The following is a 56,646-nucleotide window of genomic DNA, read 5'->3' on the forward strand; positions in this document are numbered from 1 at the left end:
GCGGCGGCATCTCCCAGGCCGCCGCACACGCCCGCCCCCTGCCGCCCGCAAGGGCGAGCCTCAGGCTCAGACGCCCATGCTCCGTCGTACCCCCTCCAGGGCCTGCTCCGCCTGGGCCCGCAGCCCGGGGTCGGTGGGGTCGAGACCGTCGTCGAAGACCAGCGTCCAGCCGAGCATGTCGCCCCCCGGCCTGCGCCGGGCGACCAGCCGCACGCCGCCCCGCCCCGGCAGCGCGACGTGCTTGTTGACGATGATCGTGGAGTTGACCCGCTCCCGGACCGTCTCCGGCAGCAGCCGCGGCTCGCTGATGCGCTCCTGGTGCCACCGGCCGTCGGTGGTGAGGACGCGCAGCCCCTCCTCGTCCCACGCCGCCTTGTCGACCGTCTCGTACGGCACCCGCGTCCCGTCGGACAGGAACAGCGCGAGGTCCGTCGCGACCACGTAGCCGCCGTCGGACCCGGCGAAGGTGAGCACCCGCTCCCCCGGCACGGTCGCCAGGGACTTGCGGACGTCGGAGGGCAGGCGGTGCAGCAGGCTCATGGCCCCACGTTATCGGCGAGCAGGTCGAGGGTGAGCGCGGCGCTCCACGAGAAGTCGCGGCAGCCGCGCCCGCTGCCGTCGAACGGGTCGAAGCACTCCCGGAAACCGGCCTGCCGGACCAGGCGCAGCGTGCCGTTGGTGAGCTGGTCGCGCAGCGGCCCGAGGCCGTGCAGGGAGGCGGCGCGGCGCAGCAGCCAGTTGGTGTTCACCCAGGAGGGGCCGCGCCAGTAGCGGGTGCGGTCGAACTGGGACGCGCGGATCTCGCAGCTCGGCACCGGGTAGCCGGTCGCCCCCATGAACCGGGCCGACTGGAGCACGTCGACGAGCGCGGCGACGTGGTCGCCGGGCAGCCCGGGGTCGAGCAGCGGCCCGAACCCGCCGACCGTGCAGATCGGGATGAGCCGGTCGGTACGCAGGTCGCGGGCGTAGAAGCAGCCGTCCCAGAGGCGGTCCAGCAGGGCACGCCTGATGCGTTCGGCCTGCTCGGCGTGCGGGGCGGGGTCGGCGCGGGCCAGCGGGGCCAGCTCGGCCAGCGCCTGGCAGGAGGCGAGCCAGATGCCGTTGAACATCGGGCACTCGACGGCGAACGGGTGCTCGTCGCGCAGGTACTCGGCCCGGTAGCCGGCGTTGCGGTAGCGCAGGGCGAGCCAGACGTAGCGGTCGTGGTCGCTGTCGGGGTGCCGCTCGTCGAGGTCGACGTTGCGGTACCCGTACCGGATCTCGGGGAGGGCGGCGAGCGGCGGGTCCCAGGCGGGGCTGTCGTCCATCCCGGACTCCCAGGGGTGGACGATCGCGGCGAGCCCGGCGCCGCCGAGGTCGCGGGTGGCGGCCAGGTAGGCGTGCTGCGCGACCAGCGACGGGTAGGCGCGCCGCACGAAGCCGGCGTCCCCGGTGTGCCGGTAGACGCACCACACGGCGAGCGCGTGCACCGGCGGCGCGGTGAGGCCGGAGGTGAGCACGCGGGGGGCCGACTCGTGCTCGTACGAGCGCCAGACGGACGGCCCGGGGAAGTACGCCTCCGGGGTGTGGAAGACGATGTGCGGCACCATCCCGGTGGCCCACTGCCCGGCGAGGAGGTTGAGGAGCTCGGCGCGGGAGCGTTCGGGGCGGTGGCGGGCCAGGCCCATCGCCACGAACGCGGAGTCCCAGCTCCACTGGTGGGGATAGAGGCCGGGCGCGGGCACGGTGGCGGTCCCCGTCCAGTTCGCGTCGAGCACGGACAGCGCCTCACGCCCGAGCGCGGCGTCGTCGACCGCTGGCCGCGCATCCATCCACCTACTATGCGCCGCGCGGCGCGCGGAAGCTATGTCCTCTTCGTCCACTTTGACACAAGCATTACGCCGAAGGCGACGACGCCGATGATGAGGCCCCACTTGAGCAGGGTGAAGGCGAGGCCCAGCAGGGGGCCGACGAGCACCAGCGCGGCGAGCACGGCCGCGGCGATCAGAAGAATGCGTCCCATGCCTCGACGATAAAAGATCCTTTAAGCGGATTGCAGGCGAGACAGGGTTCAATCAGGGTCATGTCAGGGACCTCCCCCACCCGCCGGAACCAACCCACCGCGCCCGCCGTTGAGCCGGTAAAAGCGGGGCATCGGGGACCCTCTTCACGGGGAGCATGATGGGCCTGGGACCACCCATGAGCAGGGAAGGCGCCGAGTACGCGCTGCGCGCCCGGGCGGACGAACGCGACCGCATCTCCGGGCACCTGCTCGATCTCGAATCACACACCACCTACCAGGTACTCAAGGGCGCCCCGCTGCGCGGCCTCACCCAGCGCCGCTGGGTGGCCGGCCAGGCCGCGTTGACGGCGCTGTGGACGCTGTACGACGCCTACCGGGGCGTGCTGCGCGACGCGGAGCAGATCAGGGCCGCGCGCGGCCGGCTCGGCTCCGACCAGCTCGCCGCGCTGACGGAGCTGCTGGCCGGCCGCTCGGTGGTGCTGAAGGCCGCGGTCAAGCCCGTCGAGCAGCGGTCGCTGCTGCCCGAGGAGGACGAGCGGCTCACCCTCGACGAGGCCGTCACCCGCATGGACGCCTCCTTCCAGGAGGTCACGGACGCGCTGGCGGACATCGACGCCGTCTGGTCGGCGGCGCTGCCCCGGCTGGACGCGGCCGACGCGCTGTTACGCGAGGTGACCACGCTGCGCCGTGAGCTGGACGCGCCGGACGGAGTGTTCCAGGCGGAGACGGCACCAGAGGGCGCAGGACCGGCGGACACGGCACCGGCGGGCGTGGCGGAGGAGCTGGGACGGATGCGGGCGGCCGTCCTGGAGGACCCCCTCGGCTCCCCGCCCGCCGCCCACGACCTCGACCGGATCGACCGGCTCCTCGCCGGCCACCGGGCCGACCTGGAGGAGGCGCTGCGGGCCAGGCGGGAGTACGGCCGGCGGCGTGAGGACCTGGCCGCCGCGCTCGACCGGGTCCGGGCCGCGGAGAGCGAGGCCAGGCTGGCCCACGGCGCGGTGGTCGTGAAGATCGCCCTGCCGCCGCGGGCCGCGCCGACGAGCAGGGTGGACGCCCTGAGGGACGAGCTGGCCGCGCTCGACGCCTCCGCCGACGACTGGCTCGTCCGGGCCCGCAGGCTCACCGCCCTGGAGCAGGCGGCGCGGCAGGCCGCGGAGCAGGCACGGGCCACGGCGGCGGCGATGTACGGCCTGGTCGGCCGGCGCGACGAGCTGCGTGGCCGGCTCGGCGCCTGCCAGGCCATGGCGGTGCGCCGGGGCACGGCCGAGGACCCGGAGGCGATCCGGCTCCACGATCGGGCGCGGCTGCTGCTGTGGACCGCGCCCTGCGACCTGACGAAGGCGGCCGAGGCCGTCGACCTGTACCAGCGCGCTATCCACGGAGGTGGCCGATGAGCGGATGCCGGCAGCCCGGTTGCACGGGCACGATCGAGGACGGTTACTGCGACCAGTGCGGCCACCCCGAGACCACCGGGGCGCCCGCCACTCCCTTGCCGGGCCCCACCGGCGGCGGCCAGGCCGACCTCGGCGCCCCGGCCCCCAGCAGGCCGCTCACGGGCCCGGTCAGCACCGGCCGGTCCCGCGGGGGCGCGCTGCCCGAGCTGGCCGACCTCCCGTCGGTCCCCTACCGGGACCCGGCCGCGGCCGTCATGGCCAACCCGGAGGTGCCGGAGGACAAGCGCTTCTGCTCCAACCCGAGCTGCGGCAAGCCGATCGGCCGCTCCCGCGACGGCCGGCCGGGACTGACGTCCGGGTTCTGCCCGCACTGCCGCCACGAGTTCTCGTTCACCCCGAAGCTGGGCAAGGGCGACCTCGTCGGCGGGCAGTACCGGGTGCTGGGCTGCCTGGCCCACGGCGGACTCGGCTGGGTCTACCTGGCCGCCGACGAGAACCTCGACGGCCGCTGGGTGGTGCTCAAGGGCCTGCTCAACACCGCCGACGCCGAGGCGCTGGCGGCGGCCGAGGCCGAGCGGCGCTTCCTCACTACGGTCGACCACCCCAACATCGTCAAGATCTTCAACTTCCAGCGGTCGGCCGGCCTCGGCTACATCGTGATGGAGTACGTGGGCGGCCAGTCGCTGCACGAGCTGCGCCGCCAGGGTCCGCAGCCGCTGCGCGAGACCCTCATGTACGGCCGGGAGATCCTGCGCGCGTTCGCGTACCTGCACGAGCAGGGCCTGGTCTACTGCGACCTGAAGCCGGCCAACGTGATCCGGGTCGGCAAGCGGCTGCGGCTCATCGACCTGGGCGCGGTCCAGCGCGCCGGCTCGCCGCCCGGCTCGTCGTGGGCCACGCTCGGCTACCACGCGCCCGAGCTGGACACGCGGCCCGCTTCGGTGGCCTCCGACCTCTACACGGTGGGGCGGACGCTGGCGGTCATGGCCATCCCGTCGTTCAGCCCGGCCAGGAACGGCGTCGAGACGCCGCTGCCCGACAGCTTCGGCACCGAGTCGTTCATCCGGCTGCTGCGCCGGGCCACCGCCCCCGACCCGGCCGCCCGGTTCCAGAGCGCCGAGGAGATGGAGGCCCAGCTCGTCGGCGTGCTGCGCGAGGTCAGCGCCATCGCGGACGGCCGCCCGTACCCGGCGCCGTCCGCGCTGTTCGGCCCCGAGCGGGTGGCGGCCGGCGCGGTGCTGTCGGCGGACACGGCCCGGGTGTTCGACCCTCTCGACCCGCGCGCGGCGGCGACGGCGCTGCCCGTGCCGCTCGCCGACCCCGAGGACCCGGCGGCCGGCGCGCTGGCCGGCCTGGTCGGCCGCGACCCGGCCCAGCTCGTCACGCAGGTCGCCGCGATGCAGCAGACCCCCGAGACCTGGCTCACCCGGGCCCGGCTGCTCGCCGAGCAGGGCTCCGAGGGAGCCGCCCAGGCCCTCGACGACGCCGAGCGGGCGCTGCCCGGCGACTGGCGGATCACCTGGTACCGCGGGGTGCTGGAGCTCGCGCTCGGGCGGGCGGAGCGGGCCGTGCCGCTGTTCGACGCGTGCTTCTCGGCGCTGCCGGGCGAGTGCGCGCCCAAGCTCGCCGTCGCCTTCGCCCTGGAGTGCTCGGGCAAGGACGCCGCCCCCTGGTACGACAGCGTGTGGCGGACCGACCGCGCGTACGTGAGCGCGGCCTTCGGGCTGGCCCGGTCCGGCCGGGTGCAGGTGCTGGACGAGGTGCCGGCCACCTCCTCCCATCGGGTGGCCGCGCAGCTCGCCCTGGTGGCGTCGGTCGCCCGCGCCGACCGGCCCGAGGCGCTGCGACCCGAGGAGCTGGCGGCGGCGGCCGACCGGCTGGACGACCTGACCGACCTCGACCCGCGCCGCCGCGAGTCGATGGCCGCCGAGCTGCTCCAGGCCGCCCTGGCGTGGCTGCACGCGTCGGGCGCGCCACCGGCCGCCGGGACGGGCGCGGCGGCGAACGGCGGTGCGGGCGGGCTCACCGTGGCGGGCGCGCCGTTCACCGAGCGGGGCCTGCGCAAGCGGCTGGAGGGCATCTTCCGCAGGCTGGCCGTCGCCGCCGACACCCGGCAGGAACGGCACGACCTCATCGACCGCGCCAACGCCGTACGCCCCCGGACGTGGCTGTGAGCTGCCCCGTCTGCGAGACCGCCGTGCAGGCCGACTACTCCTTCTGCGAGGCGTGCGGCCACGCGCTCGACGCCCCCGCCTGCGCCGCGTGCGGGGCACAGGCGGTCGACGCCGAGGGCTACTGCGAGCGGTGCGGGCTGCGCCAGCCGACCGGCAGGGACGAGGCGGAGCTCACGCTCCCCGGCGGCGCGGCGGCGGTGACCCACAAGGGGCTGCGCCGCGCGCGCAACGAGGACGCGATGGCGCTGCTGGAGGCCGGCGACGTCACCGTGGCGGTCGTGTGCGACGGCGTGGGCAGCTCGCCGCGCGCCGACGAGGCGTCGGCGCTGGCGGTGGAGACGGCGGCCACGGCCCTGGCGCGCGGGGTGAGCTCGGCGGAGGCGTTCGAGCTGGCGGGCCGGGCGGTGACCAAGCTGGCGTCCTCCGTCGACGACGCCCCGGCCTGCACATACGTCTCCGCGGTCGTGTCCGGCGGCCGGGCGACCCTCGCCTGGGCGGGCGACACGCGCGCCTACTGGCTCCCGCACGACCCCGCCGGGCCGGTGACCGGAGTGCGGCTGACCGACGACCACGCGATCTCCACGGGCGAGATCACCGCGTGGCTCGGCGCCGACGCCGGTGACTGGAAGGCGAGCACCCGCGTCCTCGAACCGGCCGGCCCCGGGCTGCTGCTGATCTGCAGCGACGGCCTGTGGCGCTACCTCGACGGCTACGCCTTCCCCGGCGCCGCCGCCCCCCTCGACCTGGCCCGCGAGCTGCTGCGCCACGCGCTGAGCTCCGGAGGCCACGACAACGTGACCATCGTCCTGATCCCCCTAGGAGGACAGCATGGGTGACCAGCCCACCTTCACGCTCCAGATCGACCAGAACAAGTACCTGCCGCTCGACGGGCGTGAGGTCCACGCCATCCTCACCGTCTCCTCCACCGGCTCGGTCACGACCACGACGTCCGTGCCGGCCGAGGCGGCCGAAGTGATCATCGTGGACACGTCCGGCTCCATGAGCGGGGGCAAGATCCGCGAGGCGCGGCAGGCCGCCGCCACCGCCGTCCAGTCGCTCCGCGACGGCGTGAACTTCGCGGTCGTCGCCGGCACCGACACGGCCCGCCTGGTCTACCCGCGCGGCCGCACGCTGGTGCGGGCCACACGCGCCACCCGCGCCGAGGCGCAGGCCGCCATCGGCAAGCTGTCGGCCAACGGCGGCACCTCCATCGGCGAGTGGCTGCTGCTGGCCCGCGACCTGCTGATGCAGCACCCCGACGCGATCAGGCACGCCCTGCTGATGACCGACGGGCAGAACAACGAGACGAGCGACGCCTTCGCCCGCGCCCTGTCGGCCTGCTCGGGCGCGTTCGTGTGCGACAGCCTGGGCGTGGGCTCCGACTGGGTGCCCGCCGAGCTGCGCAAGGTGGCCGACGCGCTGCTCGGCACGTTCGACTTCGTCCGGAACCAGGGCGACCTGTCGGCCTTCTTCGGCCGGATCACCCAGGAGTCGATGAGCAAGACCGTGGCCGAGCTGGCGTTGCGGGTGTGGGTGCCGCAGACCGCGACGCTCAAGTTCGTCAAGCAGGTCTCCCCCACCCTGCTCGACCTGACCGGCAAGCGCACCGATGTCAACCCGCTGACCGGTGACTACCCCACCGGCGCCTGGGGGGCGGAGGATCGCGAGTATCACCTGTGCGTCGAGGTGCCGCCCGGCCAGATCGGCACCGAGATCCGCGCGGGCTGGGTCAAGCTGCTGCGCCCCGACACCCAGGAGGTGCTGGCCAGCGGCAACGTGCTCGCCCAGTGGACCGACGACCTGGCTCAGTCCACCCGCATCAACGGGAAGGTCGCCCACTACACCGGCCAGGCGGAGCTGCACGAGCTGATCCAGGAGGGACTGAGCGCGCGGGCCGCGGGCGACGTGGACGTCGCGACGGCCCGCCTGGCCAAGGCCCGGCAGATCGCGTCCGAGTCGGGCCGCTCGGACACGGCTCGGCTGCTCGACAAGGTCGTCGAGGTGAACCCGCACGACGGCACCGCCCGGCTGCGCCGCAACGTCGACAAGGCCGACGAGATCGAGCTCGACACCGGCTCGGTCCGCACGAGCCGGCTGCGGCAGGGCGGGGAGGGCTCCTGATGGCCACCTGCCCGCAGGGCCACGCCTCGGGCGCCGACGACTACTGCGACATCTGCGGCGCCCAGATGGCCGCCTCCTCCGGCGCCGCGAACGCCCCCGCGCCCGCGGCCCATCAGGGCGCGCCCGCGCAGGGGCCGGTGGAGGAGTGCCCGGTGTGCCGGACGCCGCGCGCCGGCCAGTACTGCGAGGTGTGCGGCCACGACTACTCCGGCAGCGCGCCGCCCCGCGTCCAGGTCGTCGGGGCGCGCTGGGAGGCGGTCACGGGCGCCGACCTCGCCTACTACGAGGAGGTCGTCGCCCAGGGCGGGCCCGACGCCCACGCCGTCGCCTTTCCGCCGTACTGCCCGGAGCGTTCGTTCCCGCTGGCCGGCGACCAGGTGCGCATAGGGCGCGGCAGCAGGACCCGCCCCGCCAGGCCCGAGATCGACCTGACCGGGCCACCCGAGGACCCGGGGGTCTCCCACCTGCACGCCGTGCTGCTCGCGCAGCAGGACGGGTCGTGGATGCTGGTCGACCCCGGCTCCGCCAACGGCACGCGGATCAACGGCAAGCCCGTCGCCGTCAACGTGCCCGTCCCCGTGAGGGCGGGCGACCGCATCCACGTGGGCGCGTGGACGGTCATCACGATCAGGGAGGGAACGCCGTGACCACCGTCCAGGCGCCGCCACCGTCACCCTTACCGCCGCCGTCCGCCCCGCCCGCCCCCGTCACCCCCGGCCGGGTCCCGGCCGTCCCGTCGCCGGGCCGGCCGGCGCGGCGCCGCAGCGTGCCCCGCCGGATCCGGGTCATCACCGGCGTCACCGTGGCCGCCCTGGCGCTGCTGTTCGGGTCGCTGGCGATCGGCAGCGCCGCCGCCCGCGACGGGCTGCGCGTCATCGGGCGCGACGCCGGCCCGCAGGTCCTCGCCACCGCCGGCCTGTACTTCGGGCTGAGCGACATGGACGCGCAGATCGCCGACGCCCTGCTCATGGGCGAGGAGTACGGCAAGGAGCGTCAGCAGGCGCTCGCCCGCTACGAGCAGCGCCGCTCCGAGGCCAACGACGCGCTGATGAAGGCGTTCGAGCTGTCCGGCGACGACCCGGCCGAGCGGAAGACCGTCCAGTCGGTGCTCGACGGGCTCGGCCGCTACGAGCGGCTGGTCGGCCAGGCGCTCCTGCTCGACTCCCAGGCCGGCCACCCGGCCGGGGCCCCCTCGGACAAGGTGGTCGCGGTCTACCGGCAGGCCACCGACCTGATGCGGCTGGTCCTGCTCCCCCAGGCGTACAACCTGACCCTGGAGAGCGGCACGATCGTGCGCCGCACGTACGACGAGAAGAGCGTCACCGTGCCGGCGCTGCGCGGCGTGGTGATCGTGACCGGGCTCGTGGCGCTGGCCTGCCTGGTGTGGCTCCAGGTGTACCTGGCGCGGCGCTTCCGGCGGGTGTTCGGGCTCGCGCTGCTGGCCGCCACCCTGGTGACGGCCCTCGCGCTGGTGGCCGGGGCGAGCGTGCTCGACCAGGACGAGCGGGACCTGCGGGAGGCCAAGTCCCAGGGATTCGACCCGGTGCTCAACGTCGCCAGGGCCCGCGCGATCAGCAACAGCATGCAGGGCGACCAGAGCCGCTACGTGCTGGACAAGATCCGGGCCGACACCTACGAGCACACCTACCTCGACAAGGCCATGACCGTGTTCTACCTGCCGGCCGGAAACCTCGACGCCTACCACGCCAAGGTGGCCGGCACCGGCGACGGCTACCTCGGCCTCATGGGGAACCGCCTCGACGGCGCCGACGGCGAGCGGGTGCTGGCCGCCTACCAGGCGTTCCAGCGGGCCGACACCGGCTTCCGGTCCCTCGCCGCCTCCGGGCGGGCCGACGAGGCCGTCGCCGCCCGGCTCGGCCCGGTCCGGCAGGCGTTCGACGCCTACGACGACGCGCTGGTGCTGCTGTCACGCGGTCACGAGCTGGCGTTCGAGCGAGAGATCGACGACGGCGAGCAGGCTCTGGACGACCTGTGGAGGCTCGTCCCGTTCGCGATCGGCGGCATCGCGCTGCTGGTGCTGGCGGGCGTCTGGCCCCGGCTGAAGGAGTACCGATGAAGCGGCTCTTCCCGCGCCCGGCCGGGCTCAAGGCCGGGCTGGCGGCACTCCTGCTGGCCGCCACGGGCCTGCTCGCCGGCGGTTGTGCGGCGGCCGAGCACACGTCGGTCCTCGACTCGGACACGATCGTCATCGGGGTGCGCCCCGACCTGCCCTCGGTCGGCTACCGCAAGGCCGACGGCACGTTCGAGGGCTTCGACGTGGACGTGGCCCGCTACATCGCCGGCAAGCTCGGCAAGCACGTGGACTTCGAGCCCGTGCTCGCCGCCGACCGCGAGAAGGCGATCACCTCCGGCAAGGCCGACCTCGTGCTGGCCACGTACACGATCAGCATGGACCGCAAGCAGAAGGTGCTGTTCGCCGGGCCGTACCACATCTCCTACCAGGACATCCTGGTCCGGCGCGACGACGGCGGCATCCGCAACGTCCGTGACCTCAAGGGGCGGCGCATCTGCGAGGTCAAGGGCTCCAACGCCGCCCAGCGGGTGGTGGAGGAGCGCAAGGTCGCGGCGCAGGTCGTGCCGTTCCCCGACTACGCGGCGTGCCTGGCGGCGCTCAAGCAGAACCGCGTGGACGCCATCACCACCAACGACATCATCCTGGCCGGTCTGGCCATCAAGGACGGCTCCGGCCTCCGGCTGGCGAACGCCCAGTTCAACGAGCAGCGGACCGGCGTGGGCATGCGCAAGAGCGACGTCGAGGGCTGCGAGGCGGTCAACCGGGCCATCACCACCATGTACCAGGACGGGACGGCCTCGCGGCTGCTGCACCGCTGGTTCGGGCGGGCCGGCCTCGACCTGTCCACGCTGGCGGTCCCCCAGTTCGAGGGCTGCTCGTAGAGCCGGCCCGCGTACGAGAGGCCCGGGGTGGTCCCCCGGGCCTCTCGTACGCCTGGAACGGTCAGTCCAGGTAGTCGCGCAGCATCTGCGCCCGTGTCGGGTGGCGGAGCTTGGCCAGGGTCTTCGACTCGATCTGCCGGATGCGCTCCCGGGTGACGCCGAACTCCCTCCCCACCTCCTCCAGCGTGCGCGGATGCCCGTCGGCCAGGCCGAAGCGGAGCTGGATGATGCGCTGCTCGCGGTCCGACAACGTCGCCAGGATGTCGTCGAGCTGGTCCTGCAGCATGATGAAGGCGGCCGCCTCCATCGGCACCACCGCGTCCGCGTCCTCGATGAAGTCGCCGAGGTCGGAGTCCTCCTCGCCGATCGGCGACTGGAGCGACACCGGCTCCTGCGCGATGCGCTGGATCTCCACCACCCGGTCCACCGGGAGGTCCATCTCCTTGGCGATCTCCTCGGGCACGGGCTCGCGGCCGAGGTCCTGGTGGAGCTGGCGCTGCACCCGGACGAGCTTGTTGATCGTCTCCACCATGTGGACGGGGATCCGGATCGTGCGTGCCTGGTCGGCGATCGCCCTCGTGATCGCCTGCCGGATCCACCACGTGGCGTAGGTGGAGAACTTGTAGCCCTTGGTGTAGTCGAACTTCTCCACCGCGCGGATCAGGCCGAGGTTGCCCTCCTGGATCAGGTCCAGGAACAGCATCCCCCGCCCCACGTACCGCTTGGCGATCGACACCACGAGCCTGAGGTTTGCCTCGATGAGGCGCTGCTTGGCCCTCGTGCCCTGCCACACGAGCTCCCTGAACTCCGGGAAGGCCAGGCGTGAGGCCCCGTTGCCGAGCTTGTCCTCGGCGAACAGACCGGCCTCGATCGACTTGGCGAGCTCCACCTCCTCCTCAGCCGTCAGCAGCGGCACCCGGCCGATCTCCCGCAGATAGATACGGACCAGATCGCTGGTCGGCGCGCGCTTGCCTACGTCTTCCTCATCGGGGCGGGAGGGCTCCTCGTCACCTTGGGGCTCAAGGACCTCCACACCGTTCTCGGCGAGCATCCGCACGACGCGTTCCAGCGCGTCGGACGGCAGCTCGGATCGGTCAAGCGCGGCTGCGACGTCATCGACGGTTACGCTTCCGCGCTCTCTTCCTTTCGCGACGAGATCCGCCACCTGATCTACCGATGGCGGCCCACTTGGCAGCACCGATGCACCCACGGGAGACAGTCTGCAGTATTGCTTCCATAAAATGGCAGACCCATTTTTGGCACAGAAGGTAAGGAGTCTCCCCTTACCAAACCGAGATCTATTAAAGGTTTAGCCGGAGTTTGATCAGGAAAGAAAAGTCAATTACGCGACCTGGTAACGGGGGCGGCTGCCGGGCCATCGGGTGGGTGCTCCCGCCGCGGCCTGCCCGAACGTCCCCGAACGGGTCCGGCGGTGAGGCCGGCCGGATGCCGCGCACGGACCCCGACTGATGCGAATAATTTTTTCCTGCACAACAGCTCGGCATTGTCCTCTTGGGCCGGGACTCAGCTTCCGGCGGCGCGTTCCCTCAGCACCCGCCGCTGCTGCTCCAATGCCACCAGCTCGCCGAACAGCTTGTTGTACTCCTGCTGCTCCTCCACCGGATTGAGCCGCTGGATGCGGGACTTGACCTGCGCGATGGCCCGGTCGACCGCGATGGCCTCGATGGCCGCCAGCATGGCCGCGCCGTAGCGCTCCTCGACGTGCGAGTCGGCCTGGATCGCCTCCACCGCGAACCGCGTCACCAGCACCCGCGCCACCTCGTCCGGCGCGTGCTCCAGCAGCCGGTCCACCCACTCCCGCCCGCCGTGACCGGCCGCCGCCGTGCCGCCCGCCGCCGCGATCACCTGGCACAGCGTCACGTGGTCGGCCACGGTGAACGCCTGCGGGTCGAGCGCGTCGAAGCGCGGTCCGAGCAGCGCCGGCCGCTGCACGGCCAGCTTGAGCAGCTCGGCCTCCACCCGGGTGTGCGGGTCCATCGGCGCGGGCCGGGGCGCGCGCGGGCGGCCGCCACCGCGACCACCGTGGGGCCCCGGGCCCGCCTGGGCGTTGCCCACCTCGGCGATGCGCTGCATGACGAACCGCTCGTCCATGAACCCCAGCCACCGGTCGAGGTCGATGGCGTAGCGCTTGCGCAGGCCCGGGTCCTTGATGCCGGCCACGATGGGCGCCGCCGCGTCGAGCGCCGCGATCTTGCCCTCGTTGCTGCGCAGGTCGTAGCGGCTGATCGTGCTGCGGATGGCGAACTGGAACAGCGGCTCACGGCCGGCGATCAGGTCGCGCACCGCCGCGTCGCCCTGCTTGACGCGCAGGTCGCACGGGTCCAGCCCGTCGCCCTGCACGGCCACGTAGGTCTGCGTGACGAACTTCTGCTCGTCGGCGAACGCCCGCAGGGCGGCCTTCTGCCCGGCGGCGTCGCCGTCGAAGGTGAAGATCACCTCGCCTCTGAACTCGGCCTGGTCGAGCAGGAAGCGCCGCAGCACCTTGATGTGCTCCTCGCCGAACGAGGTGCCGCAGGTGGCCACGGCCGTCGGCACCCCGGCCAGGTTGCAGGCCATCACGTCGGTGTAGCCCTCGACGATCACCGCCTGGGACCGCTTGGAGATCTCCCGCTTGGCCAGGTCGATGCCGTAGAGCACCTGGCTCTTCTTGTACAGCGGCGAGTCGGGCGTGTTGAGGTACTTCGGCCCGTCGTCGGAGTCGAGCAGCTTGCGCGCGCCGAACCCGATCACGTCGCCCGTCGCGTCACGGATCGGCCAGACCAGCCGCCCCCGGAACCGGTCGATCGGCCCCCGGCGGCCCTCCTTGGCCAGCCCGCCCTTGATCAGCTCCTCGGCGGTGAATCCGCGCCCCAGGAGGTGGCGGGCCAGCGCCTCCCACTCGGCGGGCGCGTAGCCCACCCCGAACAGCTCGGCGTCGGCCCGCTCGAACCCGCGCTCCGACAGGAACCGCCGGCCGGGCGCCGCGTCGGGGCTCATGAGCCTGGAGACGTAGAACTCGGCGGCGGCGCGGTGCGCCTCGATGAGCCGCGCCCGCTCACCGTGGTCGCGCCGCGGCACGTACCCGCCCTGCTCGTACTGGAGCTGGATCCCGGCCCGCTGCGCCAGCCGCTCGACCGCCTCCCCGAACGACAGGTGCTCGATCCGCTCCACGAACGTGATCACGTCCCCGCCCTCGGAGCAGCCGAAGCAGTTGCCCGTGAGGATGTTGTCCTCCAGGACGAACGCGTGTCCGTGCTCGACCGTGGCGCAGAACACCTCCTCGACCCGGCTGGTCTCCTCGACGGACTCCACCACCCAGCCGCGTCGCGCGAACGCCTTGGACGCACCCGAGAACCGCGTGCGGTGCTCGTCGAGGAGGAAGAAGTCCTCCGTCAGGTCCTCGTTCACGAAGTGGATGCGGAAGACCGAGCTGGGCCGCCTGCCGGGGAAGCCGGTGCGGATCTGCTCGGTCACGCCGTAGGTTCCGATGCCGAGCCGGGTGCAGACCGCGCGGACGTACTCCAGCGTCTCGCGGCTCGCGCAGTGGAGCATGACGGTGCCGTCCTTGGCGACATGACCGTCGGCCGCCACGTAGCCGGCGAGCCAGCCGTACAGGTAGGAGACGGACTCCTCGAGCGTGGGCGGCTCCTTGAAGAACCGGGGCAGGTGGTGGACGAGCAACTGCGGGCGGCGCGCCGGCCCGCCCTCGGTCACGAGGCTGTGGGGGAACCACCTGAGCAGCGGTGCGTCCTTGACACTGTCGAGCGTGGCCCGGCTGCCGGTGGCCGCCCGTGTGCCGTCGCCGAAGGTGATCCCGTGCGCGATGCCGAACGGTGACGGCGTCGTGCGCTTGGTGCGCGTCGCGGGGAAGACGGAGACGAGGCGCTGCCCGGACCTCAGTTCCTTGGTGACGACCTCGGCCCGCTTGTCCTGCCTGCGGCCCGACCTGACGAACCAGCGGTGCTCCGGGGTGGCGAAGATCTCCTTCTTCTGGCCGTTCCGGCTGAGCACCAGCCGCATGAGCGGCTGCACTCCGAAGGACCTGAACGGCGCGTCCACCCAGGTGCCGTCGGCGGCGAGCACGCGGTGCACACCGCCGGCGAGCTCCGCGATGGGGCGCACGCCGTCCCACGTCAGCACCCGCGTCTCGGCGGCGAGGCAGAAGTACATGCCGCGCTCGGGGGTGACGTTGAAGGACGGGGACTTCTCGTCGTGGAAGGGGCAGAGGCCCTTGAGGTTGCCCCCGCCGGCGTTGCGCAACTGGATGTGCTCGCCGATCACGTCGGCGATGGGGGATCGCTCGCGTACGAGCGCGATGTCGACGTCACGGATGCGGCCAGCCACGCCGGTGAGTCTATTGCGGCCGGCGGACGGACCCCACCTCGGTGGCTGTGGACGGACCCACTGGAGTGTCCGGTTTGAGGTGATGGGAAGGGTGTTATCACCTCAGGGCCCGGAAAGCGGAAAACGTGTCCACCCTGTTGTCCACGTCGGCTACAAAGGTAAAGCTCGGGCTGGATACGGTGACGCGGGTGGAGATCATGCGATCGGGGCATCTGGGACGATCGGTGGCCGTGGCGGCCGCCCTGCTGCTGAGCGGCGCCTGCGCCCAGACGACGACCGGGGTGGAAGGGGTCAGCGCCCAGTCGCCCCAGACCGTGCCGCCGGCGGCGACCGGGGCGACGCCCGTCGTCACCGCGACCATCCCCGACCCCGGCGCCGCGCGCCAGGCGTCCGTCGAGCCGCCCTCGGGGAAGTCGCCCACCAAGGTGCCGCCGCCCCGGCTGTCCGACTACACCTACGCCTTCCCGGTGGCCGGCTGCCAGGTCAGCTACCAGCGGCAGCTCCTCGTGCTGCCGAAGACCACGATCTGGACGGGCAAGGGCTGCACGTTCGTCTCCCCCGTGAACGGGGTCGTGGACGAGGTGAACACCGCGAACCGCTGGAGCGCGGCCACCGACCGGGGCAAGGACCGCGAGGGCAGGTTCGTCACGGTCATCGGCGACGACGGCGTCCGCTACCTGGGCGGCCACCTCGACTCGGTCACCGCCGGTATCCGGCCCGGGGTGCGGGTCGCGGCCGGGCAGGCGCTGGGCCGGGTCGGCACGACGGGCAACGCCCGCGCCACCGGGCCGAACCTGTACTTCGCGATCTCGTGGAAGACCGGCCCGTCGTACTGGTGGGTGCGCCGGGGCATGGTGAACCCGTGGCGGTACCTCGACGCGTGGTTGTCCGGCAACAGGACGCTGTCGCCGCGCGAGGAGACGATGGCCACGCGGGCCCGGCTCGGCGAGACACCCCGCTGCCAGGTGCAGTGCGCCTCCAAGAAGGAGCCGCGCAAGAAGCGGGAGCCGCGGGCGACGCCGGACCCCGTGATCACGATCACCGTCAACCCGACCTGAGCCGTCCAGCGGCCTGAGCCGTCCGGCGGTCTGAGCTCGGCGGCCGTCAGCCCGAGGTGAGCTCCTTGGGGTCGACGACGTCGCCGGAGCGGATGCGGTCCTGGATGCCGCCCACGACGTCCCAGACGTTGACGTTCATGCCGGCCACCACGCGCCCCTCGCGCAGCCAGTACGCGACGAACTCCAGATCGTCCACGGACCCGCTGTGGACGATCTCGTCGTAGCCCGTGGTGTCGCCGGAGAACTCCATGCCCAGGTCGAACTGGTCGGTGAAGAAGTACGGCACGCGGTCGTAGACGACCTCCTGGCCGAGCATGGCGCGGGCGGCGGCGGGGCCGCCGTTGAGCGCGTTGGCCCAGTGCTCCACGTGCAGCCGCCGGCCGTACAGCGGGTTGAACGGCTCGGCGACGTCCCCCGCGGCGTACACGTCGGGGTGGGAGGTGCGCAGCGAGGCGTCGGTGAGGACGCCGCGGCCGACCTCCAGCCCGGCCTCGCGGGCGAGCCCCACCTCGGGCGCGACGCCGATGCCCGCCACCACGAGGTCGGCGGCGAGCAGCTCGCCGGTGGTGAGGCGCACGCCCTCCTCGGTGATCTCCGCGGCGCCCGTGCCGAGGCGCAGGTCGACGCCGTTGCGGCGGTGCAGCCCGGCGAACACCTCGCCCAGCTCCGGCCCGAGCACGCGGTGCAGCGGCGTGGGCTCCGGCTCCACCACGGTGACCTCGCAGCCGGCCAGGCGGGCCGCGGCGGCGGTCTCCAGGCCGATCCAGCCGGCGCCGACGACGACGACCCGGCCGGAGCTGCCGCCGATCTCGGCGAGGCTCCGCTTGAGCGCGTCGCTGTCCCCGGCGGTGCGCAGGTAGACGGCGGGGCCGGGCAGCCGCTTCGGCGTCGCCCCGGTCGCCAGCAGCAGCTTGTCGTACGGCCTGCGGGCGCCGCCGGCGAGCGTGACGGCGTGGTCGGCGGGCTCGATCCGGGTGACCGGGGTGCCGAGCAGGAGCTCGACCCCGTTGCCGGCGTACCAGTCCTCGGGATGGACGTAGATCTTCTCCCGCTCGCTCTTGCCCTGCAGGTAGTCCTTGGACAGGGGCGGGCGCTCGTAGGGGCGCTCGTTCTCGGCTCCGACGAGGACGATGTCGCCGTCGAAGCCCTCCTCGCGCAACGTCTGCGCGGCCTTCGCCCCCGCGAGGCCGGCGCCGACGATCAGATATGTGGCCATGGCCGCAGTATCCGCCCCCCGGCCGTGATCCCGGAAGGGAAACGCGGGTCAGCCGGACAGACGCCGGTGCCAGGCGACGGCGGCGGTGTCGGTGAGCGAGGCGATCTGGTCGATCACCACGCGGGTGCGGGCGGCGTCGCCGGACGCGGCGAGGAAGGAGGCCCGGAAGGCGGGCTCCAGGGTGTTCGGCGCGCCGAGCGTGACGAGCGCGGCCAGCTCGGCGATGAGCTCGCGCTGCCTGGCCTGGTTGGCGTGGTGATCCTCGGTGGTCATCACGTAGTGCGCGGTGATGCCTTTGAGCACGGCGCACTCCAGCTTGGTGGAGCGGGGCACGATGAGGTCCACCCGGTGGCGCATGCCGTACGCCTCCTTGGTGGCGGTCTGCGCGGAGCGGCAGAACCGGCCGATGAGGCCGCTGGTGAGGGCCTTGAGCCCGGCCAGGTCGGCGAAGGTGGCGGCGAAGCCGCGCGGCCAGAGCGGGTCGGCGATCAGGCGGCCGAACGCCTCCTCCAGCTCGGCGCAGTCGGCGTCGGGGGCGTACCAGGCGCGGGCCAGCTCGCACACCTGCCGGCGCTCCTCGGGCGAGCGCAGCGCCTCGGGGGTGACGTGGCCGGAGTGCAGCGCGTCCTCCAGGTCGTGGACGGAGTAGGCGACGTCGTCGGCCCAGTCCATGATCTGCGCCTCGAAGCTGACCCGGCGGGGCGGCGCGCCGTCCCTGATCCACTCGAACACGGGCATGTCGTCGTCGTAGACGCCGAACTTCGTGCCCGCCTCGCGGGGCCACGGGTACTTGGTGGAGGCGTCCAGGGCGGCCCTGGTGAGGTTGAGACCGGCGCTGCGGCCGTCCTCGGTGAGGACCTTGGCCTCGAGACGCGTGAGCAGCCGCAGGCTCTGTGCGTTGCCCTCGAAGCCGCCGCAGCCGGCGGCCAGCTCGTTGAGCGCGACCTCGCCGTTGTGGCCGAACGGCGGGTGCCCGAGGTCGTGGGCCAGGCAGGCGGTCTCGACCAGGTCGGGGTCGACGCCGAGGACCGCGCCCATCTCCCTGCCGACCTGCCCGCACTCCAGCGAGTGGGTCAGGCGGGTGCGCGGGATGTGCTGACCGGCGCCGACGACCTCGAACGGCCCCACCACCTGGGTCTTCGCGGCCAGGCGGCGCAGCGCGGAGCTGTGCAGGACCCTGGCCCGGTCGCGCTCGAAGGCGCCACGCTCGGGGTTGCCGGGCGGCTCGGGCACCCAGCGTGCCTGGTCGTGGTCGTCGTAGCGGGTCATAAGTGCAGTGATTTTATCCACTTTCCGGACTCCGCTAGTGTCAAGTTTCGCGAGAACCCCCTTCCCCGGGAGCCCTCCCCCATGACCACTGCGTTCCGTGCCGTGCTGGCCTTCACCCTGCTCGCAGGGTTCTACGTGCTGGTCGGCCTGATCGTCGGGGCTGCCGTGCTCCTCGACGTGCTGCTCGTCGTCGACTTCCACGCCAACGCGTTGAAGGCGGCGATCGTCCTGACCCTGGCCGCCGGGGCGCTCGTCCGCGCCCTCATCATGGTCAGCCGGCTGAAGGGCGGCGATGAGCCGGGCGTCTCGGTGACCCGTGAGCAGGAGCCGGTCCTCTGGCAGACGGTCGAGGACCTGGCCCAGCGGGTGCGCACGGCCCCGCCCACCGAGATCCGCCTGGTGCCCGAGGTGAACGCGGCCGTGTCCGAGGACACCCGCTTCCTCGGCCTGAAGGCGGTCAGGCGGCGCATGTTCATCGGCCTGCCGCTGCTGCAGACGCTGACCGTCGACGAGATGCGGGCCGTGCTCGGGCACGAGCTGGGCCACTACAGCGGCGCCCACACCCGCCTCGGCGCGCCGATCTACCGCGGCAGGGTGTCGCTCATCGCCACCGTGCAGGGGCTGGACGGCCACCCGCTGATCCAGCGGCTGTTCACCGCGTACGCGAAGCTCTACCTGCGGATCTCGCAGGGCGTCTCCCGGCGGCAGGAGCTGGAGGCCGACGAGATGGCCGTGGCGATCGGTGGCCGGCCGGCCATGTCCGAGGCGCTGCGCAAGATCCACGGCACGGCCGCCGCCTGGGACGTCTACGTGCAGACCTACCTGTCGCTGACGGGCGCGGGCGGGCTGCGCCCGGCGTCCGTCTTCAACGGCTTCCACGCGCTCATGAACGACCCGGCCCGGCAGGCGGAGGTCGCCGGGCTCGCCGGGCGGCCGGAGGAGACCTCGCCGTACGACTCGCACCCGAGCCTGGCGGAGCGGCTGGCCGCGATCGAGCGGCTGCCCGAGCCGCCGCACGTGCCCGACCCCCGGCCGGCGCTGACGCTGCTGCGCGACGCGGGCGTGGCGGCGCAGGCGGTGGAGCAGTCGATGTGGACCCCGGAGGCGCTGACGACGCTGCGGCCGGCCTCGTGGGAGGAGGTCGTGGAGCGCGGAATGTTCGCCGCCCGCAACGCCGAGGCGCTGCACGACCTGGCCGTGGCGGGCCAGCGCGTGGTGGGGGCGGGCCGGCCCTACCTGGACGCGGCGTTCGAGGCCATCGCCCGGGGCCGGCAGGAGGAGCTGGCGGCGCGGCTGGCGGAGCTGGGCTGGAGTCCCGCCCCCACGATGCTCGCCGGGGTGCTCGGACAGGCACTGGAAGGGGTGCTCATCGAGCACGGCCAGGCCCGGTGGACGCTGTCCTGGTCGGGCCCGGCGCGGCTGCTGTACGACGACGGCGAGGAGGTGGCGCTGGCCGAGTACGCGGCCCAGGTGGCCGCCAACCCGCCGGCCGTGGCCGGGCTGCGCAAGTGGCTGGGCGACCACGGGGTGCGCCACGACTACGTGCCGGTCCCCGACGAGGACCGGCCCGCGCCGGCGCCGGGCCTGCTCGCCTGACCGGCCCGGGCGCGGTTCCGCCCGGGTCGCCTCGCGTCAGCGGGTGTCGGAGTCGTTCTGGCTGAGCGCGGCCCGCCCGGCCTCCAGGCGGGCGACCGGGATGCGGAACGGCGAGCAGGACACGTAGTCGAGCCCGGCCTCGTGGCAGAAGTGCACCGAGTCGGGGTCGCCGCCGTGCTCGCCGCAGATGCCGAGCTTGAGCCCCGGCCGGGCCGCGCGGCCCTCGTCGGCGGCGAGCCGCACCAGGCGGCCGACCCCGTCGCGATCCAGCGTCTCGAACGGGGAGACGCCGAAGATGCCGAGCTCCAGGTAGCGCGAGAAGAACGCCGCCTCCACGTCGTCGCGGGAGAAGCCCCACGTCATCTGCGTCAGGTCGTTGGTGCCGAAGGAGAAGAACTGCGCGGCCTCGGCCACCTGGCCGGCCGTCAGCGCCGCCCGCGGCGTCTCGATCATCGTGCCGATGAGGGCGTCCACCCCGGCCTCCGCGAGGATGCCGGCGGCCTCCTCGCGGACCGCCTCCAGCTCCTGCACGGCGGCCACGAGCGGGATCATGATCTCCGGCCGGGCTCCGGGCACCTCCTTGGCGGCCTGGGCGATGGCCCGTACCTGCATGGCGAACAGGCCGGGGATCACCAGGCCGAGCCGTACGCCCCGCAGGCCCAGCATGGGGTTCTGCTCGTGCAGCCGCTTGACGGCGGTCAGCAGCGCGCGGTCCTTGTCCGACGCCTCGCCCGTCCCCGCGTCGGCGAGCGCCACGCGGACCGACAGGTCGGTGAGGTCGGGCAGGAACTCGTGCAGCGGCGGGTCGATGAGGCGGATCGTGACCGGCAGGCCGTCCATGGCCCGGAAGATGCCGGCGAAGTCGGCGCGCTGCAACGGCTCCAGCGCGTCGAGCGCCGCCTGCCGCTCCTCGTCGCCGGAGGCGAGCACGAGGTCCTCGACCAGCTGACGCCGCTCGCCGAGGAACATGTGCTCGGTGCGGCACAGGCCGATGCCCTGGGCGCCGAACCGGCGGGCCCTGGCCGCGTCCTCGGGGGTGTCGGCGTTGGCCCGCACGTCGAGGCGGCGCTTCTCGTCGGCGTGCCGCATGATCCGGTCCACGGCCCGCACCAGCGAGTCGTCCTCGCGTACGGCGTCCTTGCCCTCGAAGTACTCGACCACCGGCGAGTCCACCACCGGCACCTCCCCGACGAACACCTCGCCGGTCGTGCCGTCGATGGAGATGACGTCGCCCTCGGAGACGGTCACGCCGCCGGGCGCGGCGAAGCGCCGCTCCTCGATCGACACCTCCAGCTCCTCGGCCCCGCAGACACAGGTCTTGCCCATGCCGCGGGCGACGACGGCCGCGTGCGAGGTCTTGCCGCCGCGGCTGGTGAGGATGCCCCGGGCGGCGATCATGCCGGACAGGTCGTCGGGGTTGGTCTCACGGCGTACGAGGATCACGTCCTCGCCCTGCGCGGCCAGCTCGACGGCGCGCTCGGAGGAGAAGACGGCCTTGCCGACGGCCGCGCCGGGCGAGGCGTTCATGCCCTTGGCGATGCGCGACTTGGCGGCGTCGGCGTCGAAGCGCGGGAACATGAGCTTGGCGAGCTGGTCGCCGGTGACGCGGGTGACGGCCTCGTCGATCGAGATCAGGCCCTGGTCCACGAGCTGGGTGGCGATGCAGAACGCGGCGGCGGCGGTGCGCTTGCCGACCCGGGTCTGCAGCATCCACAGCTTGCCGCGCTCGATGGTGAACTCGATGTCGCACAGGTCCCGGTAGTGGTTCTCGAGCGTGGACATGATCTCCAGCAGCTCGTCGTAGCAGTGCTTGTCGAGGCGCTCCAGGTCCTGCAGCGGGATCGTGTTGCGGATGCCGGCGACGACGTCCTCGCCCTGCGCGTTCTGCAGGTAGTCGCCGTAGACGCCCTGCTGGCCGGAGCCGGGGTCGCGGGTGAAGGCGACGCCGGTGCCGGAGTCGTTGCCGCAGTTGCCGAAGACCATGGCCACGATGTTGACCGCGGTGCCGAGGTCGGCGGGGATGCGCTCCTGCCGGCGGTACAGGATGGCGCGGGGGGCGTTCCAGGAGTCGAAGACCGCCTTGACGGCCAGCCGCATCTGCTCGCGCGGGTCGGCGGGGAACTCGCGGCCCGCCTGCTCGCGCACGATGCCCTTGAACGTCTCGACGAGCCCCTGGAGCTCGTCCGCGTCGAGGTCGGTGTCCTGCCGGTCGCCCTTGAGCCGGTCGAGGGCCCCCTCGAAGTGCGCGCCGTCGATGTCGAGCACGGTCTTGCCGAACATCTGGATGAGTCGCCGGTAGGAGTCCCAGGCGAAGCGTTCGTTGCCGCCGGCCTGCTTGGCCAGGCCGTGGACGGACTCGTCGTTGAGGCCGATGTTGAGGACGGTCTCCATCATGCCGGGCATGGAGAACTTGGCGCCGGAGCGGACGCTGACGAGCAGCGGGTCGTCGGTCTGGCCGAGCTTCCTGCCCATGGCCCGCTCCAGGGCCTCCAGGTGCCGCTCGACCTCGTCCTCGAGGCCGTCGGGCACCGTGCCCTCGGCGAGGTAGTACCGGCATGCCTCCGTGGTGATCGTGAATCCGGGAGGCACGGGCAGCCCCAGATTCGTCATCTCGGCGAGGTTCGCTCCCTTGCCGCCGAGAAGGTCCTTGAGATTTCTGTTGCCCTCGGTGAAGTCGTAAACGTACTTGGCCACCACAGCTCCAATCAACGCCTCTGCCGGGGACTCTACCGGCGAGAATGATGAAGAAACGGCACTCATCGGTTAAGTCATCGTTTCCCCTGATCGGAGGGGTGTCACCGGTCTAATCCAATTAATATTCCGTTGATCGGGAAATTGGTTTATACCAGTGGTTTACACCAATTCTCGGGAAAGTCCGGGAGCCGGTGCAGAATCGGGGTGATCGCCTTCGGGAGGCGCCCATGGCGGCCTTCCGCACGCCGGCGAGCCGGCCGCCGGAGCGCTCGCGCTGTGCCCATGGCGGCGTTCCGCACGCCGCTCGGCGAGCAAGCCGCCGGAGCGCTCATGCTGTGCGGGCGGGCCGCCCCGCTGACGGACCTGCACCCGGCTCGTGCCCTTCAGCGCGGACCTTCAGCGACCGGCGCGGGCCCTTCAGCGCGGGACCTTCAGTGGGCCGTCGGGGGCCCTTCAGCGGGCCGGCGCGGGCTCCTGCCGTGGCCCGGGGACGGCGACGGCCGGGGGCTCGCGGGGAGCCGCCCGGCCGTCGTGTCGTCGCGTCGTGGTGTAGCCGTGCAGTCGCGTCGTCGTTCAGTCGTACCGTCGTGTCGTCGCGCTGCCGTGTGCGTCAGTCGTTGAGGTGCTGGCGCAGGTAGGACTGGACCTGGTCGAGGCTGATGCGCTCCTGGGCCATCGTGTCGCGCTCCCGGATCGTCACCGCCTGGTCCTCCAGGGTGTCGAAGTCGACGGTGATGCAGAACGGCGTGCCGATCTCGTCCTGGCGGCGGTAGCGGCGGCCGATCGCGCCCGCGTCGTCGAACTCGACGTTCCACCGGCGGCGGAGCTGAGCGGCCAGGTCACGGGCCTTGGGCGACAGGTCGGCGTTGCGCGACAGCGGCAGCACCGCGACCTTGACCGGGGCGAGCCGGTGGTCGAGGCGCATGACCGTGCGCTTCTCCATGACGCCCTTGGCGTTGGGCGCCTCGTCCTCGGTGTAGGCGTCGAGCAGGAAGGTGAGGGTCGCCCGGTCGACGCCGGCGGCCGGCTCGATCACGTACGGGACGTAGCGCTCACCGGTGTCCTGCTCGAAGAAGCTGAGGTCGACGCCGGACGCCTTGGAGTGGGCGGTCAGGTCGAAGTCGGTGCGGTTGGCGATGCCCTCCAGCTCGCCCCACTCCGAGCCGGTGAAGTTGAAGCGGTACTCGACGTCGACGGTGCGCTTGGAGTAGTGGGACAGCTTCTCCTTCGGGTGCTCGTAGAGCCGGAGGTTGTCCTTGTTGATGCCCAGGTCGGAGTACCAGCGGAAGCGCTCGTCGATCCAGTACTGGTGCCACTCCTCGTCGGTGCCGGGCTTGACGAAGAACTCCATCTCCATCTGCTCGAACTCGCGGGTGCGGAAGATGAAGTTGCCCGGGGTGATCTCGTTGCGGAACGACTTGCCGATCTGGCCGATGCCGAACGGGATCTTCCTGCGCGCCGACTGCTGGACGTTGAGGTAGTTGATGAAGATGCCCTGCGCGGTCTCGGGACGCAGGTAGGCCAGGCCCGACTCGTCCTCGACCGGGCCGAGGTAGGTCTTCAGCAGGCCGCTGAACTGCCGCGGGTCGGTGAAGGCGCCCTTGTTGCCGCAGTTGGGGCAGGTGATGTCGGCCAGGCCGTGCTCGGGGACGCGGCCGTTCTTCTCCTCGTACGCCTCGAGGAGGTGGTCGGCGCGGAAGCGCTTGTGGCAGGACTGGCACTCGGTGAGCGGGTCGGTGAAGGTCTCGACGTGGCCGCTGGCCTGCCAGACCTCGCGGGCCAGGATGACGCAGGAGTCGAGGCCGACCACGTCGTCGCGCGCCTGGACCATCGACTGCCACCACTGGCGCTTGACGTTGTTCTTGAGCTCGACGCCCAGGGGTCCGTAGTCCCACGACGCACGCAGACCGCCGTAGATCTCGCTCGACGGGTAGACGAGCCCGCGGCGCTTGGCGAGGCTGACGATGGTGTCCATGACGTCTGTACGGCGTGCCATGTGGTTGGGTCTCTTTCCGGCTGGAGGTCGGCGAGGGGATGGATGAGCTCCCAGCTTAGGGGACTTGGCGGGCCCCTCGCGCGGGAGTAGTTGCTACGCCCGGTCTTGTAGGTAAACGTCCTCGAACGCGCTCGGCTCGTGGACCATGAGGATCATCAGTGGATACATCGCCATTCTGGCGGCCGACAGGGCACGGCGGTAGAAACCGGCTCCCTCCCACTCGCTGACCAGGGCCCACAGGTTGGGCTCGTCGACGGAGCGGGCCAGCCTGCCCCGCACGTAGCCGGGCTGGGTGGCGAGGGTGTCGAGGATGGCGTGCCCCTGCTTGACGAAGTCCTGGGACTGGGACTCGGGAACGGTGTAACGGATGACGGCGAGCACGCACCCAGGATGTCAGAGGATCTCCCGGGCCCGTGCCGTTCCCGCGGCGCTAGGCTCGGCCCGTGGCCACCAACGGCAGAGGGCACGGCAGAGGGCACGGCGCGGGCAGAGGCGCGGACAAGGGGGCGGGCGGCATGACGGGCAAGGTGAGACGGCCGTTGCCGCCGGGCGAGCGGTTCTTCACGCCGGGCGCGACCGGCCTGCGCAGGACGGTCGAGGCGCGCAGCGCGGTCCCGATGACGTACCTGTTCACGCAGGTCCCCCGATGGGTGGCGCCCGCCGCGCTGGTGATCCTGCTGCTGGCCGGGTTCGCGGTGGCCAATCCGCTGGGCGGCGTGGCCGTCCTGCCGGTGATCGTCTTCGTCGGCTGGCTGGCGTACCTGTCGTGGCCGTCACTGGGGATCGGCGGGAAGCTGATGCGGGTCGTCGTGCTGACCTTCCTCGTGCTCCTGGCGGCGACCCGCTTCGGCGCGTTCTGAGGAGTTCCTGGGAACCGCCTTCCCAGGGCGGCGGGTCTCAGGGCGGCGGGTCTCGCGTCGCCACGGCGGCAGCGTGCAGTGCGGGAGGTCGCCCGGCAGGCGTTCGCCGTCCGCACCGACGGTGGCGGTCCGCACCAGCAGCTCGCCGCCGAGGAACGCGCCGCGCCATGACGCCCCGAGCCCGCCGAACAGCTCCTCCCGGCTGCTCACACCCGCCGCCTTCCCTCGTCATTCCAGTCGCTCCGCTCCCTGCGCTCCTCGGTCCAGACGACGGCGCTCCTCGCGGGGGATTTTGACAACCATTTTCATTTTGGCGCATACTGGCACGCATGATGTCAGGATTGTCCCGGTCGTACGCTGTCGGTTTGCTGGCCGGAGCCTCCCTCCTCACCGCCACCGCGTGCGGAGCCGGCTCGGCGGAGACCGGCTCCGTGACGGACGGCGGCAAGCCCGCCGTGGTCGCGGCCTTCTACCCCCTCCAGTGGCTCAGCCAGCAGGTGGGCGGCCCCGACGCCGCCGTGAGCGTGCTGACCGCCCCCGGCGTCGAGCCGCACGACCTGGAGCTGGGCGCCCACCAGATGGCGGAGCTGGACGAGGCCACGCTGACCGTCTACATCAAGGGTGTGCAGCCCGCCGTGGACGACGCCGTGGACCCGGAGCGCGCGTTCGACGCGGCCACCGCGGTCACCACGCTCCCCGCCGGGGACCACGGCGCGGAGGCCGGCGAGGAGAATCACGACCACGAGGTCTCCTACGACCCGCATCTCTGGCTCGACCCCTCGCGCCTGGCCACGGTCGCCGTGAAGCTCGGCGAGCGGCTGGCGTCGGCCGACCCGGCGCACGCCCAGGGCTACAAGGACCGCGCCGCCGCGACGGCCGCCTCGCTCGGCACGTTGGACAAGGAGTTCGCCCAGGGCCTGACGACCTGCCGGACCCGTACCCTGGTGACCGCCCACGAGGCGTTCGGCTACCTCTCCGACCGCTACCACCTCAAGCAGGTCGGCATCACGCTCGACCCCGACGCCGAGCCCTCCCCCGCCCGCCTGGCCGAGGTCGCCCAGCTGGCCAGGAACGAGAAGGTGACCACGATCTTCACCGAGTCGCTGGTCAGCCCCAAGGTCGCGCAGGTGCTGGCCGACGAGGTGGGCGCGAGGACCGCGGTGCTCGACCCGCTGGAGAGCAAGCCGTCCGGCGACTACCTGTCCGCGATGCGGAGCAACCTCACCACCCTGCGCACGGCACTGGGATGCGGAGCATGACCATGAGCCAGACCACGCAGACAACCCGCACCTCGGACGCCGCGGACGAGACGGCCTTCTCGATGACCGGCGGGCGGGTCACCCTCGGCCGGCGGCCCATCCTGCGCGGCGTCGACCTCACGGTCCGCCCCGGCGAGGTGGTCGCGGTCATGGGCACCAACGGCTCCGGCAAGTCGACGCTGGTGCGGGCCCTGCTCGGCCTGATCCCGCTCTCCGGCGGCCAGACCCTCCTGTACGGCCGGCAGCCCGGGCGGTTCCGCGACTGGTGGCGCATCGGCTACGTGCCCCAGCGGCTCCAGGTGGGCGGCGGCGTGCCCGCCACGGTCCGCGAGGTGGTGGCCTCGGGCCGGATCGCGCGGCAGCGCCGGCTGCGCCGTACGAGCCCCGCGGACCGGACCGCGGTGGCGGGCGCGCTGGAGGCCGTGGGCCTGTCGTCGCGGGCCGGCGACCCGGTGCAGGAGCTGTCCGGCGGCCAGCAGCAGCGGGTGCTGATCGCCCGCGCGCTGGCCGGCGAGCCGGACACGTACGTCATGGACGAGCCCACGGCCGGCGTCGACGCAGAGACGCAGCGCCTGTTGGCCGACACGCTCGCCACGCTGGCGCTCCAGGGCCGCACGATCGTGCTGGTCGCGCACGAGCTGGGCCCGCTGGAGCCGCTGATCACCCGGGGCGTCGTGGTGCGCGACGGGCTCGTCGTCCACGACGGCGCGCCGCCGCGGCCGGAGGGCGAGTGCGCCCGGCCGGGACACGAGCACGTCCATCCGCACGCGCCGGACGAGCGCGCGGCGACCGAGGTCCTCGGGCGCGGCGCGAGCGCCGGGCCGCTGACGAGCTGGCACGGTGAGGCATGATCGAGCTGCTGCAGACGGACTTCTTCCGGCTCGCGCTGATCGCGGCGCTGCTGGTGGGGCTGTGCGCGCCCGCCGTCGGCACGTTCATCGTGCAGCGGCGCCTGGCGCTGCTCGGCGACGGCATCGGGCACGTGGCGCTGACCGGCGTGGCGCTCGGGTTCCTGACCCATGCCGAGCCGGTGCTGACCGCCGTCGTCGTGTCCGTCGCGGGCGCCGTGGCGATCGAGCTGGTGCGGGCGCGCGGCCGGACGAGCGGCGACGTCGCGCTGGCGCTGCTGTTCTACGGCGGCATCGCGGGCGGCGTCATGCTCATGGGCATCGCTCCGGGCGGCAGCAACGCCAAGCTCACCTCCTACCTGTTCGGCGCCATCGCCAGCGTCACGCCCCTGGACATCTGGGTCATCGGCGCGCTGGCCGTGGCGGTGATCGCGGTGGTGGTGATCTTCGGCAGGGAGCTGTTCGTGCTGTGCCAGGACGAGGAGATGGCGCGGGCCAACGGCCTGCCGGTGCGCTTCCTCAGCCTGCTGATCGCGGTCACGGCCGCGCTCACGGTGGTCATCGCCATGCGCGTGGTGGGCCTGCTGCTCGTCAGCGCGCTGATGGTGATCCCGGTGGCCACCAGTCAGCAGCTCACCAGGGGCTTCCGCTCGACGATGGCGCTGGCCATGGTGATCGGCGTGGTGGCCGCGGTGGGCGGCCTGCTGGCCTCCTCGCTGTCCAGCCGGGTGCCGCCCGGCGCCGCGATCGTCCTTCTCGCGCTCGGCGGCTTCGTCCTGGCCCTCGGTGTCGGTAGATTCGTACGCCGGGGCCGGACCCGGGAGCCGGCCGTACAAGGGGATCCCACGCCAGCCAGGGAGGCTGCATGAGCACGAGACGCGATGCCGTGCGTGACACCCTTCGCCGGAGCGAGGGGTTCCGCAGCGCGCAGGACGTCTACGCCGAGATGCGCCAGCACGGCGCCAAGATCGGTCTGACCACGGTCTACCGCGCCCTCCAGGCGCTGGCCGACGGCGGCGACGTCGACGTGCTGCGCACCGACGACGGCGAGTCGGTCTACCGCGCGTGCGCCAGCGGCGACCATCACCACCACCTGGTCTGCCGCCGCTGCGGCCACACCGTCGAGGTCGCGGGCCCGGCCGTGGAGCGCTGGGCCGAGACGGTCGGCAGCGAGCACGGCTTCACCGAGATCACTCACACGGTCGAGGTCTTCGGCACCTGCGCGTCCTGCTCGTCCTCCGTCCGGGCCGGCTGAGCGCCGCGCGAGCCGTACAGGACGCCGAGGACGATCACCGCGCAGCCGGCGAGCTGGAGCGGTGACGGCCGCTCCCCGAGCGTGGCCGCCGACAGCGCCACGGTGGTCAGGGGCTGCACGAGCAGCAGCAGCGCCGTGAGCGCGGCCGGCTGCTTAGGCAGCGTGTACGTGATGAGCGACCAGCCGAGCACCTGGGGCCCGAGCGCGAGCACCAGCAGCCAGCCGTGCGCGGGCCAGGACGGGGTGAAGTCGGCGCCGCCGAAGACGGGGCTCAGGGCCGCGATGACGACCGCGGCCACGGCGGTGGCGTGCGCGAGCGGCCCGGCGGCCCGCTGGGAGGCGCCCTTCATCAGCAGCAGGAACCCGGCGTACGAGACCGAGGTGGCCGCGCCGGCGAGCACGCCCATCACCGGGTCGGAGCCGTAGGCGGCGCTGTCGAAGACGCCCGAGATGAGCACCACCCCGGCGAACACCACGGGGGCGGCGACCATCAGCCGCCCCGAGGGCCGCTCGCGGAAGACCGCCCAGGCGGCGAACGCGACGATGAACACCTGGAGGTTGCCGAGCACGGTGGCCAGCCCGGCGCCCACGTAGGCGATGGCGTGGTGCCAGAACAGCAGGTCCAGGGCGAACAGCAGGCCGGCGGCCCACGCGACGGCGACCTCCCTGCGCGGCAGCGGGCCGAGCCTGCGGCGTTCCAGCCAGGCCAGGACCGCCATGGGCGGGACGGCGTACGCGCACCGGAAGAACGCCGAGGTGGCGGGGGCGACGTCGGCCAGCCGGACGAGGGGGGCGGAGGTGGAGATGATCAGCGCTCCGGCGATCGCGACCAGCACGATCCGGCGATGTGACCCCACGTGATGCCCCCGATCGCGCTCACTAGAGATACGCTGCGTCCACGCTAGAATGGGCGCCAGACAGGAGTCAACATGCCGTTTGGCCATGACATGGTCTATTCGCTGGCCACGGTCGTCGAGCTGGTCAACACCTCGCCGTCGACCGGCGGCGACGACCGGCTGGCCGACCTGCCCACGCTCCAGGCGTTCGTCGAGGCACGGCAGGTCAGCGGCATCACCACGCTCACGGCGCGTGACCTCGGGCAGGTGCGGCTGGTGCGGGAGGCGTTCCACCGGGTGTTCACCGCGCCCGACCAGCCCTCCGCCGTGCGCCAGCTCAACGCGCTGCTGTCCGAGACGCGGATCACGCCCCGGCTGACCGAGCACGACGGCCACCCGCTGCACGTCCACTACTTCGCGCCCGACGCGACGCTGTCGGAGCACCTGGCCGCCGACTGCGGGGTGGCGCTGGCCCACCTGCTCGTCGAGGGCGAGTGGGAGCGGCTGCGCACCTGCTCGGCACCCGACTGCGACCGGGTCTTCGTCGACGAGTCGCGCAACCGCTCGCGCGTCTACTGCGACAGCCGCACCTGCGGCAACCGCATGCACGTCGCCGCCTACCGCGCCCGCCGCCGCGCCTGACCTGCTTACTGCCTCACTCCGTTCGGCGGCTCAGACCTGGTTCGGGACGGCTCCGCCGTAGCGCCGGTCGCGCTTGGCGTAGATCTCGCACGCCTCCCACAGGTCGCGGCGGTCGAAGTCGGGCCAGAGCCGGTCGAGGAACACCATCTCGGCGTAGGCCGACTGCCACAGCAGGAAGTTGGAGAAGCGCTGCTCCCCCGACGAGCGGACGAACAGGTCCACCGCCGGGATCTCCGGCTCGTCGAGGTAGCGGGAGAAGACCTTCTCGTCCACCTTGGACGGCTTGACCCGGCCGGCCGCGATGTCGCCGGCCAGCTTGACGGCCGCCTGCACGATCTCGGCCTGCCCGCCGTAGTTGACGCAGAACTGCAGCGTCAGCTTCCTGTTGCGCTCGGTCATCTCCTCGGCCGTCTGGAGCTCGGAGATCACGCTCTTCCACAGCCGCCCCGGCCGGCCCGCCCAGCGCACCCGAACGCCCATCGCGTGCAGCTCGTCGCGGCGGCGGCGGATCACGTCGCGGTTGAAGCCCATGAGGAAGCGCACCTCGTCGGGCGAGCGCTTCCAGTTCTCGGTGGAGAAGGCGTACGCGCTCAGGTACGGGACGCCCAGCTCCAGTGCCCCCTCGATGACGTCGAACAGCGACGCCTCCCCGGCCTTGTGGCCCTCGGTGCGGGGCAGCCCGCGCGCCTTGGCCCAGCGTCCGTTGCCGTCCATGACGATGGCCACGTGTCTCGGCACCAGGTCGCGGGGGATCGGCGGCGGCGTGGCACCGGACGGGTGCGGGGACGGCGGTCGGACGTTCACACTGGCTCCCTTTCGACGTGTCGCAGAGAGCGTATTCCGTGTTCGAGGTGCCATTGCAGGTACGCGGCGACCAGGCCGCTGCACTCGCCGCGGTGACGCTGCTCCGAGGCGTCGGCCGTCGCCCAGTCGCCGCGCAGCAGCGCCGTCATGAGCCCGATCGTCTCGCCCGCCGGCACGGCCGCGCCCGCCGGCCGGCAGGCGCCGCACACCACGCCGCCGGACACGATGGCGAACGCCCTGACCGCGGGGGCCTGGCACTTGGCGCACGCGTCGAGCGCGGGCGCGTAGCCGGCGACGGCCAGGGAGCGCAGGAAGTAGGCGTCGAGCACGAGGCGCGGCTCGTGGACGCCCTCCGCCAGCGTGCGCAGCCCGCCCACCAGCAGCAGGAACTGGCGCAGAGCCGGCTCCTTCTCGCCGTGGGTCAGCCGGTCGGCGGTCTCCAGCATCGCCGTGCCCGCGGTGTAGCGCGGGTAGTCGGCGGCCAGCGGCTCGCCGTACGGCCTGATCGTCTCGGCCTGCGTGACGACGTCGAGCGTGCGGCCCGTGTGGAGCTGCAGGTCGACGTGCGTGAACGGCTCCAGCCGGGCGCCGAAGCGCGAGGTGGTGCGCCGCACGCCCTTGGCGACGGCGCGCACCTTGCCCGTGCGCTTGGCCAGGATGGTGACGATGCGGTCGGCCTCGCCGAGCTTCTGCGTACGCAGAACCACGCCTTCGTCACGGTAGAGGGTCACTCGCCCATCTTATGGCCGCACGCTCTATCTGTTACGGGACCGCGTCGATGACGCGACTCTGCGCGACTCTCATTAGACTCAGACGCCTGTCCCCCGCACTACCTGAAGTTCATCCCCCCGCAACTTGCCTCGAAAGGGAGTCATGACCCGCGTGGTCCTGCTGGGCTCTTCGCCCGGCCCCGACACCGCTCCTACCGGCCTGAGGCTCGCGGCCCTGCCCGGCGCCCCGACCGTGGCAGAGCGACTGCGCAGCCAGATCCTGTCCCTGGATCCGCGGCCGGCGACCATCGAGTCCGGCGACGTCGCCGCCGCCCTGCGCGCGCTGGCCGACGTCGCGGAGTCCGCGACGGAGAGCCTCCTCATCCTCCCCGCCGACTCGGTGATCCATGACGAGCTCATCTACCAGATCACCAAGACCAAGCGCGGCGCGCTGGCCCTCATCGCCAAGGAGCCCAGGCCGGAGACGACCGACGAGGCGGCGGAGGAGACCGTCCCGATCGACGAGGCGGAGCCGAAGATCAGCCTGCGCCGCTTCGAGGGGCTGCCCGTGCGCTCCCGCGTCGGCAAGTCGAGGGTGGTCTCCGTCGGCACCGCCCACCACGCGGTGACCCGGCCCAACACGGTGATGCTCGGCCCGCTGCACGTGAGCACCCGCAACGCGCCCGTCCTGGCCGAGGCGTGCCGCGAGATGGCCGACATGGCCCACCTGTTCGGCGAGGACGACGACCTGGTGCAGCTCCTGGTCTTCGGCCTGGTGCGCAAGGGCGTGTCGGTCGGCGTCCGCGGCCGGCGCGACCTGTTCTACCGCCGCGTGACCACCCAGGAGGAGGCGGCCGCGGCCGTCGCCGACATGTCCGGCTTCGACGAGGACCGGGCCCGGCTGAACAACGCGGTCAAGGGCGCCGACGGCTTCTTCACCACATACTTCGTCTCCACCTACTCCCGCTTCATCGCCCGCTGGGCGGCCCGGCGCGGGCTGACGCCCAACCAGGTGACGCTCATCTCCATCACGCTGGGCGTGCTCGCGGCGGCCTGCTTCGCCACCGGCGACCGGCCGTGGATGGTGCTGGGCGGCGTGCTCATCTACTTCGCGTTCGTCTTCGACTGCGTCGACGGGCAGGTCGCCCGCTACGCCCGCAAGTTCGGCGTGCTCGGCGCGTGGCTCGACGCGACGTTCGACCGGTTCAAGGAGTACGTCGTCTTCGCCGGCCTGGCGATCGGCTGGGTCGTGTCGGGCAACGGCGAGGAGATCTGGATCCTCGCCCTGGCCGCGCTCGGCCTGCAGTCGGTGCGCCACCTGCTCGACTTCTCCTACGGCGTCGCCAACCGCCGCAAGCCGCCGGCCCAGCTGCCCACCCTGCCGCTGACCGCCCCCGACGACCGCGCCCTGCGCAAGGCGCTGGAGCGCCGCCGGGCCGAGCGCAGCCAGGGCATCCGGGGCGTGCTGAAGATGTGGTCCAAGGCCGGGCGGTACCGCGCCGTCCACTGGGCGCGTAAGATGATCGTCTTCCCCATCGGTGAGCGGTTCGCGGCCATCGCGATCACCGCCGCCCTCTTCGACGCCCGCATCACCTTCCTCACGCTGGTGATCTGGGGCACCGTCGCCGCCGTCTACACCCTCACCGGACGCCTCATGAGGTCGCTCGCATGATCACCTATCCGCAGGCCGCCGCCACCCCCACGCCGGACCCCGACGAGGAACGCCGCCGCATCCAGACCGCCCGCCTGCTCGCCTACCGCGACGACGGGCCCCTCGTCCACGCCCTGTCCGGTCGTCTCGGCAAGGGCCTGCCCCCGGTCCCCGCCACGCTGGCGGCGCTGGTGGCGGTCGCCGTCATCGCCGCGACCGGCCTGCTGAAGTCCGGGCCGATCCTGCTGCTGCCCGTGCTGGTCGTCGTGGTGCTCGTGCTGCCGACCGCGCCGCGCGACCACCTGGGCCGCCTCGACTGGCTCACGCCGCCGCTGCTGCGCGGCGCCGAGTTCCTCACCATCATCGCGGTGGGCCTGGCGGCCGACGCGCCCAAGTGGCTGCTGTTCGTGCTCGTGTACGTGGTCGGCTACCACACCTACGACACCGTCTACCGCACGCGGCAGAGCATCTGGCCGCCCGCCTGGGTGTTCTACGCGGGCCTCGGCTGGGAGGTCCGGCTGCTGCTCATCGGCGTCGGCGCGGCGCTCGGCTGGGCGCCGCTGGTGCTGGCCCTCCTGACGGCCTACCTGTTCGTGCTGTTCGCGGTGGAGAGCGTGACGAGCTGGGTGCGCCTGGACAAGGCGTCCGCGCAGGCGGGCGCCGAGGCCGAGCAGGACCTGGAGGCGTCGCCCGAGGACGCCCTGGAGGCGGCCACCGGCGAGGCCGAGAAGGCCTAGCCCCGATCCACTCCCGGCGAGCCGGGGCGCGTGCGGAAGCCGCGCCCCGGCTCGTTCGCGTTCCGAGGCTCACCACCAGAACGAGAGCGTTCTCTCCGCTGTGACAGGGCGTTGACAGCAGGGTGACGGCGTGTTTACGCGTAAGAGAGCGCTCTCTCAGTTCGGTCCTCGCTCCGCGCCCCCGCATCCCCAGGAGCAGCCATGACATCGCGCCTCCCCTCCGACCGGCGCCACCGGCGCCGCCTGGCCGCCGTCTCCGCGGCCCTCGTCACCCTCGCCGGCCTGCTCGTCCACGCCGCCGTCGCCTCCGCCGCCGTCCCGCCCACGCCCTCCGGCTGGTCGCTCGTCTGGTCGGACGACTTCAACGGCACCGCCGGGACGGGCCCGTCCTCCTCCGACTGGATCGTCGACACCGGCCACGCCTACCCGGGCGGCCCCGGCAACTGGGGCACCGGCGAGATCCAGAACTACACCGGCAACGCGGCCAACCTCAGCCTCGACGGCTCGGGCAACCTGCGCATCACCCCGCAGCGCAGTTCCTCCGGCGAGTGGACCTCCGCCCGCATCGAGACCAGGCGCGCCGACTTCAAGCCCGCCGACGGCCGCGTGCTGCGCATCGAGGGCCGCATCCAGATGCCGAACGTCACCGGCGACGCCGCCCTCGGCTACTGGCCGGCGTTCTGGGCGCTCGGCTCGCCGTACCGGGGGAACTACTGGAACTGGCCGGGCACGGGCGAATTCGACATCATGGAGAACGTCAACGGCGTCAACTCCGTCTGGGGCGTCCTGCACTGCGGCGTCAATCCCGGCGGGCCGTGCAACGAGACGACGGGCCTCGGCGCGAGCCGGGCCTGCCCCGGCTCCACCTGCCAGTCGGCCTTCCACACCTACCGCTTCGAGTGGGACCGCTCCGCCGGCTCCGACCAGCTCCGCTGGTACGTGGACGGGCAGCAGTTCCACAGCGTGAGCCAGGGCCAGATCGACGCCGGCACCTGGAGCTCGATGACCGGGCACGCCGGCTACTTCCTGCTGCTCAATGTGGCCATGGGCGGCGCCTTCCCCGACGCGCTGGCCGGTCCGACGCCGACCGCCGCCACCGTGCCCGGACGGTCCATGCTGGTCGACTACGTGGCCGTGTGGCAGAGCGGCGGATCCGGCCCCACGCCGACGGTCACGCCGACCGTGCCGCCCGGCGGCGTGGACGCCCGCTCCACGATCCAGGCCGAGCGCTACCAGGCCCAGTCGGGCACCATGGTCGAGGCCGCGACCGACGCCGGCGGCGGCCAGAACGTCGGCGGCGTCTCCAACGGCGACTGGCTGCGCTTCGACGGCGTCGACTTCGGCTCCGAGGCGGCCCGGCAGGTCAGGGTGCGCGTCGCCTCGGGGGCGGCCGCGGGGGTGAGCGGGCTGGTCCAGGTACGCCTGGACAGCCTGACGGCGGCTCCGGTGGGCGACTTCGCGGTGGCCTCCACCGGCGGCTGGCAGAGCTGGCGGACGGTCCCGGCCAACATCTCGCCGGTGGGGGGCAGGCACACGGTCTACCTGACCTTCACCAGCGGCCAGCCGGCCGACTTCGTCAACCTCAACTGGCTCACGTTCTCGACCTCCTGACGTTCGGGAGGAGGCCGGACCCGTCAGGTCGAGTCGCGCACGACCAGGCGGGCCGGCAGCACCACCGGCCCCGCGTGCCGCCCGTCCAGGCGTGACAGCATGAGCCGTGCCAGCGCCAGCGCCTGGTCCCTGGCCGGCGCGCGGACCGTGGTCAGGGCCGGAGTCGTGCACGAGGCGGCGTCGATGTCGCCGAAGCCCACGATCGCCAGGTCGTCCGGCACCCGCCGGCCCGCCTCCCGGGCCGCCCGCAGCGCGCCGATCGCCAGGTCGTCGGAGGTGGCGAAGACGGCGTCCAGCTCCGGGTGGTCGGCCAGGAGCCGCCGGGCCGACTCCGCGCCGGACTCGCGGTCGAGCCCGGCCAGGGCGAGCAGGGGCCGCAGCCCCGCCTCGTGCAGCGCGTCGCGGTGCCCGGCCAGCCGGTCCTGCACGGCCACGAGGTCCGTCGGCCCGCAGATCATGCCGATGCGGCGGCGGCCCCGCTCCAGCAGGTGGGCGGTGGCCGCGCCGGCGCCGCCCGCGTTGTCCACGTCCACGTGCGGGACGAGCGAGGCGACGGCGGGCCTGCCGAGCAGCACGACGGGCACGCCGGTGCGGGCCAGTTGCTCGGCCAGCGGGCCGTGGTCGTCCGGCGGCAGCAGCACGACCCCGTCGGCCTGCCGCGCCTCCACGTGCTGGAGCACGCGGCGCCGGCTCTCGGCCGTGTCGGCCAGCATGAGCGTGATCTGCTTGCCGGCCCCTTCGAGCATGCTCGTGACGTACCTGACGATCGCGGCGATGAGCGCGTCGCCGCCCTGCCGCGGCTCGGACAGGACCAGCGCCACCGCGTCGGTCTTTCGGGTGACGAGGCTGCGCGCGGCGGCGTTGGGGACGTACCCGAGCTCGCGGACGGCGCGCAGCACCGCGTCGCGCGCCTCGGCGCTGACCGACGCCTCGCCGTTGACGACCCGCGAGACCGTGGCGCGGGAGACGCCGGCGCGGGCGGCGACGGTCTCCAGCGTGGGTCGCCGCGGCCGGCCGTCCGGCAGGCCGTTGCGGGTGATGACGTCGCGGTACCACAGGGCGCTGTCCTTCAGCCGCCGCCGCTGGGTCTCCAGGTCGACGTGGACCAGGCCGAACTTGCGCCGGTAGCCGTCGGCCCACTCGACGCAGTCGAGCAGCGACCACACGAGGTAGCCGCTCACCCTGGCCCCCTCGTCCAGGGAGACGCGCAGGGCGCGCAGGTGCTCCTCGATGAAGCTCGTCCGCTCGATGTCGTGGATGCCCTCCGGGGTCAGCACGTCGACGAAGTCGGCGCCGTTCTCGGTGATCATCAGCTCGGTCCCGGGGTACTCCCGCGAGAGGCGGCGCAGCAGCAGCGTCAGCCCGCTCGGCACGATGGGCCAGCCCATGGCGGTCACGGCGGTGGGCACGCTGCAGAACAGGACGCCCTCGCTGCCCGGGAAGTTGGGATCGCCGGCCGCGCCGGGCTGGGCCTGCACGGCGGTCGGGGTGTAGTAGTTGACGCCCAGCAGGTCGATCGGCCGGCCGATCAGGTCGAGGTCGCCGTCGCGGATGTGCCCGAGGCCGGCGGTCCGCTCGACGACCGGCAGCAGGTCGGCGGGGTAGCTCCCGCGCAGCACGGGGTCCAGGAACTGCCGGTTGTGCAGCGCGTCGATCCGCTTCACCGCCTCTGCGTCCTCCTCGGACGGCTGCGACGACAGGTCGCCGAGCTGGCCGGGAGTGAGCACGGGCGAGAGGTTGAGCACGATGCCGACCCGCTCCGCGCCCGCCGAGCGCAGCGCCTCCAGGGCCAGCCCGTGGGCGAGCAGCATGTGGTGCGCGCCGACGAACGCCTCGGCGGCCGAGCGCCTGCCGGGCGCGTGGACGCCGGAGCCGTAGCCGAGGAACGCCGCCACCCACGGCTCGTTGAGCGTGAACCAGGTGCCGACCCGGTCGCCGAGGCGGTCGTGGACGGCCCGCGTGTAGTCGGCGAAGCGGTGGGCGGTGTCGCGGGAGGTCCAGCCGCCCTCGTCCTCCAGGGCCTGCGGCAGGTCCCAGTGGTAGAGGGTGGCGTACGGCGCGATGCCCGCGGCCAGCAGCTCGTCCACCAGCCGGTCGTAGAAGTCCAGGCCGGGTCCGTTGAGGCGGCCCTTGCCGACGGGCATGACCCGCGGCCAGCTCACCGAGAACCGGTAGGCGGCCATGCCGAGGTCCTTCATGAGCCGTACGTCGTCGGCGTAGCGCCGGTAGTGGTCGCAGGCCGGATCGCCGTTGCGCCCGCCGGGGAAGACGTCCCAGATCGACGGGCCGCGCCCGTCCTCGCCGGTCGCCCCCTCGATCTGGTAGGCGGACGTGGACACTCCCCACACGAACCCTTCGGGGAAGCGCGCTGTGCTCATCGATGGACAACCCTCCGGCGACGTACGGGCGCCGCCGCGTGGCGGCGCGCGGCGCCTAGTCTGCCGCATGTCCCGTCATGCCGTGCGGCGCGCCGGGAACGGTCACGTCGCGCCGCGGCGGGGCGAGGCGGTATACAGGGCGCGTGGAACTGGACCGGCTGGATCGTGCCATCGTCGCGGCCCTCGTGGAGGACGCCCGCCAGACCTACGCGGAGATCGGGCACCTCGTCGGGCTGAGCGCGTCGGCCGTCAAGCGCCGGGTGGACCGGCTGCGGGAGACCGGCGTGATCACCGGGTTCAGCGCCAGGGTGGCGCCGCGGGCGCTCGGCTGGACCACCGAGGCGTACGTCGAGCTGTTCTGCCAGGGCAAGACCAAGCCGTCCGACATCGCGCTCGCGGTCGCGAAGTTCCCCGAGGTGGTCGCGGCGGCGACGATCACCGGAGAGGCCGACGCGCTGCTGCACATCCGCGCCACGGACGTGCGTCATGTGGAGCGGGTGATCGAGCGCATCGCGGCGGAGGCGTTCGTGGTGCGGACCAAGAGCTCGATCGTGCTGTCGCGGCTGGTGGACGTGCCTCCGGGGGCCGCGCTGCCCGACGTCCCGGGGGGTGCGGCGGTGCTCCCGACGCCCCCTGAAGCGGCCGTCCGATAGGCCGCGCAACGGATCGCCCGCCCTCGGCCCATACTCGCAACAGAACCGCGCGAACACGCCATTCACATTGCTTGGCCTGCATAAACATACATTCTTAGAGTGTCTTCGTCCCCCTCACGCGGAGTTCCGCAGTCTTGCCCGACCTCTACGGAGACCTGCATGCCCAAGCACTTCCTCATGTGCCGCCCCGAGCACTTCACGGTGGAGTACGCCATCAACCCGTGGATGCATCCCGAGGCCGGCGCCGACCGCGACGTCGCGATCCGGCAGTGGGAGGGACTCAAGTCCGTGTACGAGAGCCTCGGGCACCAGGTCAGCCTCATCGACCCGGTCGAGGGCCTGCCGGACATGGTGTTCGCGGCCAACGGCGCCCTCGTCGTGGACGGCCGGGCGTACGGCGCGCGCTTCGCCTTCCCCCAGCGCGGCCCGGAGGGACCGGCGTACCTGCGCTGGTTCGCCGAGCGCGGGTATCCTGTGCTTGAGCCGGAGCACGTCAACGAGGGTGAGGGCGACTTCCTGACCCTGGACGAGGTCGTGCTGGCGGGCACCGGCTTCCGTACGAACGTCGCCGCGCACCTGGAGGCGCAGGAGTTCCTGGGCCGCCCGGTGGTGTCGCTCACGCTGGTGGACCCCCGCTTCTACCACCTCGACACGGCGCTGTTCCCGCTCGACGGCCGCAACGTCTGCTACTACCCCGACGCCTTCTCCGAGGGCAGCAGGCGGGTGCTGGCCCGGCTGTTCCCGGACGCGGTGCTCGCGAACGCGGCCGACGCCGAGGTGCTCGGGCTCAACGCGGTCAGCGACGGCACCCACGTGGTGATCAACTACGAGGCTTCCGACCTTCAGCTGGAGCTGAAGCGGCGGGGATACGAGCCGATCCCCGTCGACCTGTCGGAGCTGCGCAAGGCGGGCGGGGGCCCGAAGTGCTGCACACTGGAGATCAGGGGGAACGACTGAGATGACGACCAGCTCGGAACTGATCGGCGTGATCGAGCGCCGGAGCGCCCACAACTACCACCCGCTGCCCGTGGTGATCCGCGAGGCCCACGGGGCCTGGGTCACCGACGTCGACGGCAGGCGCTACCTCGACTGCCTGTCCGGCTACTCGTCGCTCAACTTCGGCCATGGCAACGAGAAGATCGTCGAGGCGGCGCAGCGGCAGCTCGCGCGCCTCACGCTGACCAGCCGGGCGTTCTACCACGACCAGTTCGCGGAGTTCTGCGCCGGGCTCGGCGACCTCACCGGCAAGGACATGATCCTGCCGATGAACACCGGCGCCGAGGCCGTCGAGACCGCGATCAAGGTGGCCCGCAAGTGGGGTTACGAGGTCAAGGGCGTGCGGCCGGAGCAGGCCACCATCATCGTGATGGAGGACAACTTCCACGGCCGCACCACCACGATCGTCAGCTTCTCCACCGATCCGGACGCGCGCGACGGCTTCGGCCCGTACACGCCCGGCTTCAAGATCGTCAAGTACGGCTCGGTCGAGGCCGTCCGTGAGGCGATCGACGCCGACACGGTCGCCGTGCTGGTCGAGCCGATCCAGGGCGAGGCCGGGGTGCTGGTGCCGCCGGACGGCTACCTGACGCAGCTGCGCGAGCTGTGCACGGACGAGAACGTCCTGATGATCGCCGACGAGATCCAGTCGGGGCTCGGGCGCACCGGCCGGACGTTCGCCTGCGACCACGAGGGCGTCGTGCCGGACATGTACGTGCTGGGCAAGGCGCTCGGCGGCGGCGTCGTCCCGGTGTCGGCCATCGCCGCGAACGAGGACGTGCTCGGCGTCATCAAGCCGGGTCAGCACGGATCCACGTTCGGCGGCAACCCGCTGGCCTGCGCCGTGGGCAGCGCCGTGATCGAGATCCTGCGTACCGGGGAGTTCCAGGACCGGGCCGCCCGGCTCGGCGAGGTGCTGCACGCGCGGCTGCGCGAGCTCGTCGGCGACGGCGTGGTGACCGTACGCGGACGCGGCCTGTGGGCGGGCGTCGACATCGACCCGTCGCTGGCGACCGGCCGGCAGGTGTCGGAGGCGTTGATGGCGCGCGGCGTGCTGGCCAAGGACACGCACGGCTCGACGATCCGGCTCGCGCCGCCGATCGTCATCTCGGAGGAGGACCTCCTCTGGGCGGTCGACCAGCTCGCCGACGCCATCTCCTCCTTCCGCTGAGCACTCCTACCGCTGAGCGCTTCTACCGCTCAACGCATCAGGACCGGACGTGCGGCGCCGCCGCGAACCCTCGCCTGCGGCGGGGCCGCACGTCCACGCCTGATCACCTCAGCTCCACTGAGGCGATCTCCTTGATCGTGTTGCCGGAGGACTCGTACCAGGTGGCCCGGTCGGGGAAGGCGAGGGTGGCCAGCGCGTTCTGGAACCACGGCCCCTCGGTCACCCGCCAGCGGAACGGCGGGCGCGGGATGCGCGCCGAGCGGGCGAGCAGCCCGCCGACCAGCGTCGCGATGCCGAACTGGGTGAACACGTTGGCCCAGCGCAGCAGCGGGCTGAGCGGGTTGCGGATCGGCGAGCAGACGACCTGGTGGATGTCGCCGGCGCTCGCCTTGGCCACGTAGGAGTAGTGGACGTCGCCCGACAGGATGAGCACCGGCTTGCCCACGCGGACCAGCAGCCGGGCCAGGTCGTCGAACGAGCGGCGGAACGCGGCCCAGTGCTCCAGGTCCACGGCCTGCCGGAACTTCTCCGACAGCTTCCGCACCCACCTGCCCCACGCGCCGTCGCACAGGGCCTCGTTCCAGTTCTGCACCGAGTGGACGCCCTCGGGCAGCAGGAACGGGATCGACGAGCCGAGGACCAGCCGCTGGGCGGGCTTGGAGACCTCCTCGACCAGCCACTGCCACTCCCCCGGATCGAGCATCCTGCGGTCGCCGGGGGTGAGCTGACGGGCGCACCTGGTGTCGATCATGATGAGGCGGGTGTGGCCGAGGTCGCGGGCGTAGCTCCAGCGGGTGCCGGCCGGGTCGGCGTCCGCCTTCTCGGCGAAGTCGTCGAGCAGGCCACCCCCGTCCGTTCCGCTCTCGCGCAGGGAGCGCAGCAGCGGATCGGCCTCGCGCTCGGCCGGCGACAGGTTGCCGAGGTGCTGGTAGATCCAGTACGCGCCGAGCCCGGAGATCACCCGGCGCCGCCACCAGCTCGTCGCGGCCATCTGCTCGCGCCAGGGCTGCGAGGTGTTCCAGTCGTCGCGCAGGTCGTGGTCGTCGAAGATCATCGCGGTCGGCACCGTCGAGAACAGCCAGGCGATCTCGGGGTCGGTCCACGCGCGGCGGTAGAGCTCGGCGTACTCCTCGAAGTCGGCGATCTCGTTCTGCGGCTCGGCGTCCCTGCGGGCGTGGATGAACTCCAGCATCCCGGGCGACGGGCTGTCGGCGTAGACCTGGTCGCCGATCAGCAGCAGGAGGTCGGGCCACTCCTCGTCGCCCGCCTCCATGAGCCGGCCGCCGTAGGCGCGCAGCACGTCCTCGCCGTGGGTCAGCACGTGGGCGGTGTCGTGCGGCACGCTCGTCCGGCAGGAGCCGAACGTCATCCGGCGCGGCCCCTCGGGCGGCAGCAGCCGGATGCGGCTCGGCGGCCGGTCCTCCAGGGGCCACACCCGCTCGCCGTCCAGCTCCACCGCGTACCCGTCGACGTCCGCGGCTAAGCCGGTCAGGTCCACGATCGCGTAATGGTGCCCGTGCACCGTGAACGTCCGCGACTCGTACGAGCGGCCGGCCGCGATCACGGCGACCGTGCACGGCTTCCCGGTCTCCACCCAGATGGAGGCGCTCGTCGAATCGACGTAGCGCAGCATCGGCCCGATCACCAGTGCGGGCATCGCAACCCCTCGATTCGACAGTTCGGCACACTCCCGTACCCAAGCCTGCCAGAGTGGCACCTGGCGGGCGTGTTGATCAACGGGTTGGATCGATGAAAGCAGCACCGTTTCTCCACGACTATCAAAAAACCCAGTCGTGACGAAACACGCACCCTTAGGATGATCGCGACACCTACCCCCAAAGAGGCAGGCAATGGCGCTTACCTCAGACTCGGGGGTACTCACCAGGAGGCACTCCTTCCATGACCGTCATGGTGCCGTCAATGACGCCGGCGCTCACGAACCCGGCCTTCAGCGCCGACCTCACCACCCCGGGCCGCCAGGCCCTCGACTCCGCCCTCCAGCAGCTGCACCACGCGGCCGAGCACCTCGGGCTCGACCACGGCCTGCGCACGATGCTCGCCACACCCCGCCGCTCCCTGACCGTCTCCGTCCCCCTGCGGCGTGAGGACGGCCGCATGGACGTCGTCCAGGGCTTCCGGGTGCAGCACAACATCTCGCGCGGCCCCGCCAAGGGCGGCATCCGCTTCCACCCGGCCACCGACATCCACGAGGTGACGGCCCTGGCGATGTGGATGACGTGGAAGTGCGCCCTCGTGGGCATCCCGTACGGCGGCGCCAAGGGCGGCGTCTCCGTGGACCCCAAGGCCCTCACCCCGCGCGAGCTGGAGCGGCTGACCCGCCGCTACGTCAACGAGATCCTGCCGATGATCGGCCCGGAGAAGGACATCCCGGCCCCCGACGTCGGCACCGACGAGCAGACCATGGCCTGGATCATGGACACCTACAGCGTCAACACCGGCTACTCGGTGCCGGGCGTCGTCACCGGCAAGCCGACGACGCTGGGCGGCTCGCTCGGCCGGGCCGGCGCCACCTCGCGCGGCGTGCAGATCGCGGCCCTGGCCGCGCTCGGCCGCTCACCCGAAGGCGTCATCGTCGCCGTGCAGGGCTTCGGCAAGGTGGGCGCCCTGGCGGCGCAGTACCTGGCCGACGCGGGCTGCGTGGTCGTCGCCGTGTCCGACGCCTCGGGCGCCGTCCACGCGCCCGGCGGGCTCGACGTGGCCGCGCTGCGCGCCCACGCCGCCGAGGCGGGCGGGGTGCTCGGCTACCCCCACGCCGACGCCCTCGGCCATGACGACCTGCTGGAGCTGGACGTCGACGTGCTCGTGCCCGCCGCGCTGGAGAACGTCATCACCGCCGCCAACGCGCCCCGGATCCGCGCCCGCCTGGTCGTGGAGGGCGCCAACGGCCCCACCACGCCCGAGGCCGACGAGATCCTCGCCGCCGGCGGCACCACGGTCGTCCCCGACATCCTGGCCAACGCGGGCGGGGTGATCGTGTCGTACCTGGAGTGGGTGCAGAACATGCAGGCGTACTCCTGGAGCGCCGGGGAGGTCGACGTGAAGCTGCGCGACCTCATGGAGAGCGCGTTCGGCGAGGTCCGGTCGCTGGCCGGAGAGCGCGGCCTGACCCTGAGGCAGGCGGCGCACGTCATCGGCGTCGGCCGGGTCGCCGAGGCGCACCGGATGCGCGGCCTGTACCCCTGAGACACCGCGCCTAGGTTGGGTAAACCGTGGTGTCGCAGGTCAGGGCACTGATCATCGGGGATCTAGGGTGGGGGACGTGCTCAGGTCGGTGCTGTCCCTCACCCTGCCCCTCGCCCTCCTCCATCCGTCGGCGCCCCAGGCGTCCGCGTCGCGGTCCGTGCCGCACCATGACGTCATGACACCGGGCGGCGACCGGCTGGGGTACGCGCCCGTCCCCGCGCCCTACACCGGGGAGCGGAGGCTGGCCGGCGTGGTGCTGGCCCGTGACCCGGTCACGGGCCGGACCGTGCTGTGCGGGGGCGCGGTGATCAGGTCGCGCAGCCGGAGCCTGGTGCTCACGGCCGCCCACTGCCTGTACGACCGGGGCAGGAGCATGCGGGAGGTGTCGTTCCTGCCGGGATTCGAGGACGGCCGGCCGCCGCTCGGGGTGTGGCGGGCCGTGCGGACGTGGGTGCCGGACCGATGGCGTGACGGGCCGGACACCGAGGCTCAGCTCCCGTACGACGTGGGCCTGGTCGGGGTCGGCCGGCGCGGACGCTCCCTGGAGGACGTCACCGGGCCGGGACTGCGGACGCTGCGCACCCGACCCGGCACCTCGCTGCGCGGCCTGGAGCTGCTCGGCTACCCGGCGGGCAGGAGGTACCCGGGCATGGAGCTGTACCACTGCCTGGGCGACGCCTCCGAGGGCATCGCCCGGGGGCCGGGGGTGCTGGTCACCCACAACTGCCACGCCCCGGACGGTGGCAGCGGCGGCCCCGCCCTGTACGGCGGGGCGGTGGCGGGCGTCGTCTCGTCCTCCAGCCCGCTGAGCGACCGGAGCGGCTTCACCGTGCTGACCCGGCTCGGCGGCCGGCAGTTCGGGCGGATGCTGAGCGAGTCCGACCGGTGGATGAGCGAGCGCCTGCCCGCGAGCGCGCGGACGACGGAGCGCACCTCTCAGCCGGCCGCGCCCCTTGAGCCCGCTCCGTTCGGCTCGGATGTGTTCCCCGTCTGGGCGTGCCGCACGATGTCCTCGCAGATCGCGTGGCTGACGAGCGCGTCGTCGGCCGTGAGCAGGCGGCCGGCGTGCACGGCGTCGAGGAACTCCAAGCATGCCTGTTCGATGCCGCGCTGCCGGGCGACCGGCACCCAGTCGGGCCGGCGCACGAGCGTCTCGCCGGCCGCGTAGTCGACCACGTCACCGAGGTTGACCACCCGCCGCTTGACGCCGCCGCCCATGACCTCGCAGCTCTCCTCGGCGGCGCCGCTCACCCGGCACATGGAGCCGATCGCGGTGAACCCGTCGCCGGTCAGCTCCAGCACGACGTGCTCGGCCAGGCCGCCGGTGACGCGGGTGCGGATCCTGGTGCCGGTGACCTCGCCGGGCGCGAGGAAGCGGAGCGTGTCGACGACGTGGATGAAGTCGTCGAACACCGGCGCGGTTCTTCTGCTTGACTTCCTCCCCACGGCTGAAGCCGCGGGATTCCGGCCCTCACGGGCCGGGTTTCCTGCTTCGCCGCCAGTTGCCCGCCTGGCTTGCGCCTTTGAGGTCTTACACCGGCTCGACAGGCGTTTTACCTCTCCGCCAGCCCGGCGGCGAGGATGTTGATCGCGGCGTTGACGTCGCGGTCGTGAAGTGCGCCGCAGGCGCACTGCCACGCCCGCACAGCCAGCGGCATCTTCTCCTGCAGAGCGCCGCAGGCCGAGCACATCTTCGAGGAGGGAAACCATCGGTCGATGACGATGAGGTCCCGCCCGTACCAGGCGGCCTTGTACTGCAGCATGGCCCGCATCTGGCGCCACGAGGCGTCGGAGATGGAGCGGGCCAGGCCGTGGTTCTTGACCAAGTTGCGGACGGTGAGGTCCTCGATCACGACCGTTTGGTTCTCACGGACGAGCCCAGTGGTGAGTTTGTGCAGGAAGTCGCGCCTCCGGTCGGTGATGCGGGCGTGAATGCGGGCGACGTTGAGTTTCGCCTTCTGCCGGTTGGCCGAGCCCTTCTCCTTGCGGGCGAGATCGCGCTGTGCTCGGGCGAGCTTGCGGCGGTCGGCCCGTTCGTGCTTCGGGTTGACGATCTTCTCGCCGGTGGAGAGCGTGGCCAGTGCAGTGATCCCGGCGTCGACGCCGACCAGGTTCCCGACCGGGTGCAGCGGGCGGATCGTCTCCTCGAGGAGGATGGACACGTACCAGCGTTCAGCCGCGTCTTTGGAGACGGTGACCGTGGAGGGCTTCGCGCCCTCGGGCAGGGGCCGCGACCATACGATAGCCAGCGGTTCGTGCATCTTGGCGAGGGTGAGCCGTCCGTCGCGCCAGGTGAAGGCCGAGCGGGTGTATTCAGCCGACGCCCGCGACTTCTTGCGGGACTTGAAGGTGGGGTACTTGGCCCGGCGGGCGAAGAAGTTCGCGAACGCCGCCTGAAGGTGGCGCAGCGCCTGCTGAAGCGGAACGCTCGACACCTCGTTCAGGAACGCCAGCTCGTCGGTCTTCTTCCACGCGGTGAGTGTGGCCGAGGACTCCACGTAGGAGACGCGGCGGCCTGCCGACGTGTAGGCGCGGGTCCGCTCCTCCAAGGTCTTGTTGTAGACCAGGCGCACGCAGCCGAACGTCCGGGCAAGCTCTTCGGCTTGCTCGGGAGTCGGATAGAAGCGGTACCTGTAGGCCCGCTTCACGAGCTGCGCCACGCCTCACATCATGCCAGGCCATCAGCCAGGAATCGCTTTTTTGTTCGCATCCACCGTGCGGCGCCGCACGCGTTTCCTTCCAGGGCTGAAGCTAGGGGACTCCACACTCAAGGAGGTTCGATGAGGACGAGATGGCGGGGCAGCGCCGGGAGGCCGACGTAGCCGTGGGCGTACCTGCCGTGGGAGGCGACCATGAAGGGGCGGGGCAAGGCGTCCGAGATGCTCGCAGTCCGGCAGGTTGTCGGTGAGCGGCTTGTCCACGAAGACATGCACCCCCGCCTTGAGCAGCGGCTCGACCAGCTCGCGGTGCGCGGCCGCGCCTCGTGCACGGTGTGCGGAGTGACGCTCACCCGTGCTCAGACCTGCTTCCAGACGATGCGGAGGACCGCGTTGACGACGAAGACGACGGCGAAGACGACGGCCGGGGTGGCCAGGCCGGCCGCGTAGAGCGCGAGCGCCCCGCCGCCGAACCAGACGATCTCCAGCAGGGCGCGGGCGGCACCGGTGAGCGGCACCACGGCGTTGGCCCCGCCACCCGCCCCGAACAGCGCCCACGCGGCGATGAACAGAGCCGGGGCGCCCAGACCGGCGAGCAGCTTGACCGCCCAGTTCGGGCTCACCGTGAACCCCCAGTAGCCCACGGAGGCCAGCACACCCAGCTCCAGGACGAACATCAGCGCCAGGTTGGCGCCCTTGGCGATGGCGAGCATGTAGACCTCCAGTGACTGCCGTTCGCTTACGAGAGCAATGCTCTCTTAAAGGAGCACCCACCGTCAAGAGCGGTGCTCTCTTTTCCTTGCGGCGCTCTGGTAGCGTCGTGGGCATGACAGCCAGCCGCACCGCGAGAGAACGTGTCCGTGCCGAGCTGACCAGGGAGATCGTGGAGATCGCCCGCCGGCAGCTCGCCACCGAGGGAGCCGGCGGCCTGTCCCTGCGTGCCGTGGCGCGCGAGATGGGCATGGTGTCCTCGGCCATCTACCGCTACTTCCCGAGCCGCGACGACCTGCTGACCACGTTGATCATCGACGGCTACAACGCGCTCGGCGAGGCCGTGGAGCGCGCCGACGCCGCCACGCCGCCGGACGACTTCCCGGCCAGGTGGGCGGCCGTGTGCCACGCCGTGCGCGACTGGGCACTCGCGCACCCGCACGAGTACGCGCTGCTGTACGGCTCGCCGGTGCCGGGCTACCAGGCGCCGCAGGACACGATCGGACCCCGGGTGCGCGACCTGGTGGTGTTCGGCGGGATCCTCTCCGACGCCCAACGGGCCGGGGCGCTCGCGCCGGCCTCCGCCGCACTCGACGCCGATCCGGCGCTGGCAAGCGAGGCGGAGGCGAGCCTCGGCGAGCTCATGCCCGAGGTGCCCGGCGACGTGCTGCTCCGCGCCCTGTCGGCGTGGACGTCCCTGTACGGGTGGGTGAACTTCGAGGTGTTCGGCCAGCTCCAGGGTGCCTTCCAGGACAACGGCCCGGTGTTCGGCCACTCGGTACGGGTACTGGGCGCCATGATCGGCTTCACCCGGCCCGCGTGAGCCCCCAAGCCGGCACGACCCGCCCGAAGCCGCCATACCTTTCAGCGCGTTTGAGCTTGTCCCGTTGATGTGATGGTGATTAGCGTGTGAAAGGCGTGGGGGACGCCGCCTCCTGATCTGTTCTGGTGCAGCGAGCCGTACGAGGGGATCATCTTGGCCGAACCCGATCGCCTGCAGGCAGTGGCGGAGCGGATCCAGCGGCTGTCGGACGAGCACTGGTGGGCGCTCGACGCCTCCTGCCGCCTCATGGAGAACGACGCGTGGGTGGGACCCACGGGCGCCAGGTTCGACGCCCAGGTCCACGCCGACCAGCGGGAGCTGCGGGCCGCGCTCACCCAGGCCGTGCACAGCGCCGACGAGAAGCTGGCCGCGCTTCCGGACCGGCCATGACGGAGTTCACCGGTGTCAAGCAGCCGGAGTTCGACACGATGGCGGGCAAGCACACCGAGGCGGCCGGGCGGCTGGAGAAGCTGGCGGCGGCCCTGCACGGCGAGCTTCAGAGCGCGGGGCTCGACACCTCTCCGGCGGCGCGGCTGCGGCAGCTCGCCGGACGGGTCACCGCGCAGGCCGAGGACCTGCGGCGCCGGCAGCGACTGGTCCACGAGCTGCAGCGGCAGCAGGTCACGTTCGGCCGGAGCACGCCGGCCGGGAGCTTCCTGGAGATGCCCGACGGCCTGGACGCCGCCCAGGGCCTGCTGGACGGCACACTGGCGGCCCGCGCCGCGCTCAAGACGGCCGACGGGGACGCGGCGGCGCTGCCGGGGCTGGAGAGGTACGCCTCCCGGACGGGGGACGCGGAGTTCGTCAAGGCGTTCCTGGGCGCGTTCGGCGCCGCAGGCACGACCCGGCTGCCCGGCTCGCTTGCCGCGGAGCTGCGCGACGCCCACTCCCACGGGGATTCCGACCGCGTGACCCAGCTCTCCAAGTCGGGGCAGAACACCTTGCGCATGCTTGCCGCGGCTCTTGCCAGGGGGACCGATCCGAGGAGTCCCGCGTACATGGGCGACGGCTTCCTCAAGGAGCTGGTGAAGGAGGGCCGGGCCGAGCACAAGGCGGGCGATACGACGTACACGGGCTACCAGGCTCAGGCGCTCATCTGGCGCGCCCACGACGGTAAGACGCCGTTCTCGAAGGAGTTCATGGAGGTCGTCGGGCGCGACGTGATCGTCTACGAGCACGACCGGCGCAAGGACGCGTGGGCGGCGAGCCAGGAGCCGATCTTCAGTGCCATCGGAGCCCAGGTCCCCATACTGGACCTGGCCGGCTCTCTCGGCCTCGGCACCCTTCTCAGGCCCGGGCCGCAGATCGGTGGTCCGGGCGCCGGCCCCAGGTCCTCGATGGTGGAGGATCTGTTCCACGCGGCGAAGTCCAGCCGGGAGGCGTCCCATGCCTTGCTGGCCCACACGCCGGCGGGATGGAAGGAATCCGTGCTGGACTACCTCCTGACGACCCGGTGGGGAGCCTCCCGGTATCTGGACGACTACCAGCCGATCAGCGACCTGCTGGTGACCGCGACGACCGGCCGGGACGACACTTCCAGGAGGCTGGCCGCCGAGATGACGAAGATCCTCGCCGACGGCGTCCGCGGCGCCTTCGGCAGAGATGACACCGGCAACCTGCAGATAACGGACAGGGACACGTTCGATCGCTACGCGTCCCTGCGTTACCCTCTCGGCCGAGCAATCGCGGCCAATGTCGACGAGCTGTCCCGGCTGCTCCTGAACCATGCGACGTTCGACAAGGTCACGCCTCAGGACATGTCGTACGCGCTGGCCCTGGCCGCCTCCGACGACGACGCCTTCGAGGCTCTGGTGAGAGCCCAGACCGAGCACATGCGCGCGGCCCTCGGCGCCACGCCTCCGGCCGGCACCGACGTCAAGCAGTTCCTGACGGACCGGACCGTGGAGGAGGCTCGTCCCTTCGGCCACATCGTGGAGATCCGCCGCCAGGTGCTGATCGCCCAGGGCCTGGACGACAAGAAGGCGGACGAGGCGCTCAAGACCATGGTGGGCGACGCGATCGGGCTGCTGCCGGTGCCAGGGGCCAGGCGGGTGGGTGAGCTGGCGACCGGGGCGTTCGGCGACCTGGTGAGCTCGGGGTACGACAAGCTGGCGGGGGCGGCGTACGACCAGGTCGCCGAGCAGGTCGCCCAGCGGATGTCGGATCACGGGCGTGGGCTGGATGAGACGCACCGGACGTTGGCGGACAACCGGTTGGCGGTGGAGAGACTGGCGGAGCAGATGCTGGCCACGGCCATGCTGGACAAAGGCATGCTTGACCGGCTGGACCTGGACGGGCAGCCGTTCGCCGCCGGAACCCCGGCGACGCTCAAGCCCTTCACCGATATGTCGCCGGAGGAATACAGCAAGTTCCTCAAGTGGGCCCGCAGAGCGAGCGGAAGCAGCGAGTTGCTCAACGACTTCAGAAGCACCTTCAGCGCAAACGACGATGTCAACGCCTATCTTGGTCTTGACGCCTCCGGAGATGGCAAATGAGGCGTCTTCTTGTGGCTCTGGGTGCCCTCGGGTTGCTTGTCGCGGCCTGTAGCCCGGAGACCGACATCGTCTCCACGCCGGCCTCACCTCTCCAGCCCGTGGTGGACTCCGCGCCATATGTCTGCGCTCTCATTCCCGAACAGGCGTTTCGCCTTGTCACTGGGGTGACCGGCTCCCTCGCCGAGAAGACCGACGGCAATGAGAGAAACGGTGACTGCCGGGCTCCCGGCACTGGCCCCCGGTCTCTGGAGGTGTGGTGGATGCAGGAGGGCCGCGGGATGCCTCGCGGCCACCTGAATCTGCTTATGGAGGACAGACGTAAGGTCTACACCGGCCATGGTGGAGTCGTGCTCCCTGCCGAGCTCGGCGAGGGCATGGCCGCATATTTGCCGGATCCACCAGTCGATGACCCGCCTTATCAGGTGAGCGCCAAGTTCCACTGCGGCGGCGACGATCGGCTGATCGACATCCTGCTCCCCCAGGTCGCCAAGGGCAGGGACGCGATCAAGGACATGACGGAGCTCATGCGCATCGCCCAGAAACGCTACGGCGCCCTCTACCACTGCACCCCCGGCCGCTAGTGCACCAGCTGCACCGTTCATCCGATCGGATCCCCGGCCGGATCGCCCTCCATTCCGGTCAATCGTTCGCCTGGGCCACCGTCCCGGCGCCACTATGGCTACCTTCTCCGGTGTCCGCATTGACGAGCGTTGGAGTGCGTCCTCATGGCCCTGCCCACGAAGCTGGTTCTGGTCATCCGTGCCGATCTGCCTGCCGCCTCGGCGGTGAGCGCCGCGGCTGTGCTCGGGTTGAGCGTGGGCGGACGGTTACCCGTCCCGTCGGCGACCGAGGACGAGGCCGCGGACGCCGGGGTGAGCCCTCACCCAGTCTCCGTCCTGAGTGCCGCGCCTGAGCAGTTGCGCGAGCTGTACGCGAAGGCGCGCGCCACGGAGGATCTGATCACCGTGGGCTTCGACGAGGTGGAGATCGGCCATGTCGCCGTCGCGGTGTTCGGGCCGGGCGATCGTGTCACGGCGCTGACCGAGCGGCTGTCCCTCCACGGGCCGGGCCCTGCGGGCTACGAGGGTGCGGGCGGGAGGCGGAGAAGGGGCGGGATGTTCCCCGCCGTCGATGATCGACGCTTCAGCAGTCCCGCCACGGGCGATGAGCGGTGGATGCTCGTGGACGTCCTGCGGGCTCAGCGCGCGACGCTGGAGATGAAGTGCTCCGGCCTGGACGCGGCGCTGTCCCACCGGTCGGTGGAGCCCTCCACGCTCTCGCTGCTGGGGCTGGTGCGGCATCTCGCCGATGTGGAGCGCCGCTGGTTCCGGCGCGTGCTGGGGAGCCAGGACGTGCAGCCGCTCTTCTCGTCGCCCGCGGACCCTGATGGGGACTTCGACGGGGCGGTGCCCGATCCGGCGGTCGTCGCGGCGGCGTGGGAGGCGTGGCGTGCCGAGGTGGCGTTCGCCGACGGGTTCGTCGCCGACGCGCCCGACCTCGACATCGAGGGCGACGACGCGTGGCGCGGAAGGGTGTCGCTGCGCTGGGTGCTCATCCACATGATCGAGGAGTACGCCCGGCACAACGGCCACGCCGACCTGCTCCGTGAGCGGATCGACGGCACGATCGGGGTGTGAAGAGGCACAGCGCCGGACACGACTCGACCGCGTCTCCCCCTGGTCGGGGAACGCGGTCGGGTTGGGGTCGGTACGTGGCCTTGTGGGCGTGTGCCGGTTACCGGATCCCCGCAGGTCGTGCGGGGTCCGGGGCGTCGGGCGGGGCGGTCAGCGGGTGGCGCGGTTGACCGCGGAGATGACCGCCTTGAGGGAGGCCGTCGTGGTGCTGGCGTCGATGCCGACGCCCCACAGCACCTGGCCGTCGACGTCGCACTCCACGTAGGAGGCGGCCTTGGCGTCGGAGCCGGCGCTCAGCGCGTGCTCCACGTAGTCGAGGACCCGCACCTGGACGCCGACCTTGGCGATCGCGTCGATGAAGGCCGAGATGGGGCCGTTGCCGGAGCCCGCGACCTCGCGGATCTCCCCGTCCACCCGTACGTCGGCGCTGATGCGGTCCACGTCGTCGGCCACCGACTCGTGGCGGTGCGCCATGAGGCCGAGCCGGCCCCAGCGGTTGGCGGGGGTCGGGAGGTACTCGTCCTGGAAGATCTCGTACATCGCGGCCGGGCTGATCTCGCCGCCCTCGCTGTCGGTGCGCGCCTGCACGACCTTGGAGAACTCGATCTGCAGCCGCCGCGGCAGGTCGAGCTGGTGGTCGGCCTTCATGATGTAGGCGACGCCGCCCTTGCCGGACTGGCTGTTGACCCGGATGACGGCCTCGTAGCTGCGGCCGATGTCCTTGGGGTCGATCGGGAGGTACGGCACGGCCCAGGTGAACTCCTCGACGGGCACGCCCGCCTCCTGGGCGTCCTTCTCCAGGTGCTCGAAGCCCTTCTTGATGGCGTCCTGGTGGGAGCCGGAGAAGGCGGTGTAGACCAGCTCGCCGCCCCACGGGTGGCGCGGGTGCACGGGCAGCTGGTTGCAGTACTCGGTGACGCGGCGGATCTCGTCGATGTCACTGAAGTCGAGCTCGGGGTCGATGCCCTGGGAGAACAGGTTCATGCCCAGCGTGACCAGGCAGACGTTGCCGGTGCGCTCGCCGTTGCCGAACAGGCAGCCCTCGATGCGGTCGGCGCCCGCCATGTAGCCCAGCTCGGCGGCGGCCACGGCGCTGCCCCGGTCGTTGTGCGGGTGCAGCGACAGCACGATCGAGTCGCGGTGCCTGAGGTTGCGGTGCATCCACTCGATCTGGTCGGCGTAGACGTTGGGGGTGGCCATCTCGACGGTGGCGGGCAGGTTGACGATGACCTTGCGGTCGGGGGTGGGCTGCCACACGTCGTTGACGGCGTCGCACACCTCGACCGCGTACTCCAGCTCGGTGCCGGTGAAGGACTCGGGAGAGTACTGGAAGTACACGTCCACGTCGGTGGCGTCGGCGAGCTTCTTGACCAGCTTGGCGCCCTCGACGGCGATGGCCGTGATGCCGTCCCTGTCCTGGCCGAAGACGACCCGGCGCTGCAGGGTGGAGGTGGAGTTGTAGAGGTGGACGATGGCCTGCTTGGCACCCTCGATCGCCTCGAAGGTGCGCTCGATGAGCTCCGGCCGGGCCTGGGTCAGCACCTGGATGACGACGTCGTCGGGGACACGGCCCTCGTCGATGATCTGCCGGACGAAGTCGAAGTCGGTCTGGCTGGCGGCCGGGAAGCCGACCTCGATCTCCTTGAAGCCCATGCGCACCAGCAGGTCGAACATCTGCAGCTTGCGGTGGGAGTCCATCGGGTCGATGAGCGCCTGGTTGCCGTCGCGGAGGTCGACCGCGCACCAGCGGGGCGCCTTGGTGATCACCTGGTCGGGCCACGTGCGGTCGGTCAGGCGTACCGGCTCGAAGGGCTGGTAGCGATGGAACGGCATGGGGCTGGGCTGCTGAGCGGTCATGATGTCGGGTCTCCTCGTCGGTCGATGCGAACGGCCGACGCGCATGACTCGCCCCGCGGCGAGGGAGCCGGCCTCAGAGGCCCCCGCCGCGGCGGCTAAGAAGGAGTCCGCGCAGCATGCCCTGCACGCTACCAGACGTCTCGCCGTGCACCGTCCAGGGTCTCGAATGTTGAGATCTCAGACGAAACGCCGACGGGAACGGTCAGGGGACGAGGACGGACAGGCAGGTGACGCAGCCCTCCAGCTTCTCGAACTCGGAGATGTCCACGGTGGTCACGTCGAGCCCGCGCCCGGCCAGCCTGGCGGCGGTACGGGGGGCGGAGGCGGCCATGAGGACGCGGTCGCCGCCGAGCAGCACCACGTGCGCGCCGGACTCCTCCTCGGGTTCGAGCAGGCCGGGCAGGTCGACACGGGCGGGGTCGCCGATCAGGGTGCCGTCGGGCAGCGCGGTGACGGCCGACTTGAGGTGCAGCACGCCGTCGAGGCCCACGGGCTCGATCCGGCGCTCGGGCAGCAGCGCGGTCAGTTGGGCGATGCCCTCGTCGTTGGTCCGCGCCGACCTGCCGACGTACACGGTGGCGCCCACCTGGAGGACGTCGCCGCCGTCCAGCGTGCCGGGGCGGGTGACGCGCACGGCGCTGAGGCCGAGCGCCCGCACCGCCTTCTCCACCGAGGGGACCTCGAGCCGCCGCTCGGAGGCGCCGGGCCGCGTCAGCACGGCGAGCCGTCCCGAGACCACGACGGCGTCCTCGACGAACGGCGCGTCGGGCAGGTCGTCGGCCGGCTCGACGTGGACGGGATGCCAGCCGGCCGCGGCCAGGGCGGCCACGTACGCCTCGTGCTGGGCGAGGGCGCGCTCGGGGTCGACGGGTTCGCGCTCGATGTGGGTGACGAGGCCGTCGGCGATCCGCGGCCCGGGCTTTCTTACCAGCGCGATACCAGACATAGGGCGCTTTCTATCACGTAATCAGTAGAGTCTCGGGCATGCGTGACAACGAGATTCTGAGTCGGATCAGCGCCCTCGTGACCGAGGAGCACGAGCTGCGCGGCAGATTGTCGGCGGGCGAGGTCACCTCCGAGGAGGAGAACGAGCGCGTCAAGGAGCTGGAGGTCGCCCTCGACCAGTGCTGGGACCTGCTCAGGCAGCGCCGGGCCCGCCGCGGCGTCGGTGAGGACCCGGACGGCGCCGCCGCCCGCCCCGCCTCCGAGGTCGAGGGCTACCGCCAGTAGGGACCGCCCACAGGAGCGGTGTGAGGGGGCAGCGTCCCACCCGCGCGTTGCCTCGATGTTAAGCGTGCGTTAGATATCAGCCCCCTCCCCTTGTTCCGAACAACCTTCTGCGGAGAGGCTCTGGCCTGCAACTACTCCCCCCAGGAGGTACACCAGTGAGCACACCCAAGGTGCCGTGGAAGGCGGTCGTCGGCGGCTCCATCGGCAATCTGGTCGAGTGGTACGACTGGTTTGTCTACAGCAGCTTCGCTGTCTACTTCGCCGCCTCCTTCTTCCCTGACGGCGACGCGACCACCCAGCTGCTCAACACGGCCGGCATCTTCGCCGTGGGCTTCTTCATGCGGCCCGTCGGCGGCTGGCTGCTCGGCCGCTACGCCGACAGGAAGGGCCGCAAGGCGGCGCTCACGCTCACGGTCACCCTGATGTCGGCCAGCGCCCTCCTGATCGCCATCGCGCCGACGTACGAGGCCGTCGGCTTCTTCGGCGCCGTCGTCCTGCTGGTGGCCCGCCTCCTGCAGGGTCTGTCGGTCGGCGGCGAGTACGCCGCCAGCGCCACCTACCTCACCGAGGCCACGCCTCCCGGCAAGCGCGGTCTGGCCTCCAGCTTCCAGTACGTCTCGATGACGGCCGGTCAGCTCGTCGGCCTGGGACTGCAGATCATCCTGCAGAACACCATGTCGGACGAGGTCCTCAAGTCCTACGGCTGGCGCATCCCGTTCGTCATCGGCGCGCTCGGCGCGGCGGTGGTGTTCTACCTGCGGCGCAACCTCCTGGAGACCGAGGCCTATGACGAGGAGGAGCGCGAGGTCGAGGGCGGCCACCAGCAGCGCGGCACCATCAA

Annotated in this window: 49 protein-coding genes and 1 pseudogene (1 of these 50 only partly in view); 30 read left to right on the forward strand and 20 right to left on the reverse strand. The window is 72.0% G+C overall.

Going from position 1 to position 56,646, the window contains the following annotated elements:
- Positions 1 to 66 precede the first annotated feature (66 nt).
- The 3 genes from AB0H64_RS29770 to AB0H64_RS29780 are packed head-to-tail and all read right to left on the reverse strand — an operon-like array spanning position 67 to position 2,002.
- Positions 67 to 540, reverse strand: a complete 474-nt coding sequence (locus AB0H64_RS29770; protein ID WP_357631129.1) for a hypothetical protein — start codon at positions 538 to 540, stop codon at positions 67 to 69.
- The gene (locus AB0H64_RS29775) at positions 537 to 1,811 is read right to left on the reverse strand and encodes a hypothetical protein (protein ID WP_357631132.1); all 1,275 of its coding nucleotides are present in this window, start codon (positions 1,809 to 1,811) and stop codon (positions 537 to 539) included. The genes AB0H64_RS29770 and AB0H64_RS29775 overlap by 4 nt, the downstream gene beginning before the upstream one ends.
- A 32-nt stretch (positions 1,812 to 1,843) precedes the next feature.
- Entirely contained in the window at positions 1,844 to 2,002 is a 159-nt protein-coding gene (locus AB0H64_RS29780) for a hypothetical protein (RefSeq protein WP_355451317.1), read from the reverse strand.
- A 176-nt stretch (positions 2,003 to 2,178) separates the two neighbouring features.
- Here AB0H64_RS29780 and AB0H64_RS29785 point away from each other — a divergent pair, with 176 nt between their 5' ends.
- The 7 genes from AB0H64_RS29785 to AB0H64_RS29815 are packed head-to-tail and all read left to right on the forward strand — an operon-like array spanning position 2,179 to position 10,610.
- Entirely contained in the window at positions 2,179 to 3,399 is a 1,221-nt protein-coding gene (locus AB0H64_RS29785) for a hypothetical protein (protein ID WP_357631135.1), read from the forward strand.
- The gene (locus tag AB0H64_RS29790; protein WP_357631138.1) at positions 3,396 to 5,573 is read left to right on the forward strand and encodes a tetratricopeptide repeat protein; all 2,178 of its coding nucleotides are present in this window, start codon (positions 3,396 to 3,398) and stop codon (positions 5,571 to 5,573) included. The genes AB0H64_RS29785 and AB0H64_RS29790 overlap by 4 nt, the downstream gene beginning before the upstream one ends.
- Complete coding sequence (locus tag AB0H64_RS29795) at positions 5,564 to 6,409, forward strand: protein phosphatase 2C domain-containing protein (RefSeq protein WP_357631141.1); 846 nt, start codon at positions 5,564 to 5,566, stop codon at positions 6,407 to 6,409. The genes AB0H64_RS29790 and AB0H64_RS29795 overlap by 10 nt, the downstream gene beginning before the upstream one ends.
- Complete coding sequence (locus tag AB0H64_RS29800; RefSeq protein ID WP_357631144.1) at positions 6,402 to 7,694, forward strand: VWA domain-containing protein; 1,293 nt, start codon at positions 6,402 to 6,404, stop codon at positions 7,692 to 7,694. Before AB0H64_RS29795 ends, AB0H64_RS29800 begins: the two co-directional genes overlap by 8 nt.
- A complete protein-coding gene (locus AB0H64_RS29805) occupies positions 7,694 to 8,341 on the forward strand; it encodes an FHA domain-containing protein (protein WP_357631146.1) in 648 nt (215 codons plus the stop codon). The genes AB0H64_RS29800 and AB0H64_RS29805 overlap by 1 nt, the downstream gene beginning before the upstream one ends.
- The gene (locus AB0H64_RS29810; protein ID WP_357631149.1) at positions 8,338 to 9,771 is read left to right on the forward strand and encodes a hypothetical protein; all 1,434 of its coding nucleotides are present in this window, start codon (positions 8,338 to 8,340) and stop codon (positions 9,769 to 9,771) included. Before AB0H64_RS29805 ends, AB0H64_RS29810 begins: the two co-directional genes overlap by 4 nt.
- The gene (locus AB0H64_RS29815) at positions 9,768 to 10,610 is read left to right on the forward strand and encodes a glutamate ABC transporter substrate-binding protein (protein ID WP_357631152.1); all 843 of its coding nucleotides are present in this window, start codon (positions 9,768 to 9,770) and stop codon (positions 10,608 to 10,610) included. Before AB0H64_RS29810 ends, AB0H64_RS29815 begins: the two co-directional genes overlap by 4 nt.
- A gap of 61 nt (positions 10,611 to 10,671) precedes the next feature.
- Here the strand turns inward: AB0H64_RS29815 and rpoD are convergent, their stop codons facing one another.
- Positions 10,672 to 11,808 (reverse strand): RNA polymerase sigma factor RpoD, encoded by a 1,137-nt coding sequence (gene rpoD / locus AB0H64_RS29820; RefSeq protein WP_310710538.1) that lies wholly within the window; start codon positions 11,806 to 11,808, stop codon positions 10,672 to 10,674.
- A 326-nt stretch (positions 11,809 to 12,134) separates the two neighbouring features.
- Positions 12,135 to 14,954, reverse strand: coding sequence for a DNA primase (gene dnaG, locus AB0H64_RS29825; RefSeq protein WP_357631154.1), 2,820 nt, complete (start codon positions 14,952 to 14,954; stop codon positions 12,135 to 12,137).
- A 197-nt stretch (positions 14,955 to 15,151) separates the two neighbouring features.
- On the opposite strand from dnaG, the gene AB0H64_RS29830 reads away from it, so the two are divergent.
- Entirely contained in the window at positions 15,152 to 16,012 is an 861-nt protein-coding gene (locus tag AB0H64_RS29830) for a M23 family metallopeptidase (RefSeq protein WP_357631397.1), read from the forward strand.
- Between the two features lie 46 nt (positions 16,013 to 16,058).
- Here AB0H64_RS29830 and AB0H64_RS29835 read toward each other — a convergent pair whose 3' ends face one another.
- Both AB0H64_RS29835 and AB0H64_RS29840 read right to left on the reverse strand, forming a co-directional pair.
- On the reverse strand, positions 16,059 to 17,228 hold the full coding sequence (locus AB0H64_RS29835) for an FAD-dependent oxidoreductase (protein WP_357631157.1): 1,170 nt from the start codon (positions 17,226 to 17,228) through the stop codon (positions 16,059 to 16,061).
- 48 nt (positions 17,229 to 17,276) lie between these two features.
- Positions 17,277 to 18,497 (reverse strand): deoxyguanosinetriphosphate triphosphohydrolase, encoded by a 1,221-nt coding sequence (locus AB0H64_RS29840; RefSeq protein ID WP_357631160.1) that lies wholly within the window; start codon positions 18,495 to 18,497, stop codon positions 17,277 to 17,279.
- Positions 18,498 to 18,578: 81 nt separating this feature from the next.
- Between AB0H64_RS29840 and AB0H64_RS29845 the strand changes: the two genes are divergently transcribed.
- Positions 18,579 to 20,093: a M48 family metallopeptidase gene (locus tag AB0H64_RS29845; protein WP_357631163.1), complete on the forward strand. Its 1,515-nt coding sequence runs from the start codon at positions 18,579 to 18,581 to the stop codon at positions 20,091 to 20,093.
- A gap of 36 nt (positions 20,094 to 20,129) precedes the next feature.
- Here the strand turns inward: AB0H64_RS29845 and ppdK are convergent, their stop codons facing one another.
- From ppdK to AB0H64_RS29860, 3 genes are all read right to left on the reverse strand, one after another.
- A complete protein-coding gene (gene ppdK, locus AB0H64_RS29850) occupies positions 20,130 to 22,787 on the reverse strand; it encodes a pyruvate, phosphate dikinase (protein WP_357631166.1) in 2,658 nt (885 codons plus the stop codon).
- Positions 22,788 to 23,397: 610 nt separating this feature from the next.
- Positions 23,398 to 24,783: a glycine--tRNA ligase gene (locus AB0H64_RS29855; RefSeq protein ID WP_357631169.1), complete on the reverse strand. Its 1,386-nt coding sequence runs from the start codon at positions 24,781 to 24,783 to the stop codon at positions 23,398 to 23,400.
- Positions 24,784 to 24,876: 93 nt separating this feature from the next.
- Entirely contained in the window at positions 24,877 to 25,164 is a 288-nt protein-coding gene (locus AB0H64_RS29860) for an antibiotic biosynthesis monooxygenase (protein WP_357631172.1), read from the reverse strand.
- 62 nt (positions 25,165 to 25,226) lie between these two features.
- On the opposite strand from AB0H64_RS29860, the gene AB0H64_RS29865 reads away from it, so the two are divergent.
- Positions 25,227 to 25,643, forward strand: coding sequence for a DUF6703 family protein (locus AB0H64_RS29865; RefSeq protein ID WP_357631175.1), 417 nt, complete (start codon positions 25,227 to 25,229; stop codon positions 25,641 to 25,643).
- Between the two features lie 63 nt (positions 25,644 to 25,706).
- On the opposite strand, the pseudogene AB0H64_RS29870 reads toward AB0H64_RS29865, so the two are convergent.
- Positions 25,707 to 25,844, reverse strand: a pseudogene (locus tag AB0H64_RS29870) (aldehyde dehydrogenase); the annotation flags it as partial.
- Positions 25,845 to 26,008: 164 nt separating this feature from the next.
- Here AB0H64_RS29870 and AB0H64_RS29875 point away from each other — a divergent pair.
- The 4 genes from AB0H64_RS29875 to AB0H64_RS29890 all read left to right on the forward strand — a co-directional run bounded on the left by AB0H64_RS29875 (position 26,009) and on the right by AB0H64_RS29890 (position 29,005).
- Positions 26,009 to 26,902 carry a metal ABC transporter substrate-binding protein gene (locus tag AB0H64_RS29875; RefSeq protein ID WP_357631178.1) on the forward strand — a complete coding sequence of 298 codons (894 nt, stop codon included), beginning with the start codon at positions 26,009 to 26,011 and terminating at the stop codon, positions 26,900 to 26,902.
- Positions 26,903 to 26,964: 62 nt separating this feature from the next.
- Positions 26,965 to 27,753 carry a metal ABC transporter ATP-binding protein gene (locus AB0H64_RS29880; protein WP_357631399.1) on the forward strand — a complete coding sequence of 263 codons (789 nt, stop codon included), beginning with the start codon at positions 26,965 to 26,967 and terminating at the stop codon, positions 27,751 to 27,753.
- A complete protein-coding gene (locus AB0H64_RS29885; RefSeq protein WP_357631181.1) occupies positions 27,750 to 28,619 on the forward strand; it encodes a metal ABC transporter permease in 870 nt (289 codons plus the stop codon). Before AB0H64_RS29880 ends, AB0H64_RS29885 begins: the two co-directional genes overlap by 4 nt.
- Positions 28,616 to 29,005, forward strand: a complete 390-nt coding sequence (locus AB0H64_RS29890; RefSeq protein ID WP_310710335.1) for a transcriptional repressor — start codon at positions 28,616 to 28,618, stop codon at positions 29,003 to 29,005. Before AB0H64_RS29885 ends, AB0H64_RS29890 begins: the two co-directional genes overlap by 4 nt.
- Here the strand turns inward: AB0H64_RS29890 and AB0H64_RS29895 are convergent.
- Entirely contained in the window at positions 28,945 to 29,841 is an 897-nt protein-coding gene (locus AB0H64_RS29895; RefSeq protein ID WP_357631184.1) for a DMT family transporter, read from the reverse strand. The two genes, AB0H64_RS29890 and AB0H64_RS29895, sit on opposite strands and share 61 nt — an antisense overlap.
- A gap of 93 nt (positions 29,842 to 29,934) precedes the next feature.
- On the opposite strand from AB0H64_RS29895, the gene AB0H64_RS29900 reads away from it, so the two are divergent.
- On the forward strand, positions 29,935 to 30,483 hold the full coding sequence (locus tag AB0H64_RS29900; RefSeq protein WP_357631187.1) for a CGNR zinc finger domain-containing protein: 549 nt from the start codon (positions 29,935 to 29,937) through the stop codon (positions 30,481 to 30,483).
- A 30-nt stretch (positions 30,484 to 30,513) separates the two neighbouring features.
- Here AB0H64_RS29900 and AB0H64_RS29905 read toward each other — a convergent pair whose 3' ends face one another.
- Positions 30,514 to 31,287 carry an isoprenyl transferase gene (locus AB0H64_RS29905; RefSeq protein WP_357631190.1) on the reverse strand — a complete coding sequence of 258 codons (774 nt, stop codon included), beginning with the start codon at positions 31,285 to 31,287 and terminating at the stop codon, positions 30,514 to 30,516.
- Positions 31,284 to 32,018 carry a DNA repair protein RecO gene (gene recO, locus AB0H64_RS29910; RefSeq protein ID WP_357631193.1) on the reverse strand — a complete coding sequence of 245 codons (735 nt, stop codon included), beginning with the start codon at positions 32,016 to 32,018 and terminating at the stop codon, positions 31,284 to 31,286. Before recO ends, AB0H64_RS29905 begins: the two co-directional genes overlap by 4 nt.
- 142 nt (positions 32,019 to 32,160) lie before the next feature.
- Here recO and AB0H64_RS29915 point away from each other — a divergent pair, with 142 nt between their 5' ends.
- From AB0H64_RS29915 to AB0H64_RS29925, 3 genes are all read left to right on the forward strand, one after another.
- On the forward strand, positions 32,161 to 33,669 hold the full coding sequence (locus AB0H64_RS29915) for a CDP-alcohol phosphatidyltransferase family protein (RefSeq protein WP_357631195.1): 1,509 nt from the start codon (positions 32,161 to 32,163) through the stop codon (positions 33,667 to 33,669).
- Entirely contained in the window at positions 33,666 to 34,385 is a 720-nt protein-coding gene (locus AB0H64_RS29920; RefSeq protein ID WP_357631198.1) for a DUF5941 domain-containing protein, read from the forward strand. The genes AB0H64_RS29915 and AB0H64_RS29920 overlap by 4 nt, the downstream gene beginning before the upstream one ends.
- 201 nt (positions 34,386 to 34,586) lie before the next feature.
- Positions 34,587 to 35,996 carry a glycoside hydrolase family 16 protein gene (locus AB0H64_RS29925; protein WP_357631201.1) on the forward strand — a complete coding sequence of 470 codons (1,410 nt, stop codon included), beginning with the start codon at positions 34,587 to 34,589 and terminating at the stop codon, positions 35,994 to 35,996.
- A 23-nt stretch (positions 35,997 to 36,019) separates the two neighbouring features.
- Here AB0H64_RS29925 and AB0H64_RS29930 read toward each other — a convergent pair whose 3' ends face one another.
- A complete protein-coding gene (locus AB0H64_RS29930) occupies positions 36,020 to 38,374 on the reverse strand; it encodes a GH1 family beta-glucosidase (RefSeq protein ID WP_357631203.1) in 2,355 nt (784 codons plus the stop codon).
- Positions 38,375 to 38,517: 143 nt separating this feature from the next.
- Here AB0H64_RS29930 and AB0H64_RS29935 point away from each other — a divergent pair, with 143 nt between their 5' ends.
- The 3 genes from AB0H64_RS29935 to rocD all read left to right on the forward strand — a co-directional run bounded on the left by AB0H64_RS29935 (position 38,518) and on the right by rocD (position 41,194).
- On the forward strand, positions 38,518 to 39,027 hold the full coding sequence (locus AB0H64_RS29935; protein WP_357631205.1) for an Lrp/AsnC family transcriptional regulator: 510 nt from the start codon (positions 38,518 to 38,520) through the stop codon (positions 39,025 to 39,027).
- Between the two features lie 159 nt (positions 39,028 to 39,186).
- Positions 39,187 to 39,984: a dimethylargininase gene (gene ddaH / locus AB0H64_RS29940; protein WP_357631208.1), complete on the forward strand. Its 798-nt coding sequence runs from the start codon at positions 39,187 to 39,189 to the stop codon at positions 39,982 to 39,984.
- A 1-nt stretch (position 39,985) separates the two neighbouring features.
- Positions 39,986 to 41,194 (forward strand): ornithine--oxo-acid transaminase, encoded by a 1,209-nt coding sequence (gene rocD, locus AB0H64_RS29945; RefSeq protein WP_357631211.1) that lies wholly within the window; start codon positions 39,986 to 39,988, stop codon positions 41,192 to 41,194.
- A 103-nt stretch (positions 41,195 to 41,297) separates the two neighbouring features.
- On the opposite strand, the gene AB0H64_RS29950 is transcribed toward rocD, so the two are convergent.
- Entirely contained in the window at positions 41,298 to 42,851 is a 1,554-nt protein-coding gene (locus tag AB0H64_RS29950; protein WP_357631214.1) for an alkaline phosphatase D family protein, read from the reverse strand.
- A 242-nt stretch (positions 42,852 to 43,093) separates the two neighbouring features.
- Between AB0H64_RS29950 and AB0H64_RS29955 the strand changes: the two genes are divergently transcribed.
- Both AB0H64_RS29955 and AB0H64_RS29960 read left to right on the forward strand, forming a co-directional pair.
- On the forward strand, positions 43,094 to 44,398 hold the full coding sequence (locus tag AB0H64_RS29955) for a Glu/Leu/Phe/Val dehydrogenase (protein ID WP_357631217.1): 1,305 nt from the start codon (positions 43,094 to 43,096) through the stop codon (positions 44,396 to 44,398).
- Positions 44,399 to 44,474: 76 nt separating this feature from the next.
- Positions 44,475 to 45,566 (forward strand): hypothetical protein, encoded by a 1,092-nt coding sequence (locus AB0H64_RS29960; RefSeq protein WP_357631220.1) that lies wholly within the window; start codon positions 44,475 to 44,477, stop codon positions 45,564 to 45,566.
- 385 nt (positions 45,567 to 45,951) lie between these two features.
- Here AB0H64_RS29960 and AB0H64_RS29965 read toward each other — a convergent pair whose 3' ends face one another.
- Positions 45,952 to 47,058, reverse strand: coding sequence for an RNA-guided endonuclease TnpB family protein (locus AB0H64_RS29965; RefSeq protein WP_357631223.1), 1,107 nt, complete (start codon positions 47,056 to 47,058; stop codon positions 45,952 to 45,954).
- Positions 47,059 to 47,414: 356 nt separating this feature from the next.
- Positions 47,415 to 47,768 carry a YrdB family protein gene (locus AB0H64_RS29970; protein WP_357631225.1) on the reverse strand — a complete coding sequence of 118 codons (354 nt, stop codon included), beginning with the start codon at positions 47,766 to 47,768 and terminating at the stop codon, positions 47,415 to 47,417.
- 113 nt (positions 47,769 to 47,881) lie between these two features.
- On the opposite strand from AB0H64_RS29970, the gene AB0H64_RS29975 reads away from it, so the two are divergent.
- The 5 genes from AB0H64_RS29975 to AB0H64_RS29995 all read left to right on the forward strand — a co-directional run bounded on the left by AB0H64_RS29975 (position 47,882) and on the right by AB0H64_RS29995 (position 52,721).
- On the forward strand, positions 47,882 to 48,589 hold the full coding sequence (locus AB0H64_RS29975) for a TetR/AcrR family transcriptional regulator (RefSeq protein WP_357631228.1): 708 nt from the start codon (positions 47,882 to 47,884) through the stop codon (positions 48,587 to 48,589).
- 153 nt (positions 48,590 to 48,742) lie between these two features.
- A complete protein-coding gene (locus tag AB0H64_RS29980; RefSeq protein WP_357631230.1) occupies positions 48,743 to 48,979 on the forward strand; it encodes a hypothetical protein in 237 nt (78 codons plus the stop codon).
- Positions 48,976 to 51,084: a hypothetical protein gene (locus AB0H64_RS29985; RefSeq protein WP_357631233.1), complete on the forward strand. Its 2,109-nt coding sequence runs from the start codon at positions 48,976 to 48,978 to the stop codon at positions 51,082 to 51,084. The genes AB0H64_RS29980 and AB0H64_RS29985 overlap by 4 nt, the downstream gene beginning before the upstream one ends.
- Positions 51,085 to 51,389: 305 nt before the next feature.
- Complete coding sequence (locus tag AB0H64_RS29990) at positions 51,390 to 51,665, forward strand: hypothetical protein (RefSeq protein ID WP_357631236.1); 276 nt, start codon at positions 51,390 to 51,392, stop codon at positions 51,663 to 51,665.
- Between the two features lie 144 nt (positions 51,666 to 51,809).
- Positions 51,810 to 52,721 carry a DUF664 domain-containing protein gene (locus AB0H64_RS29995; protein WP_357631237.1) on the forward strand — a complete coding sequence of 304 codons (912 nt, stop codon included), beginning with the start codon at positions 51,810 to 51,812 and terminating at the stop codon, positions 52,719 to 52,721.
- Between the two features lie 147 nt (positions 52,722 to 52,868).
- Here AB0H64_RS29995 and leuA read toward each other — a convergent pair whose 3' ends face one another.
- Entirely contained in the window at positions 52,869 to 54,578 is a 1,710-nt protein-coding gene (leuA, locus tag AB0H64_RS30000; protein WP_357631401.1) for a 2-isopropylmalate synthase, read from the reverse strand.
- 199 nt (positions 54,579 to 54,777) lie between these two features.
- Positions 54,778 to 55,521, reverse strand: coding sequence for a dimethylargininase (gene ddaH, locus AB0H64_RS30005; RefSeq protein WP_357631240.1), 744 nt, complete (start codon positions 55,519 to 55,521; stop codon positions 54,778 to 54,780).
- 38 nt (positions 55,522 to 55,559) lie between these two features.
- On the opposite strand from ddaH (AB0H64_RS30005), the gene AB0H64_RS30010 reads away from it, so the two are divergent.
- Positions 55,560 to 55,805, forward strand: coding sequence for a DUF2630 family protein (locus AB0H64_RS30010; RefSeq protein ID WP_357631242.1), 246 nt, complete (start codon positions 55,560 to 55,562; stop codon positions 55,803 to 55,805).
- Between the two features lie 155 nt (positions 55,806 to 55,960).
- Positions 55,961 to 56,646, forward strand: the 5' portion of a protein-coding gene (locus AB0H64_RS30015) for an MFS transporter (protein WP_357631245.1). It continues 640 nt past the right edge of the window; 686 of the gene's 1,326 nt are visible here — the first part of the coding sequence; its start codon is at positions 55,961 to 55,963; its stop codon lies off the right edge, out of view.

Origin of the sequence: Nonomuraea sp. NPDC050733, assembly GCF_040654215.1 — a bacterium.
In the GTDB taxonomy this organism is placed as follows: domain Bacteria; phylum Actinomycetota; class Actinomycetes; order Streptosporangiales; family Streptosporangiaceae; genus Nonomuraea.

Excerpts from the sequence above, each read along its gene's own strand:
- AB0H64_RS29800 (WP_357631144.1), top strand. The coding sequence starts at position 6,402 with ATGGGTGACCAGCCCACCTTCACGCTCCAGATCGACCAGAACAAGTAC.
- AB0H64_RS29955 (WP_357631217.1), top strand. The coding sequence starts at position 43,094 with ATGACCGTCATGGTGCCGTCAATGACGCCGGCGCTCACGAACCCGGCC.
- AB0H64_RS29780 (WP_355451317.1), bottom strand. The coding sequence starts at position 2,002 with ATGGGACGCATTCTTCTGATCGCCGCGGCCGTGCTCGCCGCGCTGGTG.
- AB0H64_RS29925 (WP_357631201.1), top strand. The coding sequence starts at position 34,587 with ATGACATCGCGCCTCCCCTCCGACCGGCGCCACCGGCGCCGCCTGGCC.
- AB0H64_RS29890 (WP_310710335.1), top strand. The coding sequence starts at position 28,616 with ATGAGCACGAGACGCGATGCCGTGCGTGACACCCTTCGCCGGAGCGAG.
- AB0H64_RS29845 (WP_357631163.1), top strand. The coding sequence starts at position 18,579 with ATGACCACTGCGTTCCGTGCCGTGCTGGCCTTCACCCTGCTCGCAGGG.
- AB0H64_RS29815 (WP_357631152.1), top strand. The coding sequence starts at position 9,768 with ATGAAGCGGCTCTTCCCGCGCCCGGCCGGGCTCAAGGCCGGGCTGGCG.
- AB0H64_RS29985 (WP_357631233.1), top strand. The coding sequence starts at position 48,976 with ATGACGGAGTTCACCGGTGTCAAGCAGCCGGAGTTCGACACGATGGCG.
- AB0H64_RS29880 (WP_357631399.1), top strand. The coding sequence starts at position 26,965 with ATGACCGGCGGGCGGGTCACCCTCGGCCGGCGGCCCATCCTGCGCGGC.
- AB0H64_RS29840 (WP_357631160.1), bottom strand. The coding sequence starts at position 18,497 with ATGACCCGCTACGACGACCACGACCAGGCACGCTGGGTGCCCGAGCCG.
- AB0H64_RS30010 (WP_357631242.1), top strand. The coding sequence starts at position 55,560 with ATGCGTGACAACGAGATTCTGAGTCGGATCAGCGCCCTCGTGACCGAG.
- AB0H64_RS29835 (WP_357631157.1), bottom strand. The coding sequence starts at position 17,228 with ATGGCCACATATCTGATCGTCGGCGCCGGCCTCGCGGGGGCGAAGGCC.
- rocD (WP_357631211.1), top strand. The coding sequence starts at position 39,986 with ATGACGACCAGCTCGGAACTGATCGGCGTGATCGAGCGCCGGAGCGCC.
- AB0H64_RS29995 (WP_357631237.1), top strand. The coding sequence starts at position 51,810 with ATGGCCCTGCCCACGAAGCTGGTTCTGGTCATCCGTGCCGATCTGCCT.
- AB0H64_RS29915 (WP_357631195.1), top strand. The coding sequence starts at position 32,161 with ATGACCCGCGTGGTCCTGCTGGGCTCTTCGCCCGGCCCCGACACCGCT.
- AB0H64_RS29805 (WP_357631146.1), top strand. The coding sequence starts at position 7,694 with ATGGCCACCTGCCCGCAGGGCCACGCCTCGGGCGCCGACGACTACTGC.
- ddaH (WP_357631208.1), top strand. The coding sequence starts at position 39,187 with ATGCCCAAGCACTTCCTCATGTGCCGCCCCGAGCACTTCACGGTGGAG.
- AB0H64_RS29975 (WP_357631228.1), top strand. The coding sequence starts at position 47,882 with ATGACAGCCAGCCGCACCGCGAGAGAACGTGTCCGTGCCGAGCTGACC.
- AB0H64_RS29970 (WP_357631225.1), bottom strand. The coding sequence starts at position 47,768 with ATGCTCGCCATCGCCAAGGGCGCCAACCTGGCGCTGATGTTCGTCCTG.
- AB0H64_RS29785 (WP_357631135.1), top strand. The coding sequence starts at position 2,179 with ATGAGCAGGGAAGGCGCCGAGTACGCGCTGCGCGCCCGGGCGGACGAA.
- AB0H64_RS29930 (WP_357631203.1), bottom strand. The coding sequence starts at position 38,374 with ATGAGCACAGCGCGCTTCCCCGAAGGGTTCGTGTGGGGAGTGTCCACG.
- AB0H64_RS29855 (WP_357631169.1), bottom strand. The coding sequence starts at position 24,783 with ATGGCACGCCGTACAGACGTCATGGACACCATCGTCAGCCTCGCCAAG.
- ddaH (WP_357631240.1), bottom strand. The coding sequence starts at position 55,521 with ATGTCTGGTATCGCGCTGGTAAGAAAGCCCGGGCCGCGGATCGCCGAC.
- AB0H64_RS29885 (WP_357631181.1), top strand. The coding sequence starts at position 27,750 with ATGATCGAGCTGCTGCAGACGGACTTCTTCCGGCTCGCGCTGATCGCG.
- AB0H64_RS29775 (WP_357631132.1), bottom strand. The coding sequence starts at position 1,811 with ATGGATGCGCGGCCAGCGGTCGACGACGCCGCGCTCGGGCGTGAGGCG.
- AB0H64_RS29830 (WP_357631397.1), top strand. The coding sequence starts at position 15,152 with ATGCGATCGGGGCATCTGGGACGATCGGTGGCCGTGGCGGCCGCCCTG.
- AB0H64_RS29790 (WP_357631138.1), top strand. The coding sequence starts at position 3,396 with ATGAGCGGATGCCGGCAGCCCGGTTGCACGGGCACGATCGAGGACGGT.
- AB0H64_RS29770 (WP_357631129.1), bottom strand. The coding sequence starts at position 540 with ATGAGCCTGCTGCACCGCCTGCCCTCCGACGTCCGCAAGTCCCTGGCG.
- AB0H64_RS29920 (WP_357631198.1), top strand. The coding sequence starts at position 33,666 with ATGATCACCTATCCGCAGGCCGCCGCCACCCCCACGCCGGACCCCGAC.
- AB0H64_RS29990 (WP_357631236.1), top strand. The coding sequence starts at position 51,390 with ATGGAGGACAGACGTAAGGTCTACACCGGCCATGGTGGAGTCGTGCTC.
- AB0H64_RS29900 (WP_357631187.1), top strand. The coding sequence starts at position 29,935 with ATGCCGTTTGGCCATGACATGGTCTATTCGCTGGCCACGGTCGTCGAG.
- AB0H64_RS29950 (WP_357631214.1), bottom strand. The coding sequence starts at position 42,851 with ATGCCCGCACTGGTGATCGGGCCGATGCTGCGCTACGTCGATTCGACG.